Source organism: Lysinibacillus sp. PWR01 (assembly GCF_043359455.1).
GTDB lineage: Bacteria > Bacillota > Bacilli > Bacillales_A > Planococcaceae > Lysinibacillus > Lysinibacillus fusiformis_F.
Genome location: NZ_JBHERJ010000051.1, coordinates 57672 through 115342, shown reverse-complemented (window position 1 = coordinate 115342; position 57671 = coordinate 57672). Strand labels below are relative to the sequence as shown.

57 protein-coding genes and 1 riboswitch (2 of these 58 cut by a window edge) are annotated in these 57671 nt (G+C 36.9%); of the genes, 30 read left to right on the top strand and 27 right to left on the bottom strand.

Annotated elements, in window-relative coordinates:
- Together iolB and ACEVFT_RS10235 are read right to left on the bottom strand one after the other, a co-directional pair.
- Positions 1-702 carry the 5' portion of a 5-deoxy-glucuronate isomerase gene (iolB, locus tag ACEVFT_RS10240; protein WP_342442814.1) on the bottom strand. 117 nt of this gene lie to the left of the window's left edge, so only the first 702 of its 819 coding nucleotides appear in the window; the start codon lies at positions 700-702; its stop codon lies off the left edge, out of view.
- A 93-nt stretch (positions 703-795) separates the two neighbouring features.
- Positions 796-2253 carry a CoA-acylating methylmalonate-semialdehyde dehydrogenase gene (locus tag ACEVFT_RS10235; protein ID WP_205442153.1) on the bottom strand — a complete coding sequence of 486 codons (1458 nt, stop codon included), beginning with the start codon at positions 2251-2253 and terminating at the stop codon, positions 796-798.
- 941 nt (positions 2254-3194) lie between these two features.
- Here ACEVFT_RS10235 and ACEVFT_RS10230 point away from each other — a divergent pair.
- From ACEVFT_RS10230 to ACEVFT_RS10170, 13 genes are all read left to right on the top strand, one after another.
- Positions 3195-3953, top strand: coding sequence for a DeoR/GlpR family DNA-binding transcription regulator (locus tag ACEVFT_RS10230; RefSeq protein ID WP_009370726.1), 759 nt, complete (start codon positions 3195-3197; stop codon positions 3951-3953).
- 44 nt (positions 3954-3997) lie between these two features.
- A complete protein-coding gene (locus ACEVFT_RS10225) occupies positions 3998-5164 on the top strand; it encodes an MFS transporter (RefSeq protein WP_393949565.1) in 1167 nt (388 codons plus the stop codon).
- 12 nt (positions 5165-5176) lie between these two features.
- Complete coding sequence (locus ACEVFT_RS10220; protein ID WP_342442815.1) at positions 5177-6112, top strand: aldo/keto reductase; 936 nt, start codon at positions 5177-5179, stop codon at positions 6110-6112.
- A 1030-nt stretch (positions 6113-7142) separates the two neighbouring features.
- A complete protein-coding gene (locus ACEVFT_RS10215; RefSeq protein ID WP_205442157.1) occupies positions 7143-8135 on the top strand; it encodes a Gfo/Idh/MocA family protein in 993 nt (330 codons plus the stop codon).
- Positions 8128-9126, top strand: a complete 999-nt coding sequence (locus ACEVFT_RS10210; protein ID WP_342442816.1) for a Gfo/Idh/MocA family oxidoreductase — start codon at positions 8128-8130, stop codon at positions 9124-9126. Before ACEVFT_RS10215 ends, ACEVFT_RS10210 begins: the two co-directional genes overlap by 8 nt.
- A gap of 18 nt (positions 9127-9144) precedes the next feature.
- The gene (locus ACEVFT_RS10205) at positions 9145-10647 is read left to right on the top strand and encodes a sugar ABC transporter ATP-binding protein (RefSeq protein ID WP_205442160.1); all 1503 of its coding nucleotides are present in this window, start codon (positions 9145-9147) and stop codon (positions 10645-10647) included.
- 19 nt (positions 10648-10666) lie between these two features.
- Entirely contained in the window at positions 10667-11656 is a 990-nt protein-coding gene (locus ACEVFT_RS10200) for an ABC transporter permease (RefSeq protein WP_205442161.1), read from the top strand.
- A gap of 47 nt (positions 11657-11703) precedes the next feature.
- A complete protein-coding gene (locus ACEVFT_RS10195) occupies positions 11704-12669 on the top strand; it encodes a sugar ABC transporter substrate-binding protein (RefSeq protein ID WP_205442162.1) in 966 nt (321 codons plus the stop codon).
- A 65-nt stretch (positions 12670-12734) separates the two neighbouring features.
- Positions 12735-13748 (top strand): LacI family DNA-binding transcriptional regulator, encoded by a 1014-nt coding sequence (locus tag ACEVFT_RS10190; RefSeq protein WP_205442164.1) that lies wholly within the window; start codon positions 12735-12737, stop codon positions 13746-13748.
- An 88-nt stretch (positions 13749-13836) separates the two neighbouring features.
- Positions 13837-14847: an inositol 2-dehydrogenase gene (iolG, locus tag ACEVFT_RS10185; RefSeq protein ID WP_205447333.1), complete on the top strand. Its 1011-nt coding sequence runs from the start codon at positions 13837-13839 to the stop codon at positions 14845-14847.
- Between the two features lie 223 nt (positions 14848-15070).
- Positions 15071-15967: a myo-inosose-2 dehydratase gene (iolE, locus tag ACEVFT_RS10180; protein WP_205442166.1), complete on the top strand. Its 897-nt coding sequence runs from the start codon at positions 15071-15073 to the stop codon at positions 15965-15967.
- A gap of 86 nt (positions 15968-16053) precedes the next feature.
- The gene (locus tag ACEVFT_RS10175) at positions 16054-16866 is read left to right on the top strand and encodes a sugar phosphate isomerase/epimerase family protein (RefSeq protein WP_205442167.1); all 813 of its coding nucleotides are present in this window, start codon (positions 16054-16056) and stop codon (positions 16864-16866) included.
- Between the two features lie 485 nt (positions 16867-17351).
- Positions 17352-17855 (top strand): pyridoxamine 5'-phosphate oxidase family protein, encoded by a 504-nt coding sequence (locus ACEVFT_RS10170; RefSeq protein ID WP_342534145.1) that lies wholly within the window; start codon positions 17352-17354, stop codon positions 17853-17855.
- Positions 17856-17905: 50 nt separating this feature from the next.
- Here ACEVFT_RS10170 and ACEVFT_RS10165 read toward each other — a convergent pair whose 3' ends face one another.
- The gene (locus ACEVFT_RS10165) at positions 17906-18412 is read right to left on the bottom strand and encodes a GNAT family N-acetyltransferase (protein WP_342534146.1); all 507 of its coding nucleotides are present in this window, start codon (positions 18410-18412) and stop codon (positions 17906-17908) included.
- A gap of 132 nt (positions 18413-18544) precedes the next feature.
- Between ACEVFT_RS10165 and ACEVFT_RS10160 the strand changes: the two genes are divergently transcribed.
- Complete coding sequence (locus ACEVFT_RS10160) at positions 18545-19000, top strand: GNAT family N-acetyltransferase (RefSeq protein ID WP_393949560.1); 456 nt, start codon at positions 18545-18547, stop codon at positions 18998-19000.
- The gene (locus tag ACEVFT_RS10155; protein WP_393949559.1) at positions 18981-19316 is read left to right on the top strand and encodes a GNAT family N-acetyltransferase; all 336 of its coding nucleotides are present in this window, start codon (positions 18981-18983) and stop codon (positions 19314-19316) included. The genes ACEVFT_RS10160 and ACEVFT_RS10155 overlap by 20 nt, the downstream gene beginning before the upstream one ends.
- 40 nt (positions 19317-19356) lie before the next feature.
- Here the strand turns inward: ACEVFT_RS10155 and ACEVFT_RS10150 are convergent, their stop codons facing one another.
- Positions 19357-19620, bottom strand: a complete 264-nt coding sequence (locus ACEVFT_RS10150; protein ID WP_393949556.1) for a Parvovirus coat protein VP1-like protein — start codon at positions 19618-19620, stop codon at positions 19357-19359.
- Between the two features lie 181 nt (positions 19621-19801).
- On the opposite strand from ACEVFT_RS10150, the gene ACEVFT_RS10145 reads away from it, so the two are divergent.
- The 3 genes from ACEVFT_RS10145 to ACEVFT_RS10135 all read left to right on the top strand — a co-directional run bounded on the left by ACEVFT_RS10145 (position 19802) and on the right by ACEVFT_RS10135 (position 22922).
- Complete coding sequence (locus ACEVFT_RS10145; protein WP_393949553.1) at positions 19802-20851, top strand: DUF418 domain-containing protein; 1050 nt, start codon at positions 19802-19804, stop codon at positions 20849-20851.
- Between the two features lie 137 nt (positions 20852-20988).
- Complete coding sequence (locus tag ACEVFT_RS10140) at positions 20989-21645, top strand: hypothetical protein (protein WP_393949551.1); 657 nt, start codon at positions 20989-20991, stop codon at positions 21643-21645.
- 23 nt (positions 21646-21668) lie between these two features.
- The gene (locus ACEVFT_RS10135; protein WP_393949549.1) at positions 21669-22922 is read left to right on the top strand and encodes a glutathionylspermidine synthase family protein; all 1254 of its coding nucleotides are present in this window, start codon (positions 21669-21671) and stop codon (positions 22920-22922) included.
- Positions 22923-23459: 537 nt separating this feature from the next.
- Here ACEVFT_RS10135 and ACEVFT_RS10130 read toward each other — a convergent pair.
- Entirely contained in the window at positions 23460-23933 is a 474-nt protein-coding gene (locus ACEVFT_RS10130; protein WP_205442176.1) for a YbaK/EbsC family protein, read from the bottom strand.
- 239 nt (positions 23934-24172) lie between these two features.
- Here ACEVFT_RS10130 and ACEVFT_RS10125 point away from each other — a divergent pair, with 239 nt between their 5' ends.
- The 3 genes from ACEVFT_RS10125 (at position 24173) to ACEVFT_RS10115 (ending at position 26232) form a co-directional block, all read left to right on the top strand.
- Positions 24173-25321, top strand: coding sequence for a PstS family phosphate ABC transporter substrate-binding protein (locus tag ACEVFT_RS10125; RefSeq protein WP_393949546.1), 1149 nt, complete (start codon positions 24173-24175; stop codon positions 25319-25321).
- 31 nt (positions 25322-25352) lie between these two features.
- A riboswitch (guanidine-I (ykkC/yxkD leader) is annotated at positions 25353-25449 on the top strand.
- Between the two features lie 127 nt (positions 25450-25576).
- Positions 25577-25918 (top strand): DMT family transporter, encoded by a 342-nt coding sequence (locus tag ACEVFT_RS10120; protein WP_393949543.1) that lies wholly within the window; start codon positions 25577-25579, stop codon positions 25916-25918.
- On the top strand, positions 25918-26232 hold the full coding sequence (locus ACEVFT_RS10115) for a DMT family transporter (protein ID WP_205442180.1): 315 nt from the start codon (positions 25918-25920) through the stop codon (positions 26230-26232). Before ACEVFT_RS10120 ends, ACEVFT_RS10115 begins: the two co-directional genes overlap by 1 nt.
- Positions 26233-26275: 43 nt before the next feature.
- Here ACEVFT_RS10115 and ACEVFT_RS10110 read toward each other — a convergent pair whose 3' ends face one another.
- The 4 genes from ACEVFT_RS10110 to ACEVFT_RS10095 all read right to left on the bottom strand — a co-directional run bounded on the left by ACEVFT_RS10110 (position 26276) and on the right by ACEVFT_RS10095 (position 30084).
- Positions 26276-27160 carry a glycine betaine ABC transporter substrate-binding protein gene (locus ACEVFT_RS10110; protein ID WP_205442181.1) on the bottom strand — a complete coding sequence of 295 codons (885 nt, stop codon included), beginning with the start codon at positions 27158-27160 and terminating at the stop codon, positions 26276-26278.
- Between the two features lie 83 nt (positions 27161-27243).
- The gene (locus ACEVFT_RS10105) at positions 27244-28098 is read right to left on the bottom strand and encodes an ABC transporter permease (RefSeq protein ID WP_016991840.1); all 855 of its coding nucleotides are present in this window, start codon (positions 28096-28098) and stop codon (positions 27244-27246) included.
- Entirely contained in the window at positions 28091-29290 is a 1200-nt protein-coding gene (locus ACEVFT_RS10100; protein WP_205442182.1) for a quaternary amine ABC transporter ATP-binding protein, read from the bottom strand. The genes ACEVFT_RS10105 and ACEVFT_RS10100 overlap by 8 nt, the downstream gene beginning before the upstream one ends.
- Before the next feature lie 158 nt (positions 29291-29448).
- Positions 29449-30084 (bottom strand): GntR family transcriptional regulator, encoded by a 636-nt coding sequence (locus ACEVFT_RS10095; protein WP_205442183.1) that lies wholly within the window; start codon positions 30082-30084, stop codon positions 29449-29451.
- Between the two features lie 269 nt (positions 30085-30353).
- Between ACEVFT_RS10095 and ACEVFT_RS10090 the strand changes: the two genes are divergently transcribed.
- The 4 genes from ACEVFT_RS10090 to ACEVFT_RS10075 are packed head-to-tail and all read left to right on the top strand — an operon-like array spanning position 30354 to position 33875.
- On the top strand, positions 30354-31085 hold the full coding sequence (locus ACEVFT_RS10090; protein WP_205442184.1) for a GTP cyclohydrolase II: 732 nt from the start codon (positions 30354-30356) through the stop codon (positions 31083-31085).
- Positions 31086-31100: 15 nt separating this feature from the next.
- Complete coding sequence (gene ribD / locus ACEVFT_RS10085) at positions 31101-32213, top strand: bifunctional diaminohydroxyphosphoribosylaminopyrimidine deaminase/5-amino-6-(5-phosphoribosylamino)uracil reductase RibD (RefSeq protein WP_393949538.1); 1113 nt, start codon at positions 31101-31103, stop codon at positions 32211-32213.
- Positions 32210-33295: an FAD-dependent oxidoreductase gene (locus ACEVFT_RS10080; protein ID WP_393949536.1), complete on the top strand. Its 1086-nt coding sequence runs from the start codon at positions 32210-32212 to the stop codon at positions 33293-33295. Before ribD ends, ACEVFT_RS10080 begins: the two co-directional genes overlap by 4 nt.
- Positions 33296-33311: 16 nt before the next feature.
- Positions 33312-33875, top strand: a complete 564-nt coding sequence (locus ACEVFT_RS10075) for a 5' nucleotidase, NT5C type (RefSeq protein ID WP_205442187.1) — start codon at positions 33312-33314, stop codon at positions 33873-33875.
- A 43-nt stretch (positions 33876-33918) separates the two neighbouring features.
- Here the strand turns inward: ACEVFT_RS10075 and solA are convergent, their stop codons facing one another.
- From solA to ACEVFT_RS10055, 4 genes are all read right to left on the bottom strand, one after another.
- Positions 33919-35034: an N-methyl-L-tryptophan oxidase gene (solA, locus tag ACEVFT_RS10070; RefSeq protein WP_393949535.1), complete on the bottom strand. Its 1116-nt coding sequence runs from the start codon at positions 35032-35034 to the stop codon at positions 33919-33921.
- Between the two features lie 128 nt (positions 35035-35162).
- Complete coding sequence (locus ACEVFT_RS10065; RefSeq protein ID WP_393949532.1) at positions 35163-36512, bottom strand: uracil-xanthine permease family protein; 1350 nt, start codon at positions 36510-36512, stop codon at positions 35163-35165.
- Positions 36513-36563: 51 nt separating this feature from the next.
- Complete coding sequence (guaD, locus tag ACEVFT_RS10060; protein WP_205442190.1) at positions 36564-37931, bottom strand: guanine deaminase; 1368 nt, start codon at positions 37929-37931, stop codon at positions 36564-36566.
- A 194-nt stretch (positions 37932-38125) separates the two neighbouring features.
- Positions 38126-39016 (bottom strand): LysR family transcriptional regulator, encoded by an 891-nt coding sequence (locus ACEVFT_RS10055; RefSeq protein ID WP_393949530.1) that lies wholly within the window; start codon positions 39014-39016, stop codon positions 38126-38128.
- 116 nt (positions 39017-39132) lie between these two features.
- Here ACEVFT_RS10055 and ACEVFT_RS10050 point away from each other — a divergent pair, with 116 nt between their 5' ends.
- The 3 genes from ACEVFT_RS10050 to ACEVFT_RS10040 all read left to right on the top strand — a co-directional run bounded on the left by ACEVFT_RS10050 (position 39133) and on the right by ACEVFT_RS10040 (position 41773).
- On the top strand, positions 39133-40317 hold the full coding sequence (locus ACEVFT_RS10050) for a YbfB/YjiJ family MFS transporter (RefSeq protein WP_342534160.1): 1185 nt from the start codon (positions 39133-39135) through the stop codon (positions 40315-40317).
- 185 nt (positions 40318-40502) lie between these two features.
- The gene (locus ACEVFT_RS10045; protein ID WP_205442194.1) at positions 40503-41243 is read left to right on the top strand and encodes a class I SAM-dependent methyltransferase; all 741 of its coding nucleotides are present in this window, start codon (positions 40503-40505) and stop codon (positions 41241-41243) included.
- Between the two features lie 14 nt (positions 41244-41257).
- Entirely contained in the window at positions 41258-41773 is a 516-nt protein-coding gene (locus tag ACEVFT_RS10040) for a DUF6886 family protein (RefSeq protein ID WP_205442195.1), read from the top strand.
- A 497-nt stretch (positions 41774-42270) separates the two neighbouring features.
- Here ACEVFT_RS10040 and ACEVFT_RS10035 read toward each other — a convergent pair whose 3' ends face one another.
- The 6 genes from ACEVFT_RS10035 to ACEVFT_RS10010 form a co-directional block, all read right to left on the bottom strand.
- On the bottom strand, positions 42271-43071 hold the full coding sequence (locus ACEVFT_RS10035; protein ID WP_205442196.1) for an ABC transporter ATP-binding protein: 801 nt from the start codon (positions 43069-43071) through the stop codon (positions 42271-42273).
- Positions 43071-44102: a FecCD family ABC transporter permease gene (locus tag ACEVFT_RS10030; RefSeq protein WP_205442198.1), complete on the bottom strand. Its 1032-nt coding sequence runs from the start codon at positions 44100-44102 to the stop codon at positions 43071-43073. Before ACEVFT_RS10030 ends, ACEVFT_RS10035 begins: the two co-directional genes overlap by 1 nt.
- Positions 44099-45133: a FecCD family ABC transporter permease gene (locus tag ACEVFT_RS10025; RefSeq protein WP_393949527.1), complete on the bottom strand. Its 1035-nt coding sequence runs from the start codon at positions 45131-45133 to the stop codon at positions 44099-44101. Before ACEVFT_RS10025 ends, ACEVFT_RS10030 begins: the two co-directional genes overlap by 4 nt.
- A 1-nt stretch (position 45134) precedes the next feature.
- Entirely contained in the window at positions 45135-46196 is a 1062-nt protein-coding gene (locus ACEVFT_RS10020) for an iron-siderophore ABC transporter substrate-binding protein (RefSeq protein WP_205442200.1), read from the bottom strand.
- Positions 46197-46546: 350 nt separating this feature from the next.
- Positions 46547-47032, bottom strand: coding sequence for an NUDIX hydrolase (locus tag ACEVFT_RS10015; protein ID WP_393949524.1), 486 nt, complete (start codon positions 47030-47032; stop codon positions 46547-46549).
- 19 nt (positions 47033-47051) lie between these two features.
- Positions 47052-47597 carry a GrpB family protein gene (locus ACEVFT_RS10010; protein WP_205442203.1) on the bottom strand — a complete coding sequence of 182 codons (546 nt, stop codon included), beginning with the start codon at positions 47595-47597 and terminating at the stop codon, positions 47052-47054.
- A gap of 85 nt (positions 47598-47682) precedes the next feature.
- Between ACEVFT_RS10010 and ACEVFT_RS10005 the strand changes: the two genes are divergently transcribed.
- A complete protein-coding gene (locus ACEVFT_RS10005; protein ID WP_393949522.1) occupies positions 47683-48135 on the top strand; it encodes a 2-thiouracil desulfurase family protein in 453 nt (150 codons plus the stop codon).
- 36 nt (positions 48136-48171) lie between these two features.
- On the opposite strand, the gene ACEVFT_RS10000 is transcribed toward ACEVFT_RS10005, so the two are convergent.
- A complete protein-coding gene (locus ACEVFT_RS10000) occupies positions 48172-50556 on the bottom strand; it encodes an ABC transporter permease (RefSeq protein ID WP_393949520.1) in 2385 nt (794 codons plus the stop codon).
- 3 nt (positions 50557-50559) lie between these two features.
- A complete protein-coding gene (locus ACEVFT_RS09995; protein WP_393949518.1) occupies positions 50560-51318 on the bottom strand; it encodes an ABC transporter ATP-binding protein in 759 nt (252 codons plus the stop codon).
- A 104-nt stretch (positions 51319-51422) separates the two neighbouring features.
- On the opposite strand from ACEVFT_RS09995, the gene ACEVFT_RS09990 reads away from it, so the two are divergent.
- Positions 51423-52238 (top strand): DUF4184 family protein, encoded by an 816-nt coding sequence (locus tag ACEVFT_RS09990; protein ID WP_393949516.1) that lies wholly within the window; start codon positions 51423-51425, stop codon positions 52236-52238.
- Positions 52239-52251: 13 nt separating this feature from the next.
- Here ACEVFT_RS09990 and ACEVFT_RS09985 read toward each other — a convergent pair whose 3' ends face one another.
- From ACEVFT_RS09985 to ACEVFT_RS09960, 6 genes are all read right to left on the bottom strand, one after another.
- Positions 52252-53676, bottom strand: coding sequence for a sensor histidine kinase (locus ACEVFT_RS09985; RefSeq protein ID WP_393949514.1), 1425 nt, complete (start codon positions 53674-53676; stop codon positions 52252-52254).
- Positions 53677-53703: 27 nt separating this feature from the next.
- The gene (locus ACEVFT_RS09980) at positions 53704-54417 is read right to left on the bottom strand and encodes a response regulator transcription factor (RefSeq protein ID WP_393949512.1); all 714 of its coding nucleotides are present in this window, start codon (positions 54415-54417) and stop codon (positions 53704-53706) included.
- A 32-nt stretch (positions 54418-54449) separates the two neighbouring features.
- Entirely contained in the window at positions 54450-55148 is a 699-nt protein-coding gene (locus ACEVFT_RS09975) for an ABC transporter permease (RefSeq protein WP_393949510.1), read from the bottom strand.
- 17 nt (positions 55149-55165) lie between these two features.
- Positions 55166-56038 carry an ABC transporter ATP-binding protein gene (locus ACEVFT_RS09970; RefSeq protein ID WP_393949509.1) on the bottom strand — a complete coding sequence of 291 codons (873 nt, stop codon included), beginning with the start codon at positions 56036-56038 and terminating at the stop codon, positions 55166-55168.
- A 161-nt stretch (positions 56039-56199) separates the two neighbouring features.
- Positions 56200-57216 carry an ABC transporter permease gene (locus ACEVFT_RS09965; RefSeq protein WP_393949508.1) on the bottom strand — a complete coding sequence of 339 codons (1017 nt, stop codon included), beginning with the start codon at positions 57214-57216 and terminating at the stop codon, positions 56200-56202.
- A protein-coding gene (locus tag ACEVFT_RS09960) for an ABC transporter ATP-binding protein (protein WP_205442209.1) crosses the window boundary here: on the bottom strand, positions 57213-57671 show its 3' portion. It continues 270 nt past the right edge of the window; the window shows 459 of its 729 coding nt (coding positions 271-729); its start codon lies off the right edge, out of view; it ends in the stop codon at positions 57213-57215. Before ACEVFT_RS09960 ends, ACEVFT_RS09965 begins: the two co-directional genes overlap by 4 nt.

Genomic DNA, 57671 nt, shown 5'->3' with positions numbered 1-57671 from the left:
GTGATAACCTTTTGGCACAAGGACCACATCCCCGTTTTCCACAGCCATTGTTTCATCTAATGAACGGTCATCAGTGTAAACACGTTGAAAAATAAAACCTTGCTGTGGATTGATTTCGTGGTAATAGCTTTCTTCTAAAAATGATTCTTCTGGCAAATTGTCTTGATCATGTTTATGGGGAGGGTAGCTTGACCAATTAGCTGTTTCTGTAATTACTTCTACAACAAGCAAGCTATTTGCTGATGGAGTTGAATCAGGTAAAATATTATGAACTAAACGTTTATTATTGTATTTACCGCGATTTTCGATACCATTATCAGATGCTTTAATGAATTTTGTAGGTAATTCTTGATCAGATGGGGCATAGCAAAGAGCGACGCGTGCTTTTGTGTTCGCTGTGATTTTCAATGATTTATTATGTGAAATATAAACACTATCTGTTGGTATTCTTTCAAAAACAGATTGACGTGTTCCAATTTCTTTATAGCTGTCTTGGCCATCTGTTACAGTGATTTTTCCAGTTAAAGCTACAATACATAGTTCTAAATCCGTTAATGTTTCTTTATAAACTGCGTGTGGCTCTAAATCTAGCATTTTAAAACCAACATATACTAATTCAGAGTTTTCTTTTGTTACCTCATGCACTAAAGTTACACCTTCAGCAATTATTTTATTGTCAGGTTTTCTAAGTAATTGACTCATTTATCGTCTTCCTCCTATTTAGAAAGGGTTTCCAATTAACCTGTAGAAAAAAGAAGGGAAGTGGGAGAGACTTCCCTTCTTTTTTTGTTTCATTTATGAAAAATCGGGTTCGTTGTAACGAGCAGTTACTACTTTTTTACGCGTATAGAAATCTACTCCGTCTTTTCCGTTTGCATGTAAAGTTCCGTAGAATGAAGACTTCCAACCGGAGAACGGGAAAAATGCCATTGGCGCTGGTACGCCTAGGTTGATACCCAACATACCTGCATCAATATTTTCACGGAAGTAACGAACAGATAATGCACTTGTCGTAAATAGACATGCTCCGTTAGCGAATTCTGATTGGTTAGCATATTCAACGGCTTCTTTTAAGTTTTTCACACGTACGATTGATAGCACTGGTGCGAAAATTTCCTCTTTCCAAATCGTCATATCTTGTGTCACATTTTCGAATATTGTAGGACCTAAGAAGTAGCCGTCTTCATTTTGTTCACCACGTCCATCACGTAGAAGCTTTGCTCCTTCAGCAATACCTTTTTCAATGTAATTTAATGTACGCTGCTTCGCTTCTTCTCGGATAACAGGACCTAGGAAGATACCATCATCTAAACCATTACCCATTGTAATTTCATCAGCTGCTTTTTTTAGTCTAGCTATTAGCTCGTCAGCGACTGATTCTTCTACAGTAACAACTGCACAAGCCATACAACGTTCACCAGCAGAACCGAATGCAGCACTAATAATTTCTTTTGTAGTTAAATCTAAATCTGCGTCAGCTAGTACAGTTGTATGGTTTTTTGCACCTGTTAAAGCTTGTACACGCTTTAAGTTTTGGCTTGCACGTTTATAAACATATTCACCAACTGGCTTAGAACCAACAAATGATACAGCTTTCACAACTGGATGATCTAAAATACCATTTACAACATCATGAGCACCATGAACAATGCTAAATACACCTTTTGGTAAACCAGCCTCATCTAATAGTTGTGCTAATCTTTCAGCAAGTAATGGCGTTTTTTCAGATGGTTTTAAAATAAATGCATTACCAAGTGCGATTGCCATTGGGAACATCCAACATGGAACCATCATTGGGAAGTTAAATGGTGCAATACCGCCAACTACACCGATAGGGTAACGATAATTTGTTGCCTCGATATCAGAAGCGATTGTTGCAAGAGAATCACCCATCATTAAAGTAGGAGCACCTGCTGCAAATTCTACATTTTCAATACCACGACCAACTTCACCAAGCGCTTCTGTATAACTTTTACCATTTTCTTTTGTGATTAAAGTAGCAAGTTCTTCTTGATGTTCTTGTAATAAGTTATGGTATTTGAACAAAATACGCGCACGACGTACAACAGGTGTTTTCCCCCAATTTTTTTGTGCTTCTTGTGCTTTTTGAACAGCTTCTTCAAAATCTTCTGAAGTGGAAAGTGGTACTTGTGCTAATACTTCTTTCGTTGCTGGATTGTATACATTTTCATATTTATCTGTTCTACTTTCTATCCATTCACCATTAATAAAGTTTTTCAGTTTTCTTGACATGATAAGGACCTCCTCTTATTCAAAAAAATTAGTATTTTTTATATAGAATGTTTTAAAATATTTCAATCATCGTACATCATTTAAAAACAGCACTTTTTCAAAATCGATGTGCCATTTACCTGCACCAATAGTAACAAAAGTTATCATTACATTTTTGAGTAAATGACACTATTAACCTTGAGTGCTGATGTTAATAAATAATAGATGGAATTCTCTCCCATCTTATGTGTACGATGATGGTAAAGATAACGACTTTATCATTTCGTTTAATTCAAGTCCATATCGTCAATAACCATTTTAGTAGGATCGTGTTGTGTAACAATTTGATATTGGATGTTCTATGATCTTGAAATGCTTTTAAACTAACGTGATTGTTACATCTCAAAGTTGTCTTAACGCTACTTAAGTTCGCTTTTTGTTTTAACTAAAGGTATTTCCCCACTCCCTTACTACATTCTAAGAGGCAAACAATAATCATTGCATCTAGCGAATCAAGATAAAACAGAATATTTATTATTGACTTTAAATTCAGTTTTCTTGTTTCTTGAGACGAGTATAGCATATAAAATTCAAAAAGTTAACAATAAAATGATTACTTAATGATATATTTTGGGTTAAATTTGATTATATTGTGGTAAACTTTAATAATTAATAGAGGATTAGAGATTTTTAAAGGGGAGGTAATTGAACGATTTGGATATGTTTTGGATATATTTGATAGCAGTGAGTTGTAAAAAATTTAATAGATACAGAAAGTGCATCTAGAACATAACTGCATAATAATAGGCTATTTGGAGAAAAGAAATAAAAATATAGATGATTGTCAATTTTATTCTATGATATAGTATGTAAAATAATAAAAGCTACTAAAGGTATTAGAAATTGGTAAACAAATGAGTGCATTTTGGTAGTAAATAATATATAAAAGAGGAGAATGCCCTATGATGAAGTCACAAAGGATAAAGGCGATTTTAGACTATGTTAGGCAACAAGAATCTGCATCAATCGATGAGCTAGTGGAAGTATTTAATGTTTCCAAAAACACCATTCGACGCGATATTCAAGAGTTAGCTGCAACTGAAAAAATTACCAAAATACATGGAGGTGTATCGATTTCTAATTCTCAAACGGTGCCTTATCAAGATCGTAAGGTGAAAAAACTTCATGAAAAGAAACAATTAGCGCAGCTGGCAGCACAATTTGTGGAGGATAACGATATTATTTTTATTGATTCTGGTACAACAACACTGGAAATGCTTGAGTTTATTAAAGATAAAAGAATTACCATTATCACAAATAATCTTGACTTTACGTTGGATGCAACATACTATCCGAATTTAAGTATTTATTCAATGGGTGGAATGTTTGAACGTTCTACTCGATCTTATGTAGGTACAGAGGGGGTAGAAAACCTTTGTAAATATAATTTTAATAAAGCTTTTATGGCATCGACAGGTATTTCATTGCCAAAGGGAATTACAAATTCCGCTCCATTAGAAACACCTATCAAAGCGAAAGTCATTGAGAGAAGTGAACAAGTTTTTGTGCTAGTGGATCATAGTAAATTTGGGAAATATTCATTAACTACTTATTGTGATTTTAATCAAATTGATTACTTAGTGACTGACCGAAAACCAGACAACATATATTTGCATCATAGTAAAGAATATAATTACAAAATTTTATATCCTGAAAAATAATCATTTATTTATAATGAATGATTAAAAGTATACGGAGTGATAAGGTGAAGAGATGGGATCAATTGCTATTTTTAGTTATTGCATTTATCTTTTGGTTTGCTCATTTTTTATATATTCCGATGTTATCTCCGTACATTGAGCATCTGGGAGGAACATTTACCTTTACTGGTATTGTGTTAGCTAGTTATGGCTTGATGCAATTTTTATTTCGTGTGCCGACGGGTATTAGCTCGGATTTATTAAATAATCGAAAACTATTTGTTGTGCTAGGAATGGCTATTAGTACAGCAAGTTGTTTAGCCTTTGCTTTAACAGAAAGCTTAGAATGGGTATTAATTTCCCGTGCACTAGCTGGAATTGCTGCAGCAACATGGGTTGCTTTTACGATTTTATTTTCTAATTATGCTGCAGATGACAAGCTACATAGCGCAATGGGAAATCTATCATTTGCACTTGTGTTTGCACAATTGCTAGGAATGGCGCTTAGTGCTTGGCTTGTTGAGGAGTTAGGATGGGATGCGCCATATTGGATTGGTACAATATTAGGGGGTATTGGGCTATTGCTTTCTTTCTTTATCTCAGAAGAGAATAAAAGACCAGTAAATAAGCCTATTAAGTTGCGTGAATTGGGCACGGTTGTAAGAGAACCGATGTTATTGAAAGTTTCTCTACTTTCTATATTTGCTCATAGTATTATTTTTACAACAATGTTCGGATTTACTACAGCATATGCATTATCTAAAGGATTACGACCAGCTGAAATCAGTCTTGTTGTATTTGCCTTTATGATTCCCCATGCCATCGCTACATTAATGAGTGGGAAACCATTTATCTTGAAAATTGGTAAGTGGCGTATATTGCAGCTAGCCTTTTTAACAACAGCTATATTTACGATGCTGATGGCTCTTATCGAAACGAAAATACTATTCTTATTTTTACAAATGATGAATGGCTTTGCCTTAGGTTTGCTATTCCCATTATTTTTAGGAATGGCGGTAGAGAAAATACCGCATGACAAGCGAGCAACAGCGATGGGGGCTTATCAAGCTATTTATGCAATAGGAATGTTTGTAGGGCCGTTTGTAGCAGGATTGCTCAATACTTCATTTGGCTTAGAAGCAAGCTTTTATTTTTCAGGCTGTATCAGCATATTAGGATTTATATGTAGCCTTATATGGTCTAGAGAGATAAAACCAATTACGATGGAATAAGGAGTGTTAACTATGGTAAAAAAAGTACAACTTGGTCGAACAGAGCTTTATGTGAATCCAATTGGTTTTGGGGCGAATGCAGTAGGAGGGCATAATTTATATCCAAATTTAGATGAGGCAGAGGGACGTGAATTGGTACATACAGTGCTTCAACAAGGGGTCAATTTTATTGATACTGCCTTTATCTATGGTCCAAAGCGTTCCGAGGAGCTAATTGGTGAAGTAGTAAAGGAGCAGGGGAATCGAGCAGAAACGATTATTGCGACAAAAGCTGCCCATAGATTAAATCATGAAGGGGAACAATTTAATAATCATCCTACCTTTTTAAAAACGGCTGTGGATGAGGCTCTTGGACGACTTCAAACTGATTATATCGATCTGTTTTATATACATTTTCCGGATAAGGATACACCAAAAGATGAAGCGGTTGGTGCACTAAAAGAGTTAAAGGATGCTGGGAAAATTCGTGCAATTGGTGTATCAAATTTTTCATTACAGCAATTGCAAGAGGCAAATAAAGATGGCTATGTAGATGTTGTACAAGGTGAATATAATTTACTGTCGCGTGACGCGGAACATGAGCTATTCCCATATTTAAAAGAACAGCAAATTTCATTTGTGCCATATTTCCCTCTAGCATCAGGCTTGCTAACAGGTAAATTTAATGAACAGGCAACATTTGATGATTTACGCAGGGGGCTACCATACTTTCAAAATAATGTATTTTCTTCAAACTTAGCAAAGATAGAGCAGCTCCGTCCAATGGCAGCCGAAAAAAATATTGAAATTGCTCATCTTGTACTAGCATGGTATTTAACACGTGAAGTCATCGATGTCATTATTCCAGGTGCAAAGCGAGCAGAGCAACTTTTAATGAATTTGGAAACTTTGAATGTACCATTAACAGATAAAGAAATTCAAGTTATAGATACGATTTTTAACAAGTAAATAATCAGCTATGTTAAGAGAGATGTATATAACCCGAAAAAATAGTTAATATATCATATGTTGATTATTTAATCTGTGGAAAATATAGGAGAAATGCTCTGAGAATTGCAACTAATTGACGTTGAATAAATATCGATATCAAATGGTTGCATTGTCCTTTTTTATAATTTTTTACTTGATAACTGTAATGCGTGTAGATCCTATCGAGTTTATTTATTTGCACCATGAGTGTGTTCTATATTTGCATGTTTAAAGCTAAAGCTGTGATTTATCTGTTCGTGGAAAAATGAATGCTGAAAATTGGTCTTTGCAAAAGTAGTAATAGAGGATATTACGTGTGAGCCAGAAAAAGTGTCTTCGATTTGGAGCATTTGTTTAGGTGTTAAAAGACATAGATTATAACGATTGGGCGGTTGTGGAGCAGGATATAAATTCTGCTCCTTTTGATAAATCATTCCCTATTGTCAAAAGAATATATGATCATATTAGTCGTTTAATAGAAGGATAAGAAAGAATGATCGTTAGTGGGATGCTTGCAGATAAAGATATATATTTTTTCTGCACGTGAATTCAATAATTTACATAAGAGTGTTGATAAATAATTTGTTAAAAAATGATTATCTTATTGTGAAATTGAATGAATAATAGTTATTTTTTTGGAGATATCGATTGCAATTATGGTTAATTTATATCCGATTACGGTTAATTTGTTAGTATAAATTGATAAAGTTATGGTTTTTTTAAAAAAGTTTAATGAGAATTAAATTTTATTAGTGTAATAATTATAGTAGTCTGGTTATTTCTTAGGAATACGACCTTGTATTGAAAATACTAGGTATTTAGAAAGTTTATAGTAGTTACCACTAATTATTTTTACTATTTCGGTAAAGTTAAAAATGGTTTAACAGAGAAAATTGTGCTATTTACGAGAAAATTATATATTGATTTATTTTTCGCAATTTTGTAATATTCAATTTAAGTAAGCGCTTAACTAGATTTATTTTCCTATTATTATAAAGAGGTGATAAACATGAATTGGGGAATTATTAGTGCTGCTAATATTGCATTTGATGAGGTTGTTCCAGCAATTCGCCGCTCGGCTAATTCTAAACCATATGCACTTGCTACCAAAACAAAAGAAAAAGCACAACGTTTTCAAATTGATAATGTCTATGCCACATACGGAGACCTATTAGCTGATGAACATGTAACATCCGTATATATCCCCCTACCAAATGCATTACATCATGATATGGTAATCAAATCATTAAAATCTTATAAGAATGTGTTAGTGGAAAAGCCAGCTACGATTTCATTAGAAGAAATGAAACAAATTGCAGCAACTGTACAAGAAACAGGTCACTATTTTTTAGAAGGTTTTATGTACCAATATCATAAGCAGCATAAAAAGATGCGTGAATTATTGCCTCTAATTGGAGATATTGTACATATTAAATCCCATTTTTCATGGTTATTAGAAAATGAGCAGGATATTCGATTAAATTCAGCATTAGGAGGAGGAGCGATGTATGATGTTGGCTGCTATTGTATGCATGCAATTACACAGTTAATTGGCTTTAAGCCCGCAGTCATTAGCATGGTAAGCAATACTCTTTCTGAAACAGATGTTGATCGTACTAGTGTTTGTACAATGTTTGATAAACATGGGAAAATGGCAACCTTTACTTGTTCGATGGAAATGCCATTTCTTGATTACTATGAAATTATTGGAGAACAAGGCTTGTTAAAAGTTTCACATAGTTTCCGTCCTGATGTTTCGAAAAGTGGCGTCGGAATTGTAGAACGCTACAATAATGCAGGAGATTTGTTAGAACAGCACAAAATTCAGGATGATCAATATTTGAGACAAATTGAACACTTTGAACAGCAAGTGGATAGTAAAGTGTCCTCTGAAAAAAATTTGCAGCAATCACTTGAAATGTCGCATTATTTAGAGCAAGCCTATAAATCAGCTTATAAAAATGGAAAATTTATCAGAGTGGAGGATATTTATTATGCTTAATGTAGCTGTTATTGGATTAGGAAGATTAGGTCGTTGGCACGTGATGAATTTACAGAAAATTAAGTATATTAATATAATTTCAGTTTGTGATTATTCTTTAGAAGTTGCACAAGCTGTTGCAACAGAATCTGGCATTCCACTTTTTACGAACAATGTAGACGAAATTATGAACAATGAGCAAGTTCAAGCGGTAGTAATTGTTACTCCTACAAGTACACACTATGAAATAATCTTAAAAGCGATTGCAGCTAAAAAAGCTATTTTTGTAGAGAAACCATTAACAATTGACATGGAAGAATCTTTGTTAATTCAACAGGAGATCGACAAGAGTGGCGTATTTTGTCAAGTAGGCTTTATGAGACGCTTTGATCAGGATTATGTTGAAGCCAAGAGAATGATTGAGGAAGGAGCAATTGGCAAGCCACTTTATTTTAAAGGGATTAGTCGAGATCCAGTTGCACCAGATTTAAGCTTTATTCCAGGTAGTGGCGGATTATATATCGATTTATGTATTCATGACTATGATTTAGCACGCTTTTTAATGGGAGCAGAAGTGCAAGCCGTTTCTGCCTTTGGTTGTAATATCAAATATCCTGAGTTTGCACAATATGATGATGTAGACCAAGGCTTTACACATCTACAATTTGCAAATGGTGCTGCGGGCGATATAGAAGGAAGCCGTTGTGCGTATTATGGCTATGATATTCGAACTGAAATTATTGGTTCAGAAGGTACACTTCTTATCGGAAGTACAAAAAAATCAAATGTCAATATTTTAACACCTAAAGGAAATCTGCATGAAATTATTCCTGCATTCCCACAGCGTTTCGAGTCTGCTTATGTCAATGAGTTAAGCGCTTTCGCTGAGGCGGTTATGAATGGGGCATTGTCACCTGTAACTGTTGAAGATAGTATTAAGGCCCTACAGATTGCTTACACAGCAACGGCTTCATTTAAAGACCAAGGAAAAATAATAACAATCGAGCACTAGAAGGGGAGAGTGTTGACGATGCCTGAAGAAATACTTGTAATGAAAGATGTTTATAAAAGCTTTCAAAGTAACCATGTATTAAAAGGGGTGAACTTAGGTGTTCGACGCGGAGAAGTACATGTGTTATTAGGTGAAAACGGTGCTGGAAAGTCTACACTGATAAAAATTATTACAGGTGCCTATGCAATGGATAAAGGTGAAATGATTTGGGAGGGGAAGCCTGTTCGTGTTACTGGACCAATAGCATCCATGGAGCTTGGTATTGCAACCATTTATCAAGAGCTAAACGTTATTCCAGAGTTAGCAGTATACGAAAATATCTTTTTAGGGCGAGAGCTAAAAAAAGGTGGTAAGTTCGGAATGCTTGATCGATCGACAATGATTAAGCAAGCAGAGGAGTTATTAGTACGTTTAGGACAAGATCCAAAATTGGCGACAGTTCAGCTAAATAAATTAGGTATTGGTCAGCAACAGCTTGTTGAAATTGCAAAAGCACTTATTTTAGACGCTAAAGTGTTAATTATGGATGAGCCGACATCGAGTTTAAGTGGTGTAGAGGTAGAACAGCTCTATAAAATTGTTGAACAGCTAAGAGCAGAGGGAATGGCCATTGTTTTCATTTCACATCGCTTTGAAGAAATTCAACGTTTAGGAAATCGTATTACTATTTTACGTGATGGACAAGGTGTGGAAACTGTAGAAGTAGCTACAACTCATCAAGATTATTGGATTGAGTTAATGGTTGGCCGTTCTCTTGATGAGAAATTCCCGAAAAAAGAATTTGTGCGAGGCGAAATAGGTTTTAAAATTGAGAATTTTAAAGTGACTGCCAATTCACCTGCTTTAAACATGGAAGTTCATTATGGAGAAATTTTGGGCGTTTCTGGTTTAGTAGGAGCGGGCCGAACAGAATTAGCGAGAGCAATTTTTGCTGCTGATAAACGACATTCGGGAGAAATCTACATTGATGGTGTGAAGCAAAAAATTACTAACCCTCGCCAAGCAATTGAAGCAGGCATTGCGTTTATTACCGAGGATAGAAAATCAGAGGGGCTATTGTTAGATTTACCACTTGACTTTAATGTCTGCTTAGCCAATATGAAGGCATTTAAAGGATCTAGAAAGCTATTAAACCCAGCTAAAATGCGCAAAGAGGCAGCAAAATATGTGAAGGAATTGCAAATTCGGCCTGGCAGCATTGAGTTAAATGCACGCAACTTTAGTGGCGGAAATCAGCAAAAAGTAGTCATTGCTAAATGGCTTTGTACGAAAGCTAAAATTTTCATCTTTGATGAGCCAACAAGAGGAATCGATATTGGGGCAAAAGTTGAAGTATATCGCTTAATGAATCATTTAGTGGATGAAGGTGCGCTTGTACTAATGATTTCATCAGATCTTCCAGAAATTTTAGGAATGTGTGATCGAGTTTTAGTAATGAATCAAGGGGATATTACAGCGAATTTACCAATTGCTGAAGCAACACAAGAAACCATCATGAAAGCAGCAACAATAGGGGCATAGCGTTTAAAGGAGGAATAAGATGAGTGAATTAATTGAAACTTTGAAAGTAGAAAAAAAAGAACAAGGCTGGAAGAAGCTATTAAGTAAATTTGGTTCGCTTTTAGCATTAATTATTTTAATGGCTGTTTTGACAATGACGACTGATAAATTCCTTACGGTCAGCAACCTCATGAATATTGCTAGACAATCATCTATAAATGCTCTACTAGCAATTGGGATGTTACTACCAATTTTAACAGCTGGTATTGACTTATCTGTAGGTTCGATTTTAGCGGTTTCGATTATGGTTATGGGGATTGTTTCAGTTAACATGCAAATGGGTGCAGTCGCTGGTATTGCCGTTTGTTTATTGATTGGCGCAGGATTTGGTTTATTAAATGGTTTACTATTAACAAAACTACGCTTACCGCATCCATTTATTTCAACATTAGGAACGATGAATATTGCGCGAGGTATCGCATTAATTATTACGGCAGCTGCACCAATTGCGGGCTTCCCGTACTTAGTTCAATTTTTAGGTAGTGAATTTGTAGGGCCTATTCCAGTAAGCTTCTTATTAGTTATTGCTGTGTATATTATCTTCCATATTTTTCTGACACGTACTCAAACAGGACGTTATATTTATGCGATTGGCGGCAATAAAGAAGCAGCGCGCTTATCAGGGATTAATGTAGATCGTGTTTTAATTATTGTTTATACAATTAGTGGTTTTATGGCAGCTTTAGCGGGTTTAGTAATGGTAGGACGTGTAAACTCCGCTTTCCCATTAGCAGGACTTTCTTATGAATTAGATGCAATTGCCGCTGTTATTATTGGTGGTGCTAGTTTCTTCGGTGGAGTAGGAACTGTATGGGGGACGTTAATCGGAGCATTGATTATAGCGGTCCTTCGTAATGGGCTGAATTTACTGAATGTTTCGGCAGATTTCCAAATGACCGTAATTGGTGTAGTAATTATTGCCGCAGTTTTCGTAGATGTTTTACGTCAGCGTAAATCTAAAGCTAATTAATGTGTGTATGAAAAAATAAATAGAAAAGAATATGGAGGCTATTAACTATGAAGAAAGTTTTAACGCCATTTCTATCTTTTGCTTTAGTGAGTTCGTTATTTTTAGCAGCATGTAATGATGATCAATCATCATCTTCAGGCTCAAATTCGGATGCTGATAAAAATGTTTCAGTTGTATTAAAAACGACATCGAGTCCCTATTGGAAATATGTAGAGGCGGGTGCTAAAAAAGCAGGTGAGGATCTAGGTATCAATGTGACAATTGTTGGGCCTTCAGCTGAGTCTGAGGTTATTCAGCAAGTAAATATGCTAGAAGATCAAATTAGTCAATCGCCTGATGCGATTTTAATTTCCCCAACGCAGCCAGATACAGTAATTCCTGCATTGGAAAGAGCAGCAAAAGATATTCCAGTGGTATTAATTGATTCAGATGCAACATTTAACGGTAAAACTACATTTATCGGAACAGAGAACTTTAGTGCAGGACAAGAAGGCGGCAAACAATTAGCAAACATGCTTCAAAAAGGTGATAAGGTAGTTCTTATTTCAGGCGCGCTAGGGAATCCAGCAACAGATGAGCGAATTAAAGGTGCTAAAGCAGCGTTAGAGGAAGCTGGAATGGTTATTGTATCGGAGCAACCTGCAGATAGTGATAAAACAAAAGCGATGTCTGTTATGGAAAATATCTTAGAAAAAGACCAAGATATTAAAGGTGTATTTTCAGCAAATGATGATATGGCACTGGGCGTATTACGTGCTGTACAAGCAAAAAATTTAGATATTAAAATATTTGGTACAGATGGTACAGAAGAAGCTGTAAAATCAATTCTTGATAATGGTTTAACAGGAACAGTTGCACAAAATCCTTACAATATGGGTTATCAAGGTGTAGAAACAGCTGTCAAAGCAATATCCGGCGAATCTATCGATAGCCGTATAGATAGTGGCATTACTATTATTACAAAAGAAAATGCACAAGAGCATTTAGATTTCTTAAAATCTATTAGTAAATAAATAGATATTATAATATGATTGCGATTATAGGTTATAAGGGCATCATTAAATAAAAGGAGTATTCAATGAAAAAATCAACTATTTATGATGTGGCAAAAAAAGCGAATGTATCGATTGCTACTGTTTCAAAGGTAGTAAACAACAAAGGTCAAATCAGCGAAAAAACCCGTAATCATATTAAGGAAGTAATGGAAGAAATGGATTATGAGCCGAGCATTATTGCTAAAGCATTGTCAGGAAAAAAAACGAAAACGCTTGGTGTAATAGTACCGAATATAGCAAATCCCTTTTTTGGAGAAATTACGCGCGCTTTAGAAAATAAAGCGCGTGAAATTGAATATGCCATTATTATTTGTAGTACGTATAATCAGTCAGAAAGAGAAGAGGAATATATTAATTTACTGTTAAAGAAACAGGTAGACGGTATTATTATTGCAACAGAGCAGCTTGATAGTGATGTATTAAAAAAAATTAATAAGCGTAATACACCAGTGTTAAAGTTCTCTGTATATGCAGATCCGAATGAAACTGCCAGTGTGACAACTAATAATTACGAAGGTGGGTATATTGCAGCTCGTTATTTATTAGAAAAGGGACATCATCATGTGGGAATCATAGGTGATTTATCAAGGGATAGTGAACAAAAGCGTATTCAAGGCTTTTGTAACTATTTTGAGGTACATCAATCTGCTGTTCAACAGTCCAAGATTATTTCATGTAATTCTGAGTTAGCTGAAGCAAAGATGGCAGCTGAGCAATTGTTGGTTTTCGAGCCGCATCCAACCGCGTTGTTTGCGACAACGGACTTCTTCGCTATCGTTGCAATTAATGCAGCGTTAGAGAAAGGTCTAAAAGTGCCAGAGGATTTATCGGTTATTGGCTTTGATAATACCATTTATGCGCAGCTATGTCAGCCACAGCTTACAACCATTGAGCAGCCTGTCGAAGAAATGGCGCAGCTTGCGATCTATCAATTATTAAAAATTATTGAAGAAGAGAAATGTGCACCGTTTGAACAAATCGTTTTAGCGCCGAAATTAATTGAAAGACAAAGTGTAAAATCATATAACCAAGATTGAAGGATTTATATTGAGGTGCAATATTTCATATAAGTCCTTTAAAAAGTTGTTTGAGTTAAGCGGTTACCTAAAAAGGAGAGAAAAAATGATGATTAATATTGGAGTTATTGGAGCTGGCCGTATTGGACAACTCCATATTGATAATTTAGTTACAATGCCAACGATTAGGGTAAAGGCAGTTGCAGACGTATATATTGATAATGTTCGCGAATGGGCAGAGCAAAGAAATATTGAATATATTACAAATGAACCAATGGATATTATTCAAAATCCAGAAATTGATGCCATATTTATTTGTAGCCCAACGACTACACATAGTGAGTTAATTAAAGCTGCTGCACGTGCTAAAAAGCATATTTTCTGTGAAAAGCCTATTAGCTTTTCAACTGAAACAACGCGAGAAGCATTAGAGGTTGTTAAAGAAGAAGGCGTTAAGCTACAAGTAGGATTTAATCGTCGCTTTGACACCAACTTCCGTACAATTCAAAATCAAGTTGCAAACGGGGCGATTGGTTCTACGCATACGTTACGCATTACGTCACGTGACCCTCAGCCACCACCAATTGATTATATTAAAACTTCTGGCGGCCTATTTATCGATATGATGATCCATGATTTTGATATGGCTCGTTATATCATGCAGTCAAATGTTGTGGAAGTACATGCTAAGGGTGCTGTACTAATCGATGAAAAGATTGGTGAAGCTGGCGATATTGATACAGCAATTGTGTTATTAACATTTGCCAATGGAAGCATCGGAACAATTGAAAATAGTCGTAAAGCCATTTATGGGTATGATCAAAGATTAGAAGTATTTGGCGATAAAGGTGCGCTAGTTACTGAAAATAACCGCCCATCAAATGTTACCTATTTCAGTGAAGACGGTATCATGACAGACAAACCATATCACTTTTTCTTAGAACGTTATACACAAGCTTATATTTCTGAAATAGAGCAATTTGTAGCGGCCATTGTCAATGATACAGAAGTAGTCTGCTCAGGAAATGATGGATTACAAGCAGAACTGATTGCTGAAGCTGCAAAAAAATCAATGGAAACAGGTCAGTCAGTAAAAATTGCTTCTTTATTAGAAGTGTAAAATAGGTTCAGATATGTTGATTGTCCATTTTTATTAACAATATTAGAAATGGGTTCTTCTTATTTCACAAGTAAGTCATATATTTGCTGGAAATAAAGGGCCTCTAAAAGTTATTTAGGAGAGGTCTTTCAAGTGAATTGAAAGGCTACTCCTATTTTTTCTAGTAATAAAGAGATACATATAAATTTTCAAATCGCTTATATACATGGAGGAGGTTCATTTTATGTTAAGTAAAGAAAATATTAAATTAGGTATCGCTCCAATTGGCTGGACTAATGATGATTTACCAGAGTTAGGGAAAGAAGTGACATTTGAACAATGTATTAGTGAAATGGCTTTAGCGGGATATACCGGCTGTGAAATAGGTAATAAATTTCCGAAAAATCCAGAAATATTACATTCATATTTAGATATACGTGGTTTACAAGTAGCATCTGCTTGGTTTAGTGCATATTTAACGACTGCACCATATGAGGAAACAGAGCAGGCATTTTTAAAGCATTGTGATTTTCTACATGCTATGGACGCAAAGGTTATCGTTGTATCTGAGCAAGGTAAGAGCATTCAAGGCAAGCTGGATGTAGGTGTTATTCGTAATAAGCCTGTATTTAATGAAGAGGAATGGGGATTGCTTACTAAAGGGTTAGAGCAACTTGGTAAAATTGCCAAGAAAAAAGGCATGCGAATTGTTTATCACCATCATATGGGGACAGGTATTCAAAATGTATCAGAAATTGATCGCTTAATGGCAGAGACAGATCCAGACCTGGTATCACTATTATTTGACTGCGGTCATTTATATTTTGCAGAACAGAATTATTTAGAAGTATTACAAAAGCATGGAGAACGTATTCATCATGTGCATTTAAAGGATGTACGAGCTGAAGTTCTTCAGACGGTAAAAGAGAATGACTTAAGCTTTTTAGAGGCAGTAAAGGCAGGGGTGTATACTGTACCTGGCGATGGGAATATTGATTTTGAGCCAATTTTTCAAGTGTTAAAGGAGATTGATTATAAAGGCTGGTTTGTTGTAGAGGCTGAACAAGACCCTGCAAAGGCAAACCCATTCCAATATGCAAAAATGGCTCGCATCTATATTGGGGAATTAACAGGGTTATAAGAATAGTTCTATGATATTTGTTGAAGTGTAGCAAAATCTAGTAAAAAGGTCTACAGGCAAGAAAGTTTAGTAGAGGGGAGAAAGAAATGAGCAGAGATTATGGTTTATGTTTATGGTCATTTGGAGATATTTCGCTTGAGGAAAAATGTAAATTAGCAAAGGAAATTGGTGTAAGTGGCGTAGAAGTTCAAGGAGATTTAACACAAAACCCGGGAGAATTGGCGACTATTTTAGCTAAATATGACTTGAAAGTAGTGTCAGTTACACCTGATAATGTAGATATTTCTAGTGAAAATGAAGAGATACGTTTAAAGGCAGTGCAATACTTTTTAGATTTATTAAGCTGGGCAAAAGAGTTAGGAGCAAGCCGTATTTGTTTGCATGGTGATGTAGGAAAAATAGCGGGATGTGGAGAGGTAGAGAAAGATTGGCAGCTCCTTATTGATAGCTCCAAAAAAGTGATGGAGAAGGCAGACACTTTAAATATTGACGTTGTATTTGAAGTGCTAAATCGTTATGAAAACCACCAAATTGTAACAGGACAAGAAGCTTTAGCATTAATTGATGCAGTAAATAGTCCTCATTTATATGTTTTATTAGATGCATACCATATGAATATTGAAGAAGCTAATCCTATCGAGGTCTTAAAAAAAGTAGGAAGCAAGTTAGGTATGTATCATATAGCAGATTCTAATCGTCAAGCAATTGGAAATGGTCATGCTGATCTAAAGGGACAAATCAAAGCTTTACATGAAATCAACTATACAGGGCCGATTATTATGGAGATGATGGCAGAGGGACCAAATCCTTTTACAGCCGTTAAAGGAGAAGACTATCTTCAAGTGCTGGCCGGTTATTATAAAACCTCATTAGCAAAGCTCAAAGAGTGGGATAATTAGAAGTAACAAAGTTTTTAATAACATAAGACACATCAACTGATATAGAAGATATATTGGAATCAGCTTCCACGCTTAGGAAATTAACAGAGCTAAAAACAGCTTCCTGTATAGGTACCACACCCCAAAAAGTTAGAGTTAAAATCTAACTTTTGGGGTGTTTTTATGTGGAAATAGAGAAATGAAACATTGTGAAAGAATATTTAGAAGCTACTTTAGGCTATCCATTATTACCTATAAAAACTACATAGAGATCGGACAAAGCGAGTTTATACAATTCAAGTTAGCTGTATTAAACAACCTATATATGGCGATTGATTTTAACATGAATAATCGCATTCGAATATGCCTCTTAGCTAAATTCATATTTTAGTGAAGAACCTTTCTTTTTATTGTGTTAAAGATGTAATATGTATATATGTTTAAAATAAACGATGTAACAGTAGCATTTATTTAATCGTTACATATTTTCATGAGGGGGTTAAGGAATGATGAGAGGTACGATTCAAAACAAGCGTGTAGAAATTTCACAAGAGGAAGCACAACAATACTTGAAATTAGGAAAAGTGGCACATGTTGCAACTGTTGATGGGGAAGGTTTTCCTTATGTTATTCCGTTTGTCTATGTGTATGAGGGGGAGGACAAACTTTATTTGCATATTGGTAATATTCGAGAGAGTCATTTTTGGTCAAATATCAAACAAAATTCTAAAGTTTGTATAGAAGTGAGCGATATGGGCGATTTACATCCAGGCAAAAAATATGCTTGTCAATCAGCACTTGTTTATCAAAGTGTGGTGCTGTTTGGGCAGATCGTAAGAATTGAAGAGGAGTCAAAGAAAGAATGGTTCTTTGATGCGCTTCTAGAGAAATATGGCAATGCTGAATGGACATTTGAAAGAGAAGGCTATCCGATTATGCCTAAAATTGAGCTATTTGAAGTACAAATAGAAAGGCTGACAGGGAAAATTAATCACGGTATGTATCACTAATTAAAAAGGCTAAGTATTGGTTAAATTTTACCATTCTTAGCCTTGTCATTTTACGACTTTGTTAAAGTGTAAAGTTGTAGAGCATCTTCAATATTGTCATAGCCTTGGCAAATAAAGTTCAATTTCTTTAAGACCTTGATTGAATTGATATTTGCAGCATCAACTTTTGCCACAATTGTTTCCATTGTTAATTGCGTAAAAGCATAATCAATTAAAGCAGTTATGGCTTCTGTTGCATAGCCTTTTCCCCAATGAACCTTGCCCAAATCATAGCCAATCTCTGTTAAAGCCTTGTCATAATCGACCATATTAAAGCCACATGAGCCAATGATATGATTGGATGCCTTTTCAAAAATAGAGAAGCGGATTGCCTTGTGTTGCCTAGCTAATTGCTCCAGTAGTTCAATCATTTCTAAGGCTTGCTCTTCATGTGTAAAATGAGTAATATTCATGTATTTGGTTACCTCAGGATCAGACCAAATGGCCAATAAACTTTTAGCATCAGCTTTCACCATTTTTCGTAATCGTAATCTTTCCGTGTTGATATCTTCAATCAATACTTTTACCTCCAAAATTATGATGAGTTGGATGAAAAATATTGCTATCTGCGCATAATTCAGTCCCTTCAATTGGATATAGGTTTATTATAATAGGAAGGATACATACTGCAAAATACTGGAGGAAATAGCATGATAAAAGTCTCGGAAGATCAATATCCTATCATTAAACAATTTATTTCAACAGCACCAACATTTGTTTATAGTATACTAGATCAAATTATAGAAGGAACTGTCTATATGGATACAGATGCTTACCAAACGTTATTATTCCACACGAAATCAGGAATCTATTATGTATATGGCGATGCAAGTAAGACTTCGATTGATCAACAGCTTGTCTACTGCTTCCAACAGGCCATAAAGCAAAAGAAACGTTTTACCTTATTTTCTTATTCAGAGCAGTGGAATATTAAAATTGAACAATTGCTAAATGACCAGCTTAGAAAATTAGAACGCTACACATTTACATTCGATGAAACTATTTATAATCATCAAGAGAAGCGTGGGGCACGACATTACGAAGTCAAGTCTATTACTGACCATCTCATTAACAATTCACTGGAATTTGATCAGACATATATATGAGGAATATTGGGATGCTACCTCTAATTTTCTCCAAAATGGCTTTGGCTTTTGTTTAGTACATAAAGAGCAGATCATCAGTGAAGCTGTCTCTATTTTTAAATCGAATGAATATGCAGAAATTGATATTATGACAGATTCAAATTTTAGAGGACAAGGATTAGCAAGCAGCATTGCGGAAACATTTATAGATCATTGTCTTGCCAACCAGCTAACGCCTTGTTGGGATTGTGATATTTCGAACACGGCATCCATTCATTTAGGCACAAAGCTTGGTTTTACAACTCCGCAAAAATATGCGATTTATACAAAAAGATAGCCCACGTTGCTTTCGAAAACACCGTGAGCTTTGTCTGTAGTTAAAAGAAACGATTGCGTAATTCGAAAACACGATAGAACATTCTGGCATCTCTAGCCATTTTATTTGGTGCGTTCATATGGGGGCGGAGGCATTGTTGAAACAATTCATCACAGTATTTTGTGCTACCGTGGCGTTCATAGCATTCATCATGCAGTTTACAGCAAGCATCCACTGCATTTGTAGGGGCGCCTGGTCCTGAACAACCAGGACCACAGTATCGATAGCCAGGATAACAAAAACCGAGCTTGCGATTTCTATTCATCTTCTAAACCTCTCTTTTCGATGTTTTTACTATAAAATATGTAACGTTTCTTCGTAGAAAAGGATAAAAAACTATAAGACTATTCTTTTTGATTTAAGGTTCCTGTAAGCTTAAAAAAAATTAACTGTAAGGATGGGAAGTTATGCTAGTTATAGCATAAAAGATAAGGAGTTTTTTCAACATGAATCCATCCGTTACACAAAAAGAACGAATCATTTCCTTAGATATTATAAGAGGATTAGCGTTATTTGGTATTTTATTTATTAATGTAGGCGCCTATCAGCTTTTAATGGAGGGTGCACCAATGCCTGATATGAGTGGTATCAATGGGGTGATTGATTCACTTATTAATATTTTTATAGAAAAGAAATTTTTCTCTATCTTTTCATTCCTATTTGGGGTTGGTTTTTATATTTTTGCTTCACGTGCAGAAGCGCGTGGGGATAGACCGAAATGGCGCTTTGCAAGACGCTTATTTGCTTTATTGGGTATTGGTATTATTCATATTTTTATTTTTTGGGGCTCTATCCTAGCCATTTACGCAGTGATTGGATTTTTATTGCTCCCATTTTATTCGGCGAAGGTTTCAACTATTTCTAAATGGTTATTTACCATTATCACACTGCATATTCTTGCGCTATTAGGACAAATGTATATGCCGACTAATGCGATTTCGTCAGCTATTTTTGGCTTTTTAGGCAATGATGCCGTGGCCATCTTTATAATGTTTTTAAGTGGTTTCTTAGTAGCAAAAGCTGATTGGATTGGGCATATTGGAGAGCATAGTCAAAAAATAAAACGGCTGCTTTATGGTACTTTCCCTTTCTTTATTGGATTTTCACTATGGATTTGGTTTGCCTCACAAGCAGATGACCAACAGCTTCAATCTATTATTGGCTTAGGGGTTGTTCCGACAACATACTTTTATTTAAGTGGTTTATTTATTCTATTAGAACATAAAACAATAGCCAAGCTACTTCAGCCAATTGGACGTGTAGGGCAAATGGCCTTTACAAATTATTTGGCACAAAGCTTTATTGGAACAGCCATCATTTCATTAATGGGGTTAGAAGTAGTTTCACCATCAGAGATTGTAGTAATCGCGAGTATAACGTTTCTCATTCAAATAATCTTTAGTGTGATTTGGTTTAAATTCTTTACAATTGGACCATTTGAAAAATTATGGCGCTATATGACTTATGGTAAAAAAGTTGTGTCAAAACAATCATAAAACACTGTAAATCCCAAACAATCCTACTGTTTGGGATTTTTTCCTGCTAAAATAAATTGTATGTTTTTGTAAAAAATGAAACCTGAAATGGTAGACAATCGTAGACTAGGTACTAGAATTAAAGGAGCGTTTACAATATGGCAAAGCAAATAAAAAAATATATGGCTGTGACAACGGCATCTTTGATGGTTGTACAGCTAGCAGCATGTGGAAATAGTGAAACTCAGACAGTGGAGGAAACCTCTTTAACTACTTCGAATCAGGTAACAGAAGATCAAAATCAAGCAACCACAAGTAATGAAATAGAAAGTGTTTATACTAGTGAAATGGCTGATGCCTGTGATGAATGGCAAGAAGGTGATGATGGTTCCTTTGAATGTATCGATGAAGATTCACCTTACTATGCACAGCATTTCTTTAATGGTCTGATGTATGCAACGGCTGGCGCAATGATAGGAAGTGCGATATATAAAAGTCGCAATTTAAAAAATGGCATAGATCGAGAGGAGCAGAGCAGTGGTGGTGGTTCAGCAGTACCACGATCGTCATCGAGCGCTAAAGATGAAAGTAAATCAACAAATGGTATAACAAACAGTACGCAAAATAAGGCTGGTTCAACTTCAGGTAGCTCTACTTCAAGTGGATCAAATTCTTATTCGAGTGGACAACGTTCCTATTCGACAGATAGTTCATCTAAGAGCTCCAATTCCTACTCTAATGGCTCCTCCTCAAGCACAGGGAAATCCGGCTTTGGTTCAGGCGGGGCATCTCGTGGCGGCTCGTCCTCCTCGTAAAGTTTGGAAAGGAAGCAAAAACGATGATGAATCACACACAGCAACGACAAGCATTCTACTCGAAATTCCCTAAATTCTTTCCTGACTTTGAGGATTTGGAGTATGCGTTATATGATGTTTTAGAATTGCCAAAGCAGCAAATTGATCAACTTCACTATGCAACACAAATCCTTTGGCGCATTTTTTTAAAAGTTGGGAAACAATTTAAACATTTATCGGTCGATCAACTGTTAGCCTTAGGAATTCGACCCGAAATGATACCCTATATTCAACTAGATTATTTACAGCAGCAATCAGTTCTGGCACGATTTGATTTTATTTGTACAGAGGAGGGCTACATTAAATGTTTAGAGTTAAATGGAGAAACACCTTTTCTTGTACAAGAAACCTTTGAGATGAATGACGCACTATGTCAGCATTTTGGCTATAAAAATCCCAATGATGTAACAGCCTTACAAAAAACATTGTCGGGTGCTCTTTTTGCTGCCATCCAATATTTACAAGATGTCAACAAACCAAAGATTGTTATCACGGGGAAAACAGCGAAGGAGGACTACGAGGAGTATTGCCAAGTACAGTTTATCAAACACTGTATTCCTTTTGATATGGAGTATGTGCCCATTCAAGAACTGATTATCTTTTCTAGTGACACGTCTGAGGTAGCACAAGGTCTGTATACACCCACAATGGAGAAAATTGATATTTTATTTAGACCCGCACACCCTGTAGAGTTTTTACTAGATGATGTGGCATCGGATGGTGATCGCATTGGATTGCATCTTTTAGAGCTTGTCAAAAAAAGACAGCTGGCAATTATTAATCCACCTGCTGCTTATGTATTACAATCGAAAATCTTATTATGGTTAATATGGGAGCGGAGAAATGATCCATTACTCTTTACTTCCGAGGAACGAGCAGCTATCCAGCAATATATGCTCCCTACATACCTTACAGCAGAACCATTTATACGAGAGGATATACCCTATGTGAAGAAGCCTGTTTATTCTCGTGAGGGAAATACTGTAGAAATTTACGCAGGAAGTGGGCAGAGAGTAAATGCTTCCACATCCACACATTATGATGATAATTTGTTTATTTACCAACAGTATGTGGAGATGCCTAGCATAACAGTACAGTTAAAAGAGGGATATCAAGCTAAGAAGTGGCTAATTGGTTCATTTGTGGCGGATAATCAAGCATGTGGTTTAAGCTGTCGGGTAGGCAATCAAATTACAGAATGGGATTCACATTGGTTAGCCGTTGGTTACAAGGAATAACAAATTTATAGTGCTGAAAAACAAAACCATCCATAGCATTTTTGTAAAAGGTGAAAATGGATTTCCGTTGCAGGCTACTTGCTTTCCTGTGAGCGAGCGCCGAATCGCTTCCTTCGCTCCGCTCCGTTTAGAGTTTCGCCTGTCTCGCTATCCCACGGGAGTCAAGTAGCCTTCCACTCCAACCCATTAATATGTTTTTTTAGCAGCGGTTTTCAAATAAAGTGAAGGTGTTCACTACTTTATATGGAGAGGTGTTGTCACGCATCGCTTCTCCACATTTTTCACTACGGTTAGTATGAAAGAAAAGGAATTTGCAGAATGGTTGATTGGAGTGGAGCCAGCGTCACAGAGGAGACCCTGGAGCGAACGGAAGTGAGTGAAGCGGCTTATCGGACGCCCCCTGGAAAGGACGCTGGCGGAACGGAAATCAACCCCTCGCTTTGCCAAAAGGTCTTTTTCTGTTAGTGACATTAACTTTATTCAACAACATGAATTGGTGAGACTTTTAAAAGTTTCGCCAATCGTTTCGTTTAGTCCTTATTCATTCCAGCCTTTACAGACATCAATCCATTCTTTATAGGGTGCATACGTTTCGAGCTCTGAAATCGTTACCTCGATGGCTGAATTGCTACTACCACAGGCTGGAAATACTGTAGTAAAACGTTTCAGTGATTCATCTAAATAAATGGCTACGCCTTCGTTTACACCAAAAGGACACACACCTCCGACATCATGGCCAATCATCGTCTCCACATCATCTTTGGATAACATCTTTGCCTTCGTACCAAATAGGGCTTTGTATTTTGCATTATCGATTTTAGCATCACCTGCAGCAACGATTAAGATCGCACCATCATTCACAAGGAAAGATAAAGATTTTGCTATGCGTTCAGGCTCACAGCCAAGCGCCTGGGCTGCTAATTCAACTGTTGCGGAGCTTTCTTCTAATTCTTGTATTTTGTGTTCTACATGCCATTGTGCTAAATGGTGACGTGCTTTTTCAATTGCCATATGTACATCCTCCTACTCATATCAATTATGCCTTAGCATAGGTTGTCGAGATTTTTTGAGATTATTCGAGAAGCTCCCTTTTCTATAGAGGCGAGTTTTCTACATTCATACAAAAAGCATTCGTTAAATCAAGACAAAATTAATTTTACCATAATTTTCAGAATATATGGTTGTGAATGCTTTATCTTTCGAGTACCATTGGTGTGAGGAGTGTAAAATTACACTAAGGAGGTTTTTGTATGCTTAAGTTTATACAAATAGTATCTATTCTAATTGGTTTATCAGTTGTGACATTAATGGTCGCACTCATTATCACATTGAGTGGTGGCATGCATTTAATTAATTTAGTCTTTACTGTACCCGCTTGTTTATTTGTCTGGATTGTTTGTAGCATGTTTAAATGGACTAACACAAAAAAACGAAGAGGCTTGCTATTTGGTGTGATGGGAATCGCCTTATTGATTGCTGCCATTAAACCAATTCAACATTATTATAAAATGAGTATTCCTACTGTGGATGCGGAAATGGATGTAACCGTTTATCAGCCATTTACGCTTGGCAATGAAGTGGTAAAATCTAATGAAAAAGCTTCCTTACAATTGACAGAGTCATTACCACGGTTAGATGGTGCAACAGCCATGTATCCTTTGTATGCGGCTTTTGTGGAGGCTACTTATCCCAAAGGTGACTATCCTCCATATAATAGTAGAGTTCAAGTAAGCCGTACACCAGAGGCCTATCAAAATTTAATTGCAGGAGATGTTGATGTGATCTTTGCGGCAGCACCGTCCACCTCACAAGAATGGCAAGCAGAAAAGGAAGGTCTTACGTTTGATATGACGCCAATTGGTCGAGAGGCATTTGTCTTTTTTGTGCACCGTAAAAATAAAATCGATAATTTAACACTTGAGCAGGTCCAAAAAATATATGCTGGAGAAATAACGAATTGGCGTGAAGTGGGTGGTGAGGATGAGGCCATTCGTGCTTTCCAACGCCCAGCAGATAGTGGAAGCCAAACGACACTAGAAAAATTGATGGGCAATACGCCAATCATGGAGGCACCCACTGAAGATGTTGCATCAGGAATGGGTGGAATCATTCGTGAAGTGTCACAATATCGAAATTATAAAAATGCCATGGGCTTTACGTTTAGATATTATTCTACAGAGATGGTTGGTAATAAAAAAATCAAATTACTATCCATTGAAGGAGTAGCACCAACAAAAGAGAATATTCAAAATGGTACATATCCTTTAGTATCTGAATTTTTTGCCATCACAGCTGGTACAGAAAATCAAAATGCTCAGAAACTGATTGATTGGATACTTTCTGAGGAAGGGCAAGCGATGGTAGAAAAGGTCGGCTATGTACCAGTGGAAAATCATTAAATAGTTTGCTATACTAAGAGTAATAATCGAATAAAAAGTTTTCTAGGGTTCCGTAGCTATTGCTAGTCTGGTCCGAGAGAAAACCACAAATTGATTTTGTGACACGGAAGGATAAAAGCCTGGGAGATACTGTTTATAAACAGTTTCTTCAGGCTTTTTTTTGTTTGGCTAAAATCGAATTATTTGGCGAATGCTGAAAAAGTATTTGGATTAACCAGTTATTCGGCCGTGTCTTATCAAATGGAGGGATTTAGGATGAATAAACAGTGGATCAGTGTCATAATAGCAGCTTGCTTTGAAGTAGGCTGGGTCGTTGGTTTAAAGCATGCAACTAGTGTGCTGGAATGGATTGGGACAGCTATTGCTATTTTTATTAGTTTTTATTTGCTCATTAAAGCGGGAGAGCATTTACCAGTCGGGACAGTCTATGCTATCTTTGTCGGATTAGGTACAGCGGGTACCGTATGTGCAGATAGCTTACTGTTTGGAGAACCGTGGAAATTAGCAAAAATAGTATGTATTGTTGTGTTACTTGCAGGGGTTGTGGGCTTAAAGCTTGTAACGGGAGAGCCTAAGGAACAAGAGGTGACTGAATAATGGCATGGATGGCATTAGTGGTTGCAGGGTTATGTGAGATGATGGGCGTATATATGATTAGTAAATATAATAAGACGAAGAGTATGAAAAATTTAGGGCTGTTGATTGGTGCATTCACCTTAAGTTTTGCAGGCCTTGCCTATGCGATGGAAACATTGCCAATGGGTACTGCCTATGCGATCTGGACAGGAATTGGTGCTGCTGGGGGAGCACTGTTAGGTATGCTATTTTTTAATGAATCAAAGGACTGGCGACGCATGGTTTGTATTGTCCTTGTATTAGGAGCAGCAATAATGTTGAAATTGCTATCATAATTAAACAGGCACTCCTGCATAAGCGGAAGTGCCTGTTTTTATATTATTTTTTTACATCTTTTGTCCATTCAGCCACTTTATCTGGATTAGCATCAATCCATTCTTTCGCAGCATCTTTTGGATCTTTACCATCCATTACTTCTAACATAACACTTTCTAAATCTTCTGCTGTCCAGTGGAAATTATCTAGAACTGAGTATACATCTGGTAAATCTTCTTTTAAGCCTTTACGAACGAATGTATTAATCGTTTCTTCTCCACCAAATACACCCTTTGGATCTTCTAAGTATTTAAGATCATATTTCGCAAATTTCCAGTGGGGTGACCAGCCTGTAACAATAATTTCTTCCTTATCTTTCAGTGCTTTAGATAATGCCGTTGTCATCGCGCCAGAAGAAGAAGTAATAAAGTTCCAATCTGCTAAATTATCATATTCTTCTAATGCTTTTTCTGTCGCAGCCGTAATTCCCGCACCTGGCTCAATACCAGTGATTGTATGATCTGCTTCATTTGTTAAATCTTCAATAGAATTGACATTCATATAGCTTGGTACAACTAAACCAATTTTTGCACCAGCAAGGTTTTCACCTAGCTCATCTAAATCAGCTTTATATTTTTCATATTGTGAAGCATGTGTATGTGGTAGCCATGCAGCCACCATTCCATCAGCTTCTCCTTTCGAGACAGCCTCCCACATGATCGCATTATCCAAAGGAGTTAATGTTACATCATAGCCTAAATCTTCGAGTACCTGCCCAACAACATTCGTTGAGGCAATTTCTGTATCCCACTCAACATAGGCTAGGTTTACCTCCTTAGAATCACTGTTTTTACCAGAACTTGAGCCTGAGTCGCCTCCACTACATGCAGCAAGCATGAAGCCTAGGCCTAGTGCCATTCCTAACTTTGATAGTGTTTTCAGTTTCATCGAATCTCCCTTTCTCTTCATCGTTTTGTATCAGACTGCCGCCATCCATCGGAGCATGGATGGTAGCAAGAAAGATGACGTTTCTATAATGCTTTCTTTTTATTGAAGCTTTGTGTTAAGCGATCAATAATGATTGCGAAAATAACTAAACCTAAACCTGCAACGAAGCCATTCCCAACTTGGGTACGTTGTAGGGCCGTTAATACTTCCCGTCCTAGACCTGGAGCCCCAATCATAGAGGCAATAACTACCATAGAAAGTGACAGCATAACGGTTTGGTTAATCCCTGCCATAATTGTTGATTTAGCAAGGGGAATTTCTACTTTAAATAATTTTTGGCTAGCTGTACTACCATAGGAGTCTGCAGCTTCCACTAATTCTTTTGGTACTTGACGAATACCGAGGTTTGTCATACGTACAGTTGGGGGTAAAGCAAAGATAACGGATGCAAAGACACCAGGTACAATACCAATACCAAAAAAGGCAACAGCCGGAATTAAATAAACAAAGCCAGGCATTGTTTGCATGAAATCTAGTATTGGTTTAATAATGTTTTCAGCTACCGTTGATTTTGACATTAGGATACCAAGTGGAATACCGATGATGATGGATATAATACTGGAAAAGATCACAAGCGTGGTTGTTTCCATAAGATGAGTCCATAATCCTTGGTTATAGATAAACAACAAGCCTATTAATGAGAATGCAGCAAGCCCTAACTTTTTGCCTGAAACGAAGAAGGCAAATATCACGACAAGAAGTATAAGAATAATGGCTGGGATACTAATTAATAAATCAGTGACCTGATTCATGAGTAGTTTTCCGAATTGCTGAATAGAGTTAAAGAACGCTGAAAAATTACTCGTCAACCAGTCCATAGCTGATTCTACCCACGGAGCTAGTGGTAATGTTGGAATATTATCTAAAAAGTTATTCATGTGCTTCGGCCTCCTCATCGCTCGTTGACAGTGCTTGGATGACAACGCCCCTAATTAGTACACCAAGCAAGCGACCATCTTTCACAACGGCAATAGGAGTAGGAGAATTATAGATCATCCCTAAAATATCCTGTAGTAGCATATCTGGTGGAACTGTTAACACTTCTGATTGCACAATAGAATGGACGGTTTGCTCTTGTTTCTTAGCTGCAGCCAGTGCATCGTCTGCAGTGATATAGCCTTTTAAATGTCTATTTTTATCAACAGCCATTAATAAACTAACAGCTTCTTGACGCATACGTTTTAGTGCCACTTTAGGGCCATCTAGGTCTGTATTGACATAAACTGGCCGTACCATGACATTTTCAGCTGTCAATACTTTTGAACGATCCACATCTTCCACGAATGTTTTGACATAATCATTTGCTGGGTTGGTTAATATTTCTTCTCCCGTACCAATCTGAATGATAGAGCCATCCTTCATAATGGCAATGCGATCCCCAATGCGTAATGCTTCATTTAAATCATGTGTGATAAATAAAATCGTCTTTTTCAATGTTTGTTGTAGATCGAGTAGCTCATCTTGCATTTCTTTACGAATCAATGGATCAAGTGCAGAAAATGCTTCATCCATTAGCAGTATTTCAGGATCATTTGCGAGGGCTCGTGCTAAGCCAACACGCTGTTGCATACCACCTGATAATTGACTTGGATACTGATCTTTGTATGCGAGTAATCCGGCATTTTCTAAAGCTTGTTCAGCTTTTGCTTGCCGTTCTTCTTTTGAAATGCCTCGAATTTCAAGGCCATATTCGGTGTTTTGAAGTAATGTACGATGGGGGAATAAACCGAAGTTTTGGAAAACCATGCTCATTTTGTTTCTTCTTACAGACCGTAGACTTTCTTTTCCCATAGTAGAAATATTTTCTCCATCGATATATATATTTCCGCTCGTTGGTTCAATAAGGCGGTTTAAGAGCCGTATAAGCGTGGATTTGCCACTTCCCGACAATCCCATAATCACAAAGATTTCTCCTTCGTTGACAGTAAAGCTTGCATCGTATACACCAACAGTTGCACCTGTTTCTTTTAAGATATCAGTCTTACTTTTTTGTTGCTTAACGAGTTCTAGTGCTTGGGGAATATGTTTGCCAAACACTTTCGATACGTGTTCTATTTTAATTTTTTCCATAGAAGCACTCCTTTCGTAGAATATTACTATGTGAGGATAACGATACCCAAAAATAAACAAGTAACAACCTTACTGTAGCAAAAGGTTGTTACTTTTGTCAAATCGACAAATAAGAAAAAATCCGCTTAAACGCTGTTATATCAGCGCTTAAACGGATTTTAATTTGGGTATAAAAAGCTTTGAACTCTGGCGAAACTTTCATCATTTCCAACAAAATAAATAATGTCACCTTCTTCAAATGAGACATAAGGACCAGGTGATAGTAATAATTCATTGCCACGTCTAATACCAACGATGGTACTAGAAGTATTTTGCCAAAAATTTAAAGCTTGTACAGTTTGATGAATGCATGGACTATCAGCTGTCATTTCTAATTGATAGGGAATGAAAGGATTGACTGATCGATAATGCTCTGTGCGACTAATTAGTTGCTTTGCCTTGTCTTGCAAATTAATCAATTCTTGATGTTGCTTTTGAATACTTGTCAAAAGCTCATTTTGTATTTCATGAATCGATTGGACATCATGAAACTGTCTGACGAATTGAGCCGCTTTTTCATACGATTTTATAATTACGCCGCTACCTTTAGAGGCTTCAACAATTTCTAAGTCTTGCAAAACGGCAATAGCTCTTCTTGCAGTCTCAGCTGAAACATTATATTGACTGGCAAGAGAGGATCTTGCATATATTTTATCGCCAATGCTGTATTTTCTTTCGACAATCTTGGAGGCGAGGTCGATGGCTATTTGTTGATATTTTGGTTGCTTTAGTTGAACAGTTTTTTCTAAGTTCATGTTAAACTTCCTTTCGTCATTACAGTACCACAGCTTATTATAGACTAGCCTGCACAGAAAAAATAGCATCTCCATAAGCTAGTAGTATATGATGAAAAAGTAATAATAAAATTTCCGTCTCTAACAATTATAATGAAAGAATAATAGCTGTTGTTTGACACTTTTTAGTTATTATTATAAACTAAGTTACGTTATGTAAGTGATGTGAAAATACATGTGCTCAGTTGGTGAATTTAGCCAACTGTTTCTATAGAAGGTTGGAGATTAATATGACAATTACGACTAAAGTGATGGACTTAGTGAAAGATAAAATGACAATAGTAAAGCATACGAACACAGAAAATATTTGCCTAGTTGGTCCAGTGAATTTGCCTGTAAAACAAGGTGATTTTTCTGCAACTTTTCAATGGTATAACTGGCTTAAAATCGATGCAAATTTAACAAAAGAAGAAATCATTGATGGATTAGCTGCTGCCAATTTAGCCTTTTTGCAACAATCTTCTGTGCTTGTATATGGTGATTTTACCCACTCAGAAGATGCTTTAATCCGAATGCATAGTATTTGTCACACAGGTGACATTTTTGGCAGTCAGCGCTGTGATTGTGGTTACCAGTTGCATGAGTCCATGAAAATGATTGTAGAGCATGGCTGTGGTGCCATATTTTATTTAGCTGATCATGAAGGTCGTGGTATTGGACTATTCTCTAAATCTCTTGCCTATTTATTGCAAGAGGAAGGGTTAGATACAGTTGAAGCAAACCATGCACTTGGCTTCCCAGACGATACACGTTCTTATGAAGAAGCACTTGCGGTGTTAGCTACGTTACGTACCAAACCAGTAACCCTGATTACAAATAATCCGAAGAAATTGGCTGCATTACAGGCTCGCGGCATGGCTGCGGAAGGGCATGTTCCTTTATGGGGCGGTTTGACAGAGACGAATCGTTTTTATTTAGAAACGAAAGTTGAAAAATCTGGACATTTACGCGAAAAGCAATAGGTGGAGGTTGCGATGATGATGAATGTAGATGAAAAGTATATGCAACTGGCACTAGATTTAGCAGCTAGTGCAAAAGGAAATACGAACCCTAATCCACTTGTTGGGGCTGTAATCGTGAAGAACGGCGTGATTGTAGGAACAGGTTTACACAGAAAAGCAGGAGAGCCACATGCTGAAGTGCATGCTTTTCGAATGGCTGGAGAGCATGCACAGGGTGCTACATTATATGTAACGCTAGAGCCTTGTTCACATTATGGTAAGACACCACCTTGTGCGAATCTAGTGAAGGAATCTGGTGTCAGTCGAGTGGTAGTTGCTATGCAAGATCCAAACCCAACTGTAGCAGGTCGTGGTATTCAATTGCTGCAAGAAGCGGGGATAGTGGTAGAAGTAGGTGTTTTAGAGCAACAAGCGCGCCGTTTAAATGAACGTTTTATTCACAATATGCTTACAAAACGCCCATTTGTTATTTCGAAATTTGCCATGACTTTAGATGGGAAAATTGCCACGCATACAGGGCATTCAAAATGGGTAACAGGTGAGGCAGCACGTGAAGATGTTCACCATATTCGCCATGAAGTAGATGGAATTTTAGTTGGTGTGGGTACAGTGATAGCTGACAATCCCTCTTTAACAACAAGATTAAAAGAAGGATACGGAAAAAATCCAACACGTATTATTATCGATAGTTCTCTACGTACACCTGACCATGCAAATGTGTTAAATACGGAGGATGCACCAACGATTCTGGTTTGTTGTGACGACGTAAGCCAAGAAAAGATTCATTTATTTACAGAAAAAGGTGTTACAGTGTTAACTGTTCGAAAAAATGAATATGGGCTTCAGATTGATGAGATGCTTGAAAAGCTTTATGCACACGGCATAACGGATATTTTGCTAGAAGGCGGAAGTAAAATGAACGCTTCCTTTTTACAGCAAGGTGCAATCGATAAATATGTGGTATATATAGCGCCTAAAGTTCTAGGAGGGAATCTATCGTTAACACCGTTTGCTGGCTATAATCCCTCTCTCATGCATGAGGCATGGGATGTTGAATTTGCTTCATTTGATAAAATAGGCGAGGATTTGCGTATTATTGCTTATCCAAAGCAAGGTGAAGAAAAGTGAACTATCAAGCAGATATCTGTATAGTAGGGGCAGGTCCAGCAGGTGCACTGTTAGCCTACCTACTTGCTAAAAAAGGGCTGTCAGTAATCCTACTAGAGCAAAATGCAGCACTTGGTCAGGCATTTCGTGGCGAGCATTTAAATGAGGAAGGTGAGGCTGTTTTAAAAAGTCACCATCTTTTTGAAGCAGTCGAGGCACTTGGCATCTTACGAATGGAAAAGCTTGAGTATTATGCTGGTGGCAGACCATTTAAAACGATTCTTCCAGATAAAGCAATAGGACATTTAGGCATTCATGTACCTCAGGCCAATTTATTAAAAGGAATTTTACAAAAAGCACAACCGTTCCCTAACTTTACATGCTTGCTACATACAAAGGTAACAAAGCTGATTGTGGATGCTTCAGGTCACTATAGAGGCGTTTTGGCGACAAAAAACGGAGACCCTATAAAGATCGATAGCCAGTTAATTATTGGTGCTGATGGTCGTTATTCTACCATTCGTAAGGAAGCACATATTGATGTTCAGAAACAGAAGCATGGCTTTGATTTATTGTGGGCTAAAATTCCTGCACCCACTGATTGGGAGCCATCTATAAAAATGGCACTCATCGATGATAAGCAGCTGTCATTGTTTACGCAAGTTGGTGGTTATATTCAAATAGGCTGGAATATCGAACAAGGTAGTTTCCCTCAGCTCCGAAAACAAGCATTTACACCCTTTATCCAGCAGCTTGTGGAGGCATTTCCAGAATTAGCGGAGCCAGTACAGGCACAGATAACGTCCTGGCAAGATTTTGTTTTGCTTGATGTCTTTAGTAGCCATTGTAATAGTTGGGGAACAAAGGGCCTTGTCTTGTTAGGGGATGCCGTTCACACAATGACACCAACCGGCGCTTTTGGGCTGAATAGTGCACTGAAAGATGCAGATTGTCTTGCATCATTGCTAAATAAAGACACGCTAGCACATTTTAACGTAGAAGATTTTCAACAAATGCGTGAGCAAGCCATTGAGGAAGTATTAGCAAAACAAATTGAAAAAGAGCAGACATTTGCTTCAAACTTTATAAACAAGGCTTCTTGAAAGGACGAACAACTAGATGAAGTTTGGCTTTGATATAGATGACACATTAATTGATTTACGAGCACATGCCTTTTCACTCTATAATAAAAAGCTTGGTAAAAATGTTTCCTTTGAAACCTTTCAAGCGATACAGCGAGTGGAAATTCATGAACCATTTGGATTAACAGACGAGGAAGGTTCAGCCATGTGGAATAGCGTATTAGAAGAGATCTATTTTACGGACTGCCCATCTTTTGAAGGGGCATTAAAAACGCTCCAAACTTTAGCAGAGCAAGGACATGACATTTACTATATTACATCTCGCCCAAAACAATACTGTGCACAAACAAAAGCGTGGATGGAAGCACAGGGCTTTCCAATAACAGACGGTCATTTTTTCTGTGGCATGCAAGATGCAGAAAAAGTAGCCATTATAAAAGAGCTTGCTTTAGATATTTATGTAGATGATAAACCAGCAGTACTTGAAACGCTTCATGATGTGAAAACTAAGGTGATCTTAAAAAATCAATCCTATAACCAGCATGTGAATCTTCCGCGTTTATTTGATTGGCAAGCGTTTCAAACCATGTTTCAAAATTAAAGGATTGGTGCAACGACTAACCGTTGTACCAATCCTTTTTTTGCTAAAATCGACTAAGCTTAAAGGTAGATAAATCTTGTTTACTTTTGCCTTCTACAACTAATTCCGCAAGGGCTTCCCCAACAGCACTACTAAATTTAAAGCCATGACCAGAAAAGCCTGCAGCAATGACAATATTCTGATGTTCAGGTAAAAAATCAATAATGAAATCTTCATCTGGTGTCATCGAATACTTACATGTTTTTCCGTATTTAAGCGTTCCATGCTGAGGCATAAACTGATCAATGAAATTTTGTAAATCAACTGTATCAGACGCATCAAATGGACGTAGAGGGTCGTTCGGATTGACCACATCACCGCCATCGTGTCGTCCAAGCTTTAACCCAGCTCCATCAATGCTTGGAAAACCGTAGTAGGACGAGTCTGCAAATTCAAAGCAATAGGCTGGGAAAACTTCATCACGATATAGCTGCTCATCCGCCTCAAACCATGCAAAGGTTTTGCGCGTTGGTGTGACGGGTATGCTCACGTCTACTGTTTGTAGTAACTCTGTTGCCCATGCACCCGCCGTTACTATTAAGTGTTTTGCTTTATAGCTATTATGTACTGTTTGAACCTGTACAATATCACCAGCTTGGATAGCCAATACTTTTTCATTTGTCTTTAAGCTTGCACCAGCCTCTAAGGCTAATTTTTTATATGCTCGAATACATGCTTCAACACGAAGGACGCCTGCAGTCGGCTCAAAGCAAGCAACTAAATTTGCTGGCAAGAATAGCCCTGGCCATTTGTTCATCGCCTCAGCAGCTGAATAGTGTTCGAGTGCTAAATCATAGAGTGCAGCACTAGCCTTCACATTTCGAATAAAGGCACATGTTGGTTCGCCAATATTGACCACACCGGTTTGTAAAAATAAGCTTTCATTTACTAATGACTCTAGCTCATGCCAAAGCTCACCAGCTCTTTTTACAAAAGGTACATAGCTAGCCCCTTCACCATAAGCAAAGCGAATGATTCTTGTATCTCCATGATGACTACCTTCTTCATGCGGGGGAGTAAAGGCATCTAGCATAAGAACTTTTTTACCTTCCTTTGCTAAATAATAACCAGCCGCCATCCCCATGGAGCCAGCACCAACTATTATGACATCATAGTCCATTCTAATCCCTACTTTTTTACTCTAGTATAACAGATTAATAGAAAAGGAAACAGAAATTTTAGAAAATAAATAGGCACAACACCTGTAAATCCAAATGGACTAGAGGTGCTGTGCGTTGTAGATACCTGCTATTTTGAGTTTGGTAGAATTTTATTAAGGAAAATCGCTACTAGCGCTGCCGTTGCGATAGGCGACCCAAATAAATATTGAACGGTTGTAGGTAATGAATATAGGAAATCATCAGGCAATAATGTCAAAGCTAACGTTAAAATAACAGGAATCGCAATGACATACATTTCCTTTTCGCCAATATGTTCATTTTTCATGACCTGCAAACCACTAATGGCAATTATACCGCAGACGATCACAAATACACCGCCAATAACAGCCGAAGGAATCGCTGAAATGAGTGCCGCTAATTTTCCAGAGAAGCCGAAGACGATAAACCAAATACCTGCTGCTATAAATACTCGACGGCTCGCAATCCCTGTAATTGAGATAACACCTGCATTTGTTGAGTAACCAGTAACAGGAGTGGAACCAAGTAAAGAAGCAATAAAGCAGCCAATACCTTCGCCAATAACACCACGATTAATTTGCTTATTTGTTAATGGTTGGTCGATAACATTGCTAATGGCAAACCATGTTCCTGTTGTTTCTGCCATTAAGACAATATAAATAATGACCATTGTGATAATGGCAGAAATATTAAAACTAAAGCTAAAATCTGCAAATGGAATTTGTGGCATACTAAACCAGTTTGCTTGCGATACAGGAGATAAATCTAAAACACCCATGATATTGGCTGCAATACTACCAGCAATTAAGGCAATGATGACAGAAGCAATTCGGAATAGACGTCCTTTTTGATGGAAGACTGTGCCTAACATAACACAAATAATTAACACAAATGCTGAAATCAGCGCTAAATAGATGTTTTGATTAATGGATGCTCCTGCTCCATTAAAAATATTATCACTTAAACCGACAGGCATTAAGGACAGTCCAACCACAAAGATAATCGTTCCACCCACAATTGGTGGAATAAATGTTTGGACAATTTTATTGAAGATGCCTGTATAGCCTAAAATAATAACTAAAATGGCACCAATTAAACTAGCACCGAGCACAGTACTCCAACCTAAATCACCACTACCACTTGCTGCATAGATTCCAACAATGGCACCAAGTGGAACATAGGATGGACCTTGTGCCATCGGTAATTTCATACAAAAATGTGTTTGCACAATCGTCGCAATCCCAGCTGCAATAAAGGTTGATTGAATGAGTGCGCTTGCTTGACCAGTTTGTAAACCGATTAGCATGGCAATTAAAAATGGTACGACGTAAACATCCATAGCCATAACATGCTGTAAACCGAGTAGAGCGGATTGACCGAACGAGATTTTTTCATCTGGTAATACGGTTAATTGTGTTGGTCTTGATTGATTAGTTAGTTTTCTATGTTGTGTTTCCACGAAGTTGTACACCTCAAAATGATAGATTTTTATTAGAAAATAAGAGAATGATTAGTCTCTCGTATGAACTTTACTTCCTTGCACCCATACCTCACGGATATTTTCTGGGCGTACAAGATACATGATTTTTTGGAAGATATCGAGTAAATCTTCATTTTGATCAAAAATCGGAAGCTTAGCAGTAGGGATTTTTGTATCGATAATTTGTACATCCCATGTATAGTTTTCCTGTAAACGCCCAATTGGAAGACTTAAGCTTTCTCCACCACCAGCTGTCGCGAGATAGAAGGCCTCATTAATCGTAATGCGTGAATTTGGCACACCACGGTTTTCGGCGGTAATGGTTGTATCTACACCATCCTCTAACATTCTCGATGACATAACAGCCTGTCTTGCATTATCAAAAAGACTTGGAGAAAATCCACCTGAAACATCTGAGCCTAATCCAATATCAACCCCCATAGCATGGAAGCGGGCGATTGGAATCACACTGTTAGCAAAATAGGCATTAGAGATTGGACAATGACCAATGGCAGTGCCAGTTTCAGCAAATAATCGGGCATCCTCATCACTTAAGAAATTACAATGAGCCATGACAGATTTATCACCTAACAAACCAAAGTCATGCAAGGCAACTGCATCATTTTTCTGGAATCGTTCTTTGACGTAGCCGTGTTCCCAGTCACTTTCACTACAGTGAGATTGAATATGTGTATCGTATTTCGCAGCCAATTCACCTAAGCCCTTTAAGGCACCGTCAGTACAGCTTGGAATAAAGCGAGGCGTGACAACAGGATAAACACCCTGTTTAGCTGTTTTGGCTAAATCTTTTACAGCTAAAATAAATTCCTCCGTATCCTCTAATGCAGTTTTTGTGTTTTCATCTCGATAAAAATCAGGATTTTGCTCAGGATCATCCATGACTACTTTTCCGACTAATCCTCGCTGTCCCTTTTCAGCACAGATTTTCGCTAAAAGTACACTTGCCTCCTTATGAACCGTCGCAAAATATAATGATGTAGTTGTACCATTGGCAAGTAGTGTGCTTACTAAATCCTCATAAACCTCTTGAGCAAATGCTAAATCGGAAAATTTTGATTCGATAGGGAAAGTATATGTGTTTAACCAATCGTATAGAGGAATGTCTAAAGCTGTCCCAGATTGTGCCCATTGAGGTGCATGTACATGCAAATCGACAAATCCTGGTAGGAAATATTGCCCTTCAGCTAATGCATGGAAGTTATTTTGATCTTGATATGTAGTGAATAGTTGTTGGTAATCCGCGTGTTCAGGAGCGACTGTTTTAACAATCATGCCGTCAGCATTAATGAAAAATAAATAATCTTTTAAAATGTGAACGTCAGTAGCAGATTTACTAGTAAAAGCTGTCCCTTTGAAAATATGCGTATATTCAGTCATAAAAACCACCTTAATGTTCGTTTATTGATAATAACACGGATTATTATAGGCTATACAAACTATTAAGTCTATAAAAAAACGAATATTGGTACTGCGACTAAAGAAAAAAATACACCTTTGCAACTACATTTTTACAGCTTTGACAAGCGTTGATAGATAACAAAAGAAGGCACCTAACTGAGAGTGCCTTCTTTCTACATGATCGAATCATTGATGATGTGAAGAAAATTATTAAAGGATGCGGAGTGATGCAATTCATTTTTTCTTGTACAAAGGTAGATAGGGCGTTGAATATCAATGTCTTTAATAAAAACGCGGGCAACTTGTTGCTGTTGAATAAAGCTAGAGGCTGCTATGGATGGAGCTAGCATCGTACCAAAACCTGCTGCAATGGCATGAATCGATTCATTAATCCCATCTAGTTGTAGCCCTACTTTCGGTGGAGGGATTTTATGTACTTTACATAAAGCATTTAAATATTCTTTTGTGGAACTCCCATCCTCCCTTGTGACAAAGGGCTGCTGCATAAGTTCTGCAAGGGAAATCGTTTGACCAGCTAGACGATGGTTGTACGGTACAATAAACCAATAATCTAAATTCATAAGAAATTGATAATTAATATCAGCATGGTGCCCATCCTCTTTGACGATAAAGGCCAAATCAGCTTTATAATGGAGTAAATCCTCAATAACTTGCTGAGAATTAGCGGTTTTTAAATGAATATGTGTCGCTGGATAAACTTGTTTAAAATGAGCTAACCATTTGGGCAATAAAAAATGGGAGGGAACATGTGTTGAGGCAATTTGCAATTCTTCATTGCCCGTATTTTTAAGTTGTTCAATTTTACTTTCAATATCAGTTTCTAAATCAAATAAGCGCTGTGCCTGTTTGTATAAAAAAGCACCATTTTGAGTTAGCGAAATGCCTCTACCTTTGGCTTCTAGCAGAGTCAAACCCAGCTCTTTTTCTAAATTTCGAATTTGGATGGTTACTGCAGGCTGACTAATCATAAGCGTCTGTGCTGCTTTGGAAACACTATTGAGTTCAGCCACCTTTGTAAATAACCGCAGAGCATGTAAATTCATGTCGTTACACCTTTCATAAATTTTTTTTATGATTTTATATACATTATATATTAGATTTATTAATTTGCGCTCTGTATCCTTTTAATTACAGTAGAATATATGAGAGGGGGATCATCATGAATCGACAACACATAGGGATTGTCTTTGGAGGAATTTTATTATTGGTTGTTGCAATGGGGATTAGTCGATTTGCATTCACACCGATTCTACCCTTTATGCGTCGTGATGTAGGTTTTTCATTAGAAGTGGCTGGATTTTTAGCTTCAAGCAATTATATTGGTTATTTCATTGGTGCATTATGGGCAGGATTCATTTATCGTCAACGTAAGAATGTTTTATTGGCAAGTGTTGTTATCAATGTCCTATCCGTTGTATTAATGGGCTTGATAGAAGTATATAGTGTCTGGCTAGTTCTGCGTTTAATTGCAGGCATTACAGGGGGTATTATTTTTGTTTTAACGTCTAGTATTATTATGGATTACTTGGCGAAACATTCATTATCACGCTGGTCTGGCTATGTATTTAGTGGTATAGGCTTGGGAATTGCTATTTCAGGTTTATGTGTACCTGCTTTAGAAATAAGATTTGCTTGGCAGGGTACATGGTTAGGATTAGGGATTTTATCAGCGATTTTTTTATTTATTACCTATTATTTATGGAGAAGTTTAGCGGTGCAGGATATCACAAAAGTTACAAAAACGCTTGATACAAAAATGACAAAGGGTTTTATGCCATGGCTGATTTTATCCTATGGCTTAGAGGGGTTAGGCTATATTATTACAGGGACTTTTTTAGTCGATATTATTCATAATATCCCTTCTCTTCAAGCTTACTCCTCCTATAGCTGGGTCATTGTGGGGTTAGCGGCTATTCCATCAGCTCCTGTTTGGACAATCTTATTAGAGAAGTTTTCAGCTATAAAAATTTTGTTTGTGGCATACATACTTCAAGTGGTAGGCATCCTGTTACCTGTTTTTGCACAAACCGTATGGAGTGTGTTGTTAGCGTCATTTTTATTTGGTCTAACCTTTGTAGGGATTGTCACGCTAACTACTTCCTATGCACGACAGCTTTTCCCGACACAAAGCGGATTCGTTGTATCCTTATTAACAACCTTTTATGCTTTTGGACAAATTATCGGACCGATCGTCGCAGGAAAGCTGGTTGAAGTTTATAGTAGCTATAAAGCAGCACTTGTATTTGCTGGTGTCATTGTGTTTCTTGCATTGCTCGTTATGGTAATTGGTAGATGGCTCACTTTAAAAAAAGAAGCTGTTGCAGAACATACAATTTCTATATAACGCATAAAAGCCAGAAATCCTATTTGGATTTCTGGCTTTATCATTTACTTAAAGAAGCCGTGCCTCTATCTACATGATATTAAAAAATATAATAAAAGTCTATATATTTTTTTCTTTATATGGAAAAATAGACAAGTGCACAAAGGACGTAACGTTACGATTCTACTTTGAAATGAGGACTATATATGAACACAGAACAAGCTATTCAACGCTGGAATCAATATGCGGAAAGGTATACAGCTAACTACGATGAGCAGGGTGACATTCATCGTGTAGTACTGTTAAATCCCACTATCTTTTCTTTGCTGGAAGAGGTAGGCGGAAAGCATGTATTAGATGCAGGATGTGGAGAAGGCTATTTAAGTAGATTACTAGCGAAGAAAGGGGCAAGCGTGACGGCTGTTGATTTTTCTCAAAAAATGCTGGAGATTGCTTTGGAAAGAACACAACAGCAGAATGCTATTCAATTTTTACACGGGAACTGTGAAAATTTATCATTTTTAGCAAATGAACAATTTGATGGTATTGTTTCGAATATGGTTTTCCAAGATTTAGAGGATTATCAGGCTGCGATACGTGAGATGTATCGACTATTAAAACCGAATAGCATTTTTATCTTTTCGATTCTGCATCCGTGTTTTGTGACACCAAATAGTGGATGGATGAGACATGAGCAGCTAGATCAACAGTATTGGAAAGTCCAGCGTTATTTTTATGAGGGTGCCTATCAACAACTAAATGCTGAACCACCCATAATTTTATACCATCGAACATTAACAAGCTATGTGCAGGCCATTATTCAAACTGGCTTTACCATTGAAAATATTGTAGAGCCAAAGCCATCCCAAGACATGCTAGAGAAGTATCCGCAATTTGAGGAAGATTTGCATTGTGCAGATTTTCTAGTATTTAAACTAAGAAAATGAAGGAGAGTGAATCCATGCGTTTATTTCATGTCAGTGAAGATCCTACAATAACGGTTTTTCATCCTCGTTTACCTGAACGACCTGATTTAGATGCCACCAAAGGGCTTGTTTGGGCAATCAACGAAAGATGCTTGCCAAACTATTTAACACCGAGAGATTGTCCTCGTGTTTGTTTTCATGCAGGGATACAAACAACAGAACAGGATAGAAGGCATTATCTAGCGCAAGCCTCTCATGTAGTGGTCATTGAAAACAAATGGTTTGAAATATTGAAGAATACGAGACTTTACCTATATGAGTTTGATAGTAATGGCTTCACATTACAGGATGATAATGCAGGCTATTATACAAGTGAATTAACACAAATACCCATTAATGTCTCTGAAGTCAACGATATAGCTAAAGCATTATGGGATCGGAATGTTGAATTACGTATAGTAAATAGCTTGTGGGAAATCCATGATGAAATCCAGCATACAAGCTTAAATTGGTCGATGTGCAGAATGCGTTTTGCACAGGCTAGAGGATAAAGAACAAGCCTCGTCATGCTACTGTTGCATGGACGAGGCTTGTTTGTCTATTAGAAAAAGATATACAGCTAACTGCGATAAGCAGGGTGATATTCATCGTGTAATACTGTTAAACCCCACCATCATCTCTTTGTTGAAAGGGAGATCGATACGGCTATATCATGTAAGTGAAGATTATATTCAAACAAATTTTCAATCTCGTCTTCCAGTAAGACAAAATTAGATCTTTCTAAAGGGATTATGTGCATCGTTCATAGTGGTGTTCACTACTGCTAGTATGAAAAAGGAAAAGACACTTTTGCACATGGTTGATTGGAGTGGAGCCACCGTCACTCCTAGAGGATTTAGCGTCACAGATGAGAGCATACAGCGAACACAGTGAGTGAAGCGGCTCATCGGACGCCTTCTAGAAGGGACGCTGGCGGAACGTAAATCAACCCCTTGCTTTGCCAAAAGGTCTTTTTCTGCTAGTGACATGAACAACATTCCCTTTTTAGCTAGACTGCATGATAACGACCAACAGGAACGATTAAAGGTGTTTTTGAAACAGGGTCTTCAATGACCATGCTATCTAAATCGAATGTTTCTTTAATTAACTCGCTTGTCACAATTGTTTTTGGAGAACCTTCTGCAAGTAAATGACCATTTTTTAATGCAAATAAGTAGTCTGCATAACGGGCAGAAAGGTTAATATCATGCAATACCATGACAATGGTTGTACCATATTTTTTATTTAAATCTGTTAGTAAATCTAAAATTTCAACTTGATATGTAATATCTAAAAAAGTTGTGGGCTCATCTAAAAATAAAATATCAGTTTGTTGTGCTAATGCCATAGCAATCCATACACGTTGACGCTGACCACCTGATAGTTCATCAATATTGCGGTCAGCAAATTCTGTAATGTTCATCATTTCAAGTGCTTCTGCAACTGCCTCATAATCTTGTTTGGACCATCCTTTAAACAATGTTTGGTGAGGAAATCGACCTCGTCCGACTAAATCAGCAACTGTAATTCCTTCAGGAACGATAGGGGATTGAGGTAAAAGCCCTAACACACGAGCTAATTGCTTTGGTGGCATTTGATGAATTGATTTGCCATCTAGCATGACGTGACCACCAGTTGGCTTAATGAGACGTGCCATTGTTTTTAATAAAGTAGATTTTCCGCAACCATTCGCACCAATAATAATGCTAATTTTGTTACTTGGAATAGCAATGCTGACATTTTCTAAAATCGTTTTCTGCTCGTAACCAGATGTTATATGCTCAGCTTGAAGCGTATGTGTTGGTTTCATCATATATCTCCCTTTCGATTGATTCGAATTAACAAGTAAATTAAGTAAGGTGCACCAATGATTCCTGTAATAACACCTACTGGATATCTAGCTGTAAATGCGAATTGCCCAATTAAATCAGCAGCCAATACTAAAATAACACCAATTAGACCAGCTGGAAATATATTTGAAAACCCGACACCAACTAACTTTTTGGCAATTGGTCCAGCAAGGAATGCAACAAAGGCAATCGGTCCTGTAGTTGCTGTAGCAAGTGCAATGATTAATACAGAACTAATCATTAAAATGATTCGTGTTTTGTTTGTGTCTACACCTAGAGAGGTGGATGTTTGTTCACCAAGCTCAAGCATTTCTAAATGTTTCCCGTAAAATAAAAGTACAGGTGTAAAAACAATGACAATGATTATTAATGGAAATAACGTCTCCATTTTTGCACCATTCAAACTCCCACTTAACCATCTCATGGCGCTTGGAATATCATGTGTGTTGCCAATCAGCATTAAATAAGAGATGAATGCATTGAGCATGGCTTGAATACCAATCCCGATTAAAATTAATCTGCCAATTGAAAAAGAAGAGCCTCTTGATAAAGCATAAATAATTAGTACAGTAGCTAAACCACCAATAACTGAAGCAATAGATACAACGATATTACTTGCTTGTAGGACAATAATACAAAATACAGCAGCAGCACTTGAACCAGCTGTAATACCGATAACATTTGGATTTGCTAAAGGATTGCGCAACATAGTTTGGAAAATATAACCACCAACACCGAATGCAAAGCCAGCAAATGTACCAGCTAGCATGCGTGGTAATCGAATTGTACCTACTGCGAAAGAAGCACCTTGTACTTGTTGGCCTAAGAGAACACGGACAACATCCTCGACAGGATAAATCGTGTTACCAAGCATTAGCATTGTGCCACAAAGTATGATGGAAATAAGAGTTAGTACAGAAGTTATTATGACAAAACGTCTTTTTCTTTGTTTTCTACCTTCCATTATGGATATCAATGTTTCATTCATCATAACGCACGCATTTTCGCTTTCATCGTAATTAAAATCAAGATAGGGGCACCTATAAAGGCTGTTAAAATACCCACCTCTAACTCACCAGGACTGCCGAGAAGTCGACCACATACATCTGAAAACGTTAAAATAATAGCTCCTGTTAAGGCAGACATAGGCAGGATAAAACGTATATCAGGTCCAATAAGAAGGCGGACAACATGGGTTGCTAATAAACCGATAAAGCCAATCGGTCCTGCTAAAGCTGTAGCAGCCCCACATAAAAGGACACCACCAAGTGCTGCAGACATCCGTAGTGTACCAGTACGAACACCTAAACCAGTTGCCACTTCATCCCCAAGTGCTAAAGCATTTAGTGCTGGGGCAGTGAAGAGGGCAATCAAGATACCAACAACTAAAAATGGAATAAATAGCTGTATAGCATCCCAGCTCCCGGCACCTACACTACCAACTAGCCAAAATCGAAATTGATCCATTACATTTGTACGCGGAATCATCACCGCGACAACCAATGAAGATAAAATAGCACTAGTAGCAGCCCCTGCAAGTACAAGCTTTAAAGGTGTAGCGCCACTTGCACCCATAGAACCTATTCCAAATACAAAAATAGCAGTGATAATTGCCCCCGCTATTGCTAACCAGATATATTGATTTGCTGAACTAATGTTTAAAAAAGCAATACCACAAACGACAAAAAGGGATGCCCCTGTGTTTACCCCTAAAATACTTGGATCTGCAATTGGATTACGTGTTACTGCTTGCATGAGTGCCCCAGAAACACCTAATGCCGCACCACACAGTAAACTAAAAATTGTTCGAACGATTCGTTTTCGAATAACAACGGCTTCATGTGACTCGACATCAGGATGGAACAAGCCATCCATCAGTCCAGTCCAGCCAATTGTACGAGAACCGAATAGTAACGAAGCAATTACGCATATCGCAAGAAAAATGATGAGAAAGAGCATAACTTTTCCAAAATGTTTAGGGATAAATAACTGCTTCTGTTCGGTAGCTTGTATCTTATTCATATTACTTAATATTTTTTGCTACGTCTGAGATTAATGATAAATACTCATCAATTGTATAGGCAATTGATAGTGGGCTAGGGGTACCAGCAGCTGCAAGTGGCGTGTTATCACCAATAACAACAACATGCCCATTTTGAATAGCAGGTACTTTCCCTAAAATTGGATCAGCTTGTAAGGCTGGTAAAGTTGTATCATCTCCATAAGCAATAAAGATTTCTACATCAGATAAAGCATCAGCATTTTCAGCGCTTAATTCAAGATAGAAGCTGCTATCATCAGTAATTTGCTTGTTAAGGCTTTCAGGATATTCCATACCTAATTCGTTTAAGAATTCACCACGTGGGTCTGCAGGTGTATAAATATAGAATTTTGATAAGTCCGTTGCAGTGAACATAGCGAATGCAGCTTTTTTACCTTTAATTTCAGGATGTTCACTTACTTTATCTTGGATTAATTTTTCAGTGTCTTTGATTAATTGTTGACCTTCAGCTTCCATACCCATACCTTGCGTGTTTAATGTAACTTGGTCACGCCAAGAAGTTACCCAAGGAATTTCTTTATACGCAACAACAGGTCCGATTTGGCTTAAAGTATCGTACTCTTCTTGCGTAATACCTGAGTATGCAGCAAGAATGACATCCGGGTTAGAGTCTGCAATGGCTTCGAAGTCTAGACCGTCTGTATCTTGATAGATATTCGGATTTTCTTCACCAAGCTCTTTTAATTTTTCAGCAGTCCAAGGAAGCATACCACTACCATCTTGAACACCATAGTTAGCAGCAGAGAAACCTACTGGAACTACACCAAGTGCTAGTGCTACGTCATGGTTAGACCAAGCAATTGTTGCTACACGCTCAGGCTTTTTTTCAATAACCGTTTCACCAAAAGCATGTTTAATTGTAATTGGATATTGCTGTCCATCAGTAGTTTCTGATGTATTATCTTTTGTTTGTTCTTCTTTTTTAGCAGTGTCTTTATTAGATGAATCAGAGCATGCTGCTAAAGCTAAAACCATAAATGATAAAAGCATTACGACGAACATAGAATTTTTCATTTTTGACATTTTCCCAACCTCACTTTATTTTTAAAAAAACGATAATGATAATCTTTATCACTTAGACAAAAATATTACTAATTTCAATAAAAGTCAACAAAATTTTAAAAAAAATTGCCGTTTTTTAGCTTTTTGATCGTAATTCAATATTAAATATGAAGACAGAGCTAGAAAAAAGCGAGAATGCTCCTCAGGTCATGGTTATCAAAACAAATCAAGTTAGGTATTTAGTCATGGAAACTTCCATCCATATTTTCACATATAGCGCCTTGAATTGGTCGAACTGGCAAAGCACAGCCAAGACACTAAAAAACAAGCCTCGTCTATGCAATCACAGCATGACGAGGCTTGTTTGTCTACTAGATAGTAGATGTTTGTTCAATTGGTGTAGAAGAGACATGAACTAATTTCTTGTCTTGATATGTAAAGATAAATTCATAGTTAGTTGTTTCATTGAGCATTGTAGGTAAATAATATTTTAAATCCGCAATACCTACATTTTCAGGGTGAAAAATCCAATCTAGCTTCTTCCAATCAAGAATGCCTTCTGCTACCTTTATGGGAGTAACATATGTAAAAGATTCAGGTAGTTCTGCTATAAAGGCATACATACAACCATAGTTCACAACGCCATCTGTCCAGGTAATTTTACCTTTATAGGTGATATCCTCAACCGTAATACCTGTTTCTTCTTTGATTTCTCGAAGTGCACAAGCTAATGGCGTTTCACTCTGTTCAATTTTACCACCTACACCATTCCACGCGCCCATCCATTGTGGCTTATCTCTATTTAGTAAAAGGATATAATCACCCTTCTTCAGAAAACAAATTGTAAATTCAGCCAAGTTTGTTCCTCCTTTTTCTTTAGCCATCTGAATTGGCAGGAGACCAGCCAGTCTGCTGACTCCAATGATTTGCTTGTTTTAAAATTTCCCATATGATCGCTTCTTTAGAATCCGTATAAAGTTGACGATTATGTGTGTATTTCTTAGCTAATTCATACTTTATCTGCTCATAGCGCCGACAGTGTTCTGGATCACTGCGCAAAAAATCTCGAAATAATAAGGCTAACTGCTCTGCCCAACTCCCAGCCTGTCGAACATGAATATGTACTCGTTTATCTCCTGGAGCCTCTCGAAAATAGCGTTTAGACTTATCTGGATTTTCCGCTCGATAAATAAAACCGAGAGATTCTAATGGAACTTTAAATGCTGTCAATGGTGTAAACGATGCGACGGATATTTGTATATCAATCACTGGTTTCGCTGCTAACCCTGTTACAGCGGTTGAGCCAATATGATCAATTCTCAGCGCTATGTCTCCTAAGGCCTCACGCAATTGACAGCCTATGCTATGAAATTCCTTAGCCCATTCATCTGTATAAGGCAAAATCAAAATAGGATCGGACATTTTTTCACCCTCCCTTGGTCTACATAAAAATATTGTATCACGCATGTTATAGTGGAATAAAGATAGGAGAAGGAGTGAGAAAGCGATGATTCTAATAAGTGCTTGCTTAGCAGGTTTCAATGTTCGTTATAATGGCACCAACAGCCTAGATGAAAAAATACAAAAGCTTGTGTTAGAAAATAAAGCTGTCACGGTTTGCCCAGAGCTGATGGGAGGTTTTTCGACGCCCCGTGAGCCCGCTGAAATTGTAGGAGGCGATGGACAGGATGTACTTGATGGCAACGCAACAGTGGTTGAAAGTTCTGGACGAGATGTCACGGAGCTATATCTAAAGGGGGCCTATGTAACCTTACAAAAAGCGCTTGAGGTGGGAGCGACTCAGGTCGTCTTAAAGGAAAATAGTCCATCCTGTGGCAGTGCACAGATTTATAACGGTGAGTTTAACGGTACAAAACTAGTTGGAGAAGGGGTAACAACGGCATTGCTTCGAAGAAACAATATTGTCGTGTTATCGGAAGAAAATTTTTTAAATGATTAAAGAAGAGGCCCCTAAATTAGTAGGGGCCAAGTTTATTTATTCAACTATTAATATGCGAGGCGAAGTTTTAGCAATTACTTTGGTTGAAATCCAGCCGCCAAAACAAGCCGCTATCACACTTACAAAGCTAATGCCGATACTTGTTGGCCAGTTTATCACAAGCGGTAGTTCGAGTAAGCCATAATCTAAAATAATCGACTGAAGAGCAAGAGGAATTAATTTTATCCCGATAAAGATTCCTGCTATTGCGCCCATTATGGATAGAATTAAAATACCTATTGTAATCGACCATCTAATATTTGTAGAGGTCATTCCAATGGATTTATAAATGCCATACGTGCTACTTTCTTTTCTAACATTAATTCGCGATACACTAAAAATAATAATGCAGGTTACGATGATAAATAAAATACCAACGATTGAAAGGGGGATGACTAAAACTTCCACGACTTCTTTAAAGACTTCATCTAATGATACCTGTTGTGTGACAGCTGATAAAGAACTTTTAAAGTAAATATTTACATCCTCAACGAATGGAGTAGCGGCTGTTTCATCTAAAAGATTAATCATACTTACTTCTGAAGAAGAGTAGGTAGTGTTATAAACTTTAATAACATCTGCTGTAATCCTTGCTGAATTCGACATGTTTGCTATCGATTGATAGATTCCTGTCACAATAAGAAAATGGGGTTTCCCCTCAAGATAAACTTCGACAATATCGCCTATATTTTTATTTAAAGCCCGAGCGACACTGAACCCAATAGCTATTTCATTCTTACTGATTGGATTACGGCCAGACATTGTTTCATAGCCAGCGGCATCAAAACTACCCTCGATCACATTGACATTAATATTTAATGGAGGATAGCTGTCATTAGGAAGTACGCCTGTGAATTGATCAAGCCATGCATGATCTTTAACCCGTTTATCAGCCTTTAAAAAATCTTCAAAATGTCGTTTTGAGAAGGTTTCTTTATTAGAGACAGTTACTACTACATGTGAGGCATCATATCCCCATGAAGGAGATGTTTCTTTAATGGAAATAAAACTATTTAATATGACTACACTAAAGACTAGTATGGCAGACGTAATCGAAGTAAGTGCAATGACAAGGATAGAACTTTTTAAGTTTTTTGTGATACTTTTAAGTCCAATTTGAAGTTGAATCGATAAACTAGTTAAACGAAATAATCGATTCGAGCTGTTTCTACGTCGATTCATTTTACTATTTGCACTTTCTGACATCCCATATTTGATGGCTTGGACGGGCTCCACTTTTCGCGCCTTATTTGAGTAGAAATAGGCAGTGAGTAGCACAATGCCAAATAAGATGAGGGCAATCAACATGGTGAGGAAAGTATCTTGGTGAATAGTTAAATGTTTTCCTGCTTTCATATAGGATAAGGAGCTTTCTATAATTATTCTGGAAAGGAATTTACTAATGATGATGCCAGGAATAATCGCGACAGCAGACAACAATCCGAATTGTAATACGTAAGTGATACTTATCTCTCGAGAAGAAAGACCCAAAGATTTTATAACACCTATTGTTCTGTAATTCGTTAAAATGGCATCGGAAATGCTAAAACCAATAACAAATAAGGAAACCAAAAGCATAGCTATACCAAAGGCAATCATAATAAAGCCAATGAATTTGTTAATAATCAAATAAAAAGAAGCTATTTCTTCATATTCCATTTTAGATTCAAGGTAAGGCCCCTGTAGATATTTCTCGAAATCATCCCAATAATTGGAATTTCCCTGATAGTCATTAAAGCGTAATGCCATCATGTACTGATCTGAACCTGTCATGGTTGCTAAATGCTGTTGATAGTCAGTATTGTTCATCCAGATACGAGCATTTGTTGTAAAAGGGCCTCCGTATGGCATATCAACCACAATACCTGACACTGTTAAGTTAAACATTTTCTCACCTGTATGAAATTCAATTGCATCACCGAGCGAAATGGCAGCTCTTGATGCCAACGATGTGGGAATCCAAATCGTGCCCTCAGAAGGAGAGTGTTGCTTTTCACCCTCAGAAAATAGTAATTGATCAATCATAAACGGTGTATTTGGCGTATTCATCATAAATAAATAGATATTGGATATTTCTTTCCCATTGAAGGTAAATCTAGATAAATTTCTATAGGGTATGAGACTGGAGGTAGTCACGCCTGGTTGCTCCTGCCACCAATCGTTTACAGCGATCGGGTTATGAACATTGTTACCCATTGTTAAAATTTGATGGGCACCATTTGAATCATGATGGGCTTTTTCAAAAATATTATTTGTATTGGCCAGTATAGTGACAGAAGTAGCCAGTAAAAGCGTTGATAAAAAAATAAGGACAACCATCAGTCCATTTTGTATTTTCCGTTTTCTTATATAGGAAGAGCAAAGGGTTGCAATCGCGTACATTTTTTACTCCTTTCCAGCCACATACGAAAAGATAATGTGTTCCCGCTCTTGTATGTTGGTATGATCATATTTTTCAAAGTTTAAGATCCCATCTATTTTTCCATCCTGAATGATGATTAGGCGATTCGCACGACAAGCTGCCTTCATATCATGTGTAATCATGACAATGGATTGCCCATCTCTATTTAAATTCGTTAAGGTATCTAATACTGCTACACCTTGATCAAAATTTAAACTACCAGTAGGCTCATCTGCAAATAACACTTCAGGATTGTTGACCAACGCTCTAGCAATGGCAGCTCTTTGTTGCTGTCCACCTGATGTTTGAGAGGGTAATCGATTTCGTTGCGTTTCAAGTCCCATTAAACTTAGTAGTTGCTCAGCTTTTTGTATGACTTCCTTTTTATTTTTTTTAGCGATGTATCCAGGAAGAGCAATATTCTCTAGTAGCGTCATATCTGGAATGAGATTGCTACTTTGATAGATATAGCCAACCTTCTGTGAACGCAAGGTAGCTAACTTTCGTTCAGAAAAGGTATCAAGTTTTTCTCCCTGAAAATAAACCTCACCTGCTGTAAGGGCATCAAGCCCACTTAAAAGATAAAGAAGCGTTGATTTACCAGAACCAGAATTCCCCATAATAACGGTGAAATCCCCTTTATAAATGTCGACATTCATATTTTTAATGGCATGGAATTGTTCGCTACCAGTTGAATAGGTTTTACATAAATTTTGGGCTCGAATCAGTATCTCTTTTTCCATGATATGGCCTCCTCATGATTCATTTTCTTTAGTGTAATATGCAATTATTAGTACTTCCTTATGAAATTATTAATAAATTCTTACAGTCGGAGTAACCTTTTGGAATGGAAAACGTTGTAATAAGCGATTTGATAGATGAAATAAATAAGGAGGTTTTAGATATGCCATTAACATTTGCTCATCCAGCGGCGGTCTTACCTTTTTCTCGAAAAAGTAAGTATATTCATTTTTCTGCATTGGTTTTAGGAAGTATGGCTCCAGATTTTGAATATTTTTTAAGAGGTCGGCCAATAGGGGAAATCGGTCATACCTTTGCAGGGTTCTTCTTGTTAAACCTTCCACTCGTATTATTGGTCTACTTGATTTATCATCGCTTTATCCATCAGCCTCTCATGAGCCATTTACCTGAGTTTTTACAGGATACATATAGCCATCAAATGGCAGGAAATAAAGCATGGAAAGTAGTTGTTTTTGTCTACTCAGCATTACTGGGTATGCTAACACATGTCATATGGGATTCATTTACACATCAAAATGGATTCATGGTAAATAATTTCTATATTCTTGCTCAAACATTTACTTTATTAGGATTCCAAATACCTGTCTATAAGTTTCTACAACATGGGAGTACATTGTTTGGTATTCTACTTATCTTTGGATATTTGTATTATAGGGCATCTTTGATCAAACATAAAAAAACGACAGCTGTATTGTCTCGGGAAAAATTCATTTTTTGGAGTATACTGGTTGTTTTAACACTTGGATATGTATGTCTCTGGCAGCTTATCAATGGCATTCCAATAAGTAGTTATGGAATATGGGTTGTCCGTATGATCGATTCATTTTTTTGTAGTATACTTACACTTTCTTTCTTTTTAGCATATAAGAAAAGAACGATGAAAGATAAAAAGACTTCCTAGAATGGGAGTCTTTTTATGAGATAGGGAGTGTAAGTGTAAAGGTAGTGCCTTCGTTGTGCTTACTATGAAATGAAATGGAACCATGATGGGCTTCCATAATATGCTGACAAATGGATAGGCCAAGCCCTGCGCCTTCATTTTTAATAGCAGATTCTTTTTCAGGTTGATGACCTCTAAAGTAACGTTCAAAAATAAAAGGCATATCTTCTGGAAGCATCCCATTTCCAGTATCTATGACTTGGATATAGAGTGATTGATTTTCGATATAGGTAGTAATGGTGATGGTATCTCCATTAGAAGCTTGCTTTAGCGCATTGGTAACAAGGTTGGAAATAACCTGCTCTAATCGATCAGCATCTACTTGAATAAGGACATTAGGAATCATTGAGGGTCCTATAAAATGAATATTCGTTGTTCGGACATAATATTGAATCGGTTTCAGAATGTTTGTAAGAACGTCTTGGCTATATTGTTCTTTTAAATGGATAGGGATATGGCCAAGCTCCTTTAAAGTATGCATAAATAAATCATCAACTAGCCTCGACATTTTTTCTGTATTGGACTGCATGATTTGAATATAGACCATAAGCGATTCTTCATCTCGACAAATCCCCTCTGAAATAGCGTCTAAATAAGCTTTAATTGTCGTTAAGGGAGTTCTCACTTCATGAGATATATTAGATATGAGCTTTTTTTGATTTTGCTCTTGTTCATTTCGTTGGATTGCTAACTGTTTAATCTCTAATCGCATTTGGTCAAATACTGCATACAACTCACCAATCTCGTCTAATTTTGAGTGGATGGTAATTTGTTCGTAATTTCCTTTGACAATTTCCTCTGTGTTTTTCCTCAGCTCATATAAAGGCGTAAATATATCTTTATGTGCTTTACGTATCATATGTAGGGCTAGGTAAATGATCAAAAGGCTCAAGACGCCAATTATGACTAATAAAATTATGTAGCTGGAATTGGACTGTTTTAAAGGAAATAGAAGGTCTTTGTTCAGTGAAAAAATAGCATTTCCTATCTGTTCCTTGCTCTCTTCATTCATGATTGGAAAGGCTATTTTAATTTTTCCAGGCTCTTGTTGGGATGTAAATAAATCATAATGTATATCATGTTTAACATGTATAGTTGGTGAAAACCCATCCTTAATTGTAGTGAAAATTACTTTTCCATCTAGGTGAACCACTGTAATATCAATTTCCTGGTCATTACTCATTTGCTGAAGCGTGCTACGTATAGTTGAATCTAGTGCTAAATTTGCAAAATGGTCTTCTATGTACAATAATAGTTGATTTACTGATAGTCGAATTTGATTAATGACAAATTTATCTTGGGATTCTTCTTGAGAATTCTTTGTAGCAAAGAATAGTGAAAGGACAACAATAAACAATAGTACAACACAGATTAATAGAGTCCATAGCCACTTATTCATCCAATTTTTAAGGTACATTTGTTTCTCCTATGAGTGATTGGGCGTACTGAATTTATAGCCAACTCCCCAAACTGTTTGAAGATAAAAAGGACTAGAAGGGTTGACTTCAATTTTTTCTCGTAGTCTTCTAATATAAACCGTAATTGTATTTTCATCTCCGTAGGTGTCATAACCCCAAACGGCATCAAGTAACTGACTTTTAGAGAAAACTTGATTTCTATTTTTAGCTAGAAAAAATAATAATTCAAACTCTTTTGCTGACAGGGGAATAGTTTTGCTATCACGTAAGAAAATATATTCCTGTTTATTTATGACCATATTATCTATGTGAATCACATCCATTCCTATCTGACCACCATTAGGATGAAGCCATCTATCCTGTTTTCGTAAATGAGCATTTATTCTTGCGACAAGTTCACTTAGAGAAAATGGTTTTGTCATATAATCATCTGCTCCAAATCCTAATCCCAGTACTTTATCAGTATCACTACCTCGAGCGCTTAAAATAAGAATCGCAACATTGCTATTTTCACGGATTTTACGGCATATTTCGATGCCATCACAATCAGGTAGAGAAAGATCAAGGATGATGAAATCAGGTTTAGACTCTTGTAGATAATGGAGCGCTTCATGACCTGTTCTTACAATATGTGAATCGAACTGATTAACACTTAAGTAGTCCTTTATAATATTAGCTATATCATTTTCGTCTTCAACAATTAAAACTTTGATATTCCTCATTAAAACTATCTCTCCTTATTAAGAAGTCTAAATCATTTTCTTCGATTGACTAGGAAAAAAAACAAAACAATGATAAAGGATGCATAAATTATAATCCATGCATATTGCCAGTAAAAAACGTTGGGTATAACTTCAATTTGATCGCCAACACTCATCATTTCTAATGAAAAATGAACAGGTGGAAGTAACCAAAGAAGCCCAGTTAGAATAGTATCTTTTAAAGTAGCGATTACGACAGAAATAATAAGGATGCAAATTACACCCCACCACGTATTTCGTCTATTTTTCACAAGTTCTCTAGTAAATAAAGAAGTGAGTGCAATGGCAAGTAACGATAAACTAAAATGAGACAAGAAACCTAGTAAAATATGTAATAGTTTGGGTTTCTCGAAAAATGCATCTATTAGGATTGGATACATGACAGAAACGCAGCTTAAGCTAAAGGCAATCAGCCCACAAATAATGAATATCCCTAAATTGTAGTCTATTTTTTTTTTCGTATGTAGGGTAGTAATCATTTTTTGTCCTTCATCTTCAGCATGAAATAATGTAACAGTAAACCAGCCCATTAAAAAAAAGAGCAAAAGCGATGTAAATGAATAACTATCTAATATTGGATTAGGGACAAAAGTATAATTAACGATAAGACATAGAATGAAGATTGTAAAAGGTGGAACGTATTGATAGGTTCTTAAATAATTTATAAATTGATAACGCAATAAACTGCTCATTTTTTCGATTCCTCCTTTCAAAAATGAGAAGAGAATTGTTCTTTTTTGTGGTGGACAGTAGCTAAATATTTAATAGAGGCATTTTGTTGTAATAATTTCAGTAAAATTTGATCTGAATCCTTTGCTGGAACAATCGTCACTATTTCATAATGTCCATTCACTAAAAGTTGATTTTGTTGAATCTCCATAGAAGGGATGATTTCATCGAGTAATGATAGGTTAGCAATCTCAAAAATTAATCGATGAGTTGGATTACTATCGAATTCCTTTGCTTGAATGATTGCATTCTCTTGAATAAGTAAAACGGAGTCTACAAGGTTTTCGAGTAATTTGGTTTCATGACAGGTTAAGATGATACTTAGTCCTTTGTTTCTAACTCTAGCTAGAATTTGTTCGAATTCATTTTGTGCCTTGGCATCAAGTCCTGACAATGGTTCATCCATTATCAGTAGATCAGTTTCTTCTAGCATCGCTTGCATAATCATCACCTTTTGCTTCATCCCTTTAGAAAAATGGACAATCCTTGTATTTCTTTCCTCTTTTAGCTGAAACATTTCAAGCAATTCTTCTATCTTCTGCAAAAGCTGCTTTTTAGCCATACCTCGTATACAGCCCATGTGATAAAGATATTCTTCAGGCGTAAATAAAATATGAGAAGGCGTTACTTCTGGTACATAGCCAATTTTTAAAGACGTTTTATGCTTCACAATGGTACCGCTGTCTGGTTTAATGAACGCTGCAATAATCTTGAGTAAAGTACTTTTTCCAGAACCATTTTTTCCGACGAGGGCAATGATTTGATTGGTAGCAATTGAAAATGATGCATTCTCTAAAATTTTTTTCCCGTTGTATTGTTTGCAGATGTTTTGTATTTCCAAAATAGTCGTCATCTTCACACACCTTTATTTTTCGGTTAATTCTTCACCATAAAATAATTATAATGAAAGTCGACCATTCACTTCAATTAAATTGGTTATATTTCCTGTTTTTAGTTATTTTAATTCCATAAAAAAAGCTCTGCTTTTCAAATAGCAGAACTTTTAAGGTTTGATTACAACGAACGATATTTTTTTAAACTGATAATATTTAACGTAATGAAAACAATGGCGAAACAAGCAAGAATGCTGAGATTCATTACAATATCAGGAAATGAATAACCTTTATACATAACGCCATTCAATGCGTCAGCAGCATAGTAAAGAGGCATGATGCGTCCAATATTTTGAAGCCATTCCGCCATACTATCGAGCGGAAAAATACCCGAAAAGAATACTTGAGGAACAATAACAAGTGGAATAAACTGCATCATTTGAAATTCTGAAGCAGCAAAGCTAGATAGCAATGCACCTAAGGATAACGATACAAGGGCAACCACCATATTAATGAGTAGGACAAGCCAGATGGAGCCTACATGGACAATATCTAGCACATAAATACCAAACAGGACGATAATAATCGTTTGCAGGAAGGCAAATAAACCATAACCGACCATATAGCCTGCTACAATTTCTGAGCGTTTAATAGGTGTCGCCAGTAAACGCTCCAATGTTCCTGAAGTACGCTCCTTTAATAGGGCAATGCCAGTAATTAAAAAGACAAAGAAGAACACGAAGAAACCAATGAGCATAGGACTAAATATATCAAAAATAGCCGTATCCTTATCACCATAAATATAGTCCGTTTCCATACTGCCTATAGAGGTTTGTGTTGGCTGTAAAACTTGTGCCAGTTGCATCGTTAATGCCTTTGCCTGAGAAGGGTCATCATTTAATAAAGTTAACTTACTATCATTTTGCTCTATTGCTAGCCAACCATCATACTCTTTATCCTGTAGCTGTTTCTTTGAAAAAGCATTGTCCTCGATAATAGTAAAATCAGTCTCTTTCAATTTGTCGATCAATGGGGCGGGCGCATTAGAGACCACAAGTGTGACAGAAGCCTCGTTACTATTGAAAATAAAATACATTAAGGACAAGACAAGAAGCGGGGCTAAAAATAATAAAGCAAGTGTCCGCTTATCTCGTTTCATTTGTTGGATGATTCTTGTGACGATAGCACCTATTCTCATTGAACGTCACCTCCAGCTTTTAAAAACACCTCATCAAAATCTTTTGCTTGATAATGATCTTTTAACTCTTGTGGTGTACCTTGTGCAATAATATGCCCACTTCTCAGCATGGCCAATTGATCACATCTTTCTGCTTCATCCATCGCATGCGTCGTCACTAATATCGTTTTTTGTTCTTGATCTTTTAAACGAATAAGTTCTTGCCAAATTTCCTTTTTTAAGACAGGATCAATTCCCACTGTCGGTTCATCCAAGATTAATAGTTTAGGATTCTGAATAAGGGCAATAGCAAGGGATAATCGACGTTTCATTCCTCCTGAATAATTTACCACTTTAAGTCGTAAGTCATCTGTTAAACGAACAAGGCTAGCAGCATAGGCAACTCTTTCTATTCGTTCCGCCTTCGATAATGAATAAAGCTTAGCGAAAAAATGTAGATTTTCTTCACCAGTTAA

Excerpts from the sequence above, each read along its gene's own strand:
- ACEVFT_RS10235 (WP_205442153.1), bottom strand. The coding sequence starts at position 2,253 with ATGTCAAGAAAACTGAAAAACTTTATTAATGGTGAATGGATAGAAAGT.
- ACEVFT_RS10230 (WP_009370726.1), top strand. The coding sequence starts at position 3,195 with ATGATGAAGTCACAAAGGATAAAGGCGATTTTAGACTATGTTAGGCAA.
- ACEVFT_RS10220 (WP_342442815.1), top strand. The coding sequence starts at position 5,177 with ATGGTAAAAAAAGTACAACTTGGTCGAACAGAGCTTTATGTGAATCCA.
- ACEVFT_RS10215 (WP_205442157.1), top strand. The coding sequence starts at position 7,143 with ATGAATTGGGGAATTATTAGTGCTGCTAATATTGCATTTGATGAGGTT.
- ACEVFT_RS10210 (WP_342442816.1), top strand. The coding sequence starts at position 8,128 with ATGCTTAATGTAGCTGTTATTGGATTAGGAAGATTAGGTCGTTGGCAC.
- ACEVFT_RS10205 (WP_205442160.1), top strand. The coding sequence starts at position 9,145 with ATGCCTGAAGAAATACTTGTAATGAAAGATGTTTATAAAAGCTTTCAA.
- ACEVFT_RS10200 (WP_205442161.1), top strand. The coding sequence starts at position 10,667 with ATGAGTGAATTAATTGAAACTTTGAAAGTAGAAAAAAAAGAACAAGGC.
- ACEVFT_RS10195 (WP_205442162.1), top strand. The coding sequence starts at position 11,704 with ATGAAGAAAGTTTTAACGCCATTTCTATCTTTTGCTTTAGTGAGTTCG.
- ACEVFT_RS10190 (WP_205442164.1), top strand. The coding sequence starts at position 12,735 with ATGAAAAAATCAACTATTTATGATGTGGCAAAAAAAGCGAATGTATCG.
- iolG (WP_205447333.1), top strand. The coding sequence starts at position 13,837 with ATGATTAATATTGGAGTTATTGGAGCTGGCCGTATTGGACAACTCCAT.
- iolE (WP_205442166.1), top strand. The coding sequence starts at position 15,071 with ATGTTAAGTAAAGAAAATATTAAATTAGGTATCGCTCCAATTGGCTGG.
- ACEVFT_RS10175 (WP_205442167.1), top strand. The coding sequence starts at position 16,054 with ATGAGCAGAGATTATGGTTTATGTTTATGGTCATTTGGAGATATTTCG.
- ACEVFT_RS10170 (WP_342534145.1), top strand. The coding sequence starts at position 17,352 with ATGATGAGAGGTACGATTCAAAACAAGCGTGTAGAAATTTCACAAGAG.
- ACEVFT_RS10160 (WP_393949560.1), top strand. The coding sequence starts at position 18,545 with ATGATAAAAGTCTCGGAAGATCAATATCCTATCATTAAACAATTTATT.
- ACEVFT_RS10150 (WP_393949556.1), bottom strand. The coding sequence starts at position 19,620 with ATGAATAGAAATCGCAAGCTCGGTTTTTGTTATCCTGGCTATCGATAC.
- ACEVFT_RS10145 (WP_393949553.1), top strand. The coding sequence starts at position 19,802 with ATGAATCCATCCGTTACACAAAAAGAACGAATCATTTCCTTAGATATT.
- ACEVFT_RS10140 (WP_393949551.1), top strand. The coding sequence starts at position 20,989 with ATGGCAAAGCAAATAAAAAAATATATGGCTGTGACAACGGCATCTTTG.
- ACEVFT_RS10135 (WP_393949549.1), top strand. The coding sequence starts at position 21,669 with ATGATGAATCACACACAGCAACGACAAGCATTCTACTCGAAATTCCCT.
- ACEVFT_RS10130 (WP_205442176.1), bottom strand. The coding sequence starts at position 23,933 with ATGGCAATTGAAAAAGCACGTCACCATTTAGCACAATGGCATGTAGAA.
- ACEVFT_RS10125 (WP_393949546.1), top strand. The coding sequence starts at position 24,173 with ATGCTTAAGTTTATACAAATAGTATCTATTCTAATTGGTTTATCAGTT.
- ACEVFT_RS10120 (WP_393949543.1), top strand. The coding sequence starts at position 25,577 with ATGAATAAACAGTGGATCAGTGTCATAATAGCAGCTTGCTTTGAAGTA.
- ACEVFT_RS10115 (WP_205442180.1), top strand. The coding sequence starts at position 25,918 with ATGGCATGGATGGCATTAGTGGTTGCAGGGTTATGTGAGATGATGGGC.
- ACEVFT_RS10110 (WP_205442181.1), bottom strand. The coding sequence starts at position 27,160 with ATGAAACTGAAAACACTATCAAAGTTAGGAATGGCACTAGGCCTAGGC.
- ACEVFT_RS10105 (WP_016991840.1), bottom strand. The coding sequence starts at position 28,098 with ATGAATAACTTTTTAGATAATATTCCAACATTACCACTAGCTCCGTGG.
- ACEVFT_RS10100 (WP_205442182.1), bottom strand. The coding sequence starts at position 29,290 with ATGGAAAAAATTAAAATAGAACACGTATCGAAAGTGTTTGGCAAACAT.
- ACEVFT_RS10095 (WP_205442183.1), bottom strand. The coding sequence starts at position 30,084 with ATGAACTTAGAAAAAACTGTTCAACTAAAGCAACCAAAATATCAACAA.
- ACEVFT_RS10090 (WP_205442184.1), top strand. The coding sequence starts at position 30,354 with ATGACAATTACGACTAAAGTGATGGACTTAGTGAAAGATAAAATGACA.
- ribD (WP_393949538.1), top strand. The coding sequence starts at position 31,101 with ATGATGAATGTAGATGAAAAGTATATGCAACTGGCACTAGATTTAGCA.
- ACEVFT_RS10075 (WP_205442187.1), top strand. The coding sequence starts at position 33,312 with ATGAAGTTTGGCTTTGATATAGATGACACATTAATTGATTTACGAGCA.
- solA (WP_393949535.1), bottom strand. The coding sequence starts at position 35,034 with ATGGACTATGATGTCATAATAGTTGGTGCTGGCTCCATGGGGATGGCG.
- guaD (WP_205442190.1), bottom strand. The coding sequence starts at position 37,931 with ATGACTGAATATACGCATATTTTCAAAGGGACAGCTTTTACTAGTAAA.
- ACEVFT_RS10055 (WP_393949530.1), bottom strand. The coding sequence starts at position 39,016 with ATGAATTTACATGCTCTGCGGTTATTTACAAAGGTGGCTGAACTCAAT.
- ACEVFT_RS10050 (WP_342534160.1), top strand. The coding sequence starts at position 39,133 with ATGAATCGACAACACATAGGGATTGTCTTTGGAGGAATTTTATTATTG.
- ACEVFT_RS10045 (WP_205442194.1), top strand. The coding sequence starts at position 40,503 with ATGAACACAGAACAAGCTATTCAACGCTGGAATCAATATGCGGAAAGG.
- ACEVFT_RS10040 (WP_205442195.1), top strand. The coding sequence starts at position 41,258 with ATGCGTTTATTTCATGTCAGTGAAGATCCTACAATAACGGTTTTTCAT.
- ACEVFT_RS10035 (WP_205442196.1), bottom strand. The coding sequence starts at position 43,071 with ATGAAACCAACACATACGCTTCAAGCTGAGCATATAACATCTGGTTAC.
- ACEVFT_RS10030 (WP_205442198.1), bottom strand. The coding sequence starts at position 44,102 with ATGATGAATGAAACATTGATATCCATAATGGAAGGTAGAAAACAAAGA.
- ACEVFT_RS10025 (WP_393949527.1), bottom strand. The coding sequence starts at position 45,133 with ATGAATAAGATACAAGCTACCGAACAGAAGCAGTTATTTATCCCTAAA.
- ACEVFT_RS10020 (WP_205442200.1), bottom strand. The coding sequence starts at position 46,196 with ATGTCAAAAATGAAAAATTCTATGTTCGTCGTAATGCTTTTATCATTT.
- ACEVFT_RS10010 (WP_205442203.1), bottom strand. The coding sequence starts at position 47,597 with ATGTCCGATCCTATTTTGATTTTGCCTTATACAGATGAATGGGCTAAG.
- ACEVFT_RS10005 (WP_393949522.1), top strand. The coding sequence starts at position 47,683 with ATGATTCTAATAAGTGCTTGCTTAGCAGGTTTCAATGTTCGTTATAAT.
- ACEVFT_RS10000 (WP_393949520.1), bottom strand. The coding sequence starts at position 50,556 with ATGTACGCGATTGCAACCCTTTGCTCTTCCTATATAAGAAAACGGAAA.
- ACEVFT_RS09995 (WP_393949518.1), bottom strand. The coding sequence starts at position 51,318 with ATGGAAAAAGAGATACTGATTCGAGCCCAAAATTTATGTAAAACCTAT.
- ACEVFT_RS09990 (WP_393949516.1), top strand. The coding sequence starts at position 51,423 with ATGGAAAACGTTGTAATAAGCGATTTGATAGATGAAATAAATAAGGAG.
- ACEVFT_RS09985 (WP_393949514.1), bottom strand. The coding sequence starts at position 53,676 with ATGAATAAGTGGCTATGGACTCTATTAATCTGTGTTGTACTATTGTTT.
- ACEVFT_RS09980 (WP_393949512.1), bottom strand. The coding sequence starts at position 54,417 with ATGAGGAATATCAAAGTTTTAATTGTTGAAGACGAAAATGATATAGCT.
- ACEVFT_RS09975 (WP_393949510.1), bottom strand. The coding sequence starts at position 55,148 with ATGAGCAGTTTATTGCGTTATCAATTTATAAATTATTTAAGAACCTAT.
- ACEVFT_RS09970 (WP_393949509.1), bottom strand. The coding sequence starts at position 56,038 with ATGACGACTATTTTGGAAATACAAAACATCTGCAAACAATACAACGGG.
- ACEVFT_RS09965 (WP_393949508.1), bottom strand. The coding sequence starts at position 57,216 with ATGAGAATAGGTGCTATCGTCACAAGAATCATCCAACAAATGAAACGA.